This is a genomic window from Mesorhizobium sp. M1E.F.Ca.ET.041.01.1.1 (genome assembly GCF_003997355.1).
GTDB lineage: Bacteria > Pseudomonadota > Alphaproteobacteria > Rhizobiales > Rhizobiaceae > Mesorhizobium.
Genome location: NZ_RZSL01000007.1, coordinates 1 through 41,800 on the forward strand (window position 1 = coordinate 1; position 41,800 = coordinate 41,800).

Annotated in this window: 31 protein-coding genes and 1 pseudogene; 24 read left to right on the forward strand and 8 right to left on the reverse strand. The window is 60.7% G+C overall.

Annotated elements, in window-relative coordinates; genetic code table 11:
- From EOA38_RS01730 to EOA38_RS01750, 5 genes are all read left to right on the forward strand, one after another.
- Positions 1-390, forward strand: a 390-nt coding sequence (locus tag EOA38_RS01730; protein WP_245480724.1) for an isocitrate/isopropylmalate family dehydrogenase, incomplete at its 5' end; no start/stop codon positions are given.
- A 602-nt stretch (positions 391-992) separates the two neighbouring features.
- The gene (locus tag EOA38_RS01735) at positions 993-1,238 is read left to right on the forward strand and encodes a glycine zipper 2TM domain-containing protein (RefSeq protein WP_126090217.1); all 246 of its coding nucleotides are present in this window, start codon (positions 993-995) and stop codon (positions 1,236-1,238) included.
- A 41-nt stretch (positions 1,239-1,279) separates the two neighbouring features.
- On the forward strand, positions 1,280-1,609 hold the full coding sequence (locus EOA38_RS01740; protein WP_245480725.1) for an EF-hand domain-containing protein: 330 nt from the start codon (positions 1,280-1,282) through the stop codon (positions 1,607-1,609).
- A 173-nt stretch (positions 1,610-1,782) separates the two neighbouring features.
- A complete protein-coding gene (locus tag EOA38_RS01745; protein WP_127298284.1) occupies positions 1,783-3,906 on the forward strand; it encodes an adenylate/guanylate cyclase domain-containing protein in 2,124 nt (707 codons plus the stop codon).
- A gap of 10 nt (positions 3,907-3,916) precedes the next feature.
- On the forward strand, positions 3,917-5,395 hold the full coding sequence (locus EOA38_RS01750) for a mechanosensitive ion channel family protein (protein ID WP_127298285.1): 1,479 nt from the start codon (positions 3,917-3,919) through the stop codon (positions 5,393-5,395).
- A gap of 243 nt (positions 5,396-5,638) precedes the next feature.
- On the opposite strand, the gene EOA38_RS01755 is transcribed toward EOA38_RS01750, so the two are convergent.
- From EOA38_RS01755 to EOA38_RS01765, 3 genes are all read right to left on the reverse strand, one after another.
- Positions 5,639-7,870, reverse strand: a complete 2,232-nt coding sequence (locus tag EOA38_RS01755) for a mechanosensitive ion channel family protein (RefSeq protein ID WP_127298286.1) — start codon at positions 7,868-7,870, stop codon at positions 5,639-5,641.
- 87 nt (positions 7,871-7,957) lie between these two features.
- Complete coding sequence (locus tag EOA38_RS01760; RefSeq protein ID WP_245480726.1) at positions 7,958-8,227, reverse strand: hypothetical protein; 270 nt, start codon at positions 8,225-8,227, stop codon at positions 7,958-7,960.
- A gap of 291 nt (positions 8,228-8,518) precedes the next feature.
- Complete coding sequence (locus EOA38_RS01765) at positions 8,519-9,493, reverse strand: helix-turn-helix domain-containing protein (protein WP_189434376.1); 975 nt, start codon at positions 9,491-9,493, stop codon at positions 8,519-8,521.
- Between the two features lie 390 nt (positions 9,494-9,883).
- Here EOA38_RS01765 and EOA38_RS01770 point away from each other — a divergent pair, with 390 nt between their 5' ends.
- The 5 genes and pseudogenes from EOA38_RS01770 (at position 9,884) to EOA38_RS01790 (ending at position 17,070) form a co-directional block, all read left to right on the forward strand.
- Positions 9,884-10,669, forward strand: coding sequence for a hypothetical protein (locus EOA38_RS01770; protein WP_127298289.1), 786 nt, complete (start codon positions 9,884-9,886; stop codon positions 10,667-10,669).
- 206 nt (positions 10,670-10,875) lie between these two features.
- Positions 10,876-12,381 (forward strand): arylsulfatase, encoded by a 1,506-nt coding sequence (locus EOA38_RS01775; RefSeq protein ID WP_127298290.1) that lies wholly within the window; start codon positions 10,876-10,878, stop codon positions 12,379-12,381.
- Positions 12,382-12,419: 38 nt separating this feature from the next.
- The gene (locus EOA38_RS01780) at positions 12,420-13,379 is read left to right on the forward strand and encodes a formylglycine-generating enzyme family protein (protein WP_189434378.1); all 960 of its coding nucleotides are present in this window, start codon (positions 12,420-12,422) and stop codon (positions 13,377-13,379) included.
- A 60-nt stretch (positions 13,380-13,439) separates the two neighbouring features.
- A pseudogene (locus EOA38_RS01785) lies at positions 13,440-14,664 on the forward strand (alpha/beta hydrolase).
- Positions 14,665-14,865: 201 nt separating this feature from the next.
- Positions 14,866-17,070 carry an adenylate/guanylate cyclase domain-containing protein gene (locus EOA38_RS01790; RefSeq protein ID WP_127298291.1) on the forward strand — a complete coding sequence of 735 codons (2,205 nt, stop codon included), beginning with the start codon at positions 14,866-14,868 and terminating at the stop codon, positions 17,068-17,070.
- Positions 17,071-17,244: 174 nt separating this feature from the next.
- Here the strand turns inward: EOA38_RS01790 and EOA38_RS01795 are convergent, their stop codons facing one another.
- A complete protein-coding gene (locus EOA38_RS01795; protein WP_127298292.1) occupies positions 17,245-18,123 on the reverse strand; it encodes a FecR domain-containing protein in 879 nt (292 codons plus the stop codon).
- 328 nt (positions 18,124-18,451) lie between these two features.
- Here EOA38_RS01795 and EOA38_RS01800 point away from each other — a divergent pair, with 328 nt between their 5' ends.
- From EOA38_RS01800 to EOA38_RS01810, 3 genes are read left to right on the forward strand one after another with little or no spacing between them, the layout of a single operon-like run.
- Entirely contained in the window at positions 18,452-19,666 is a 1,215-nt protein-coding gene (locus EOA38_RS01800) for a glycosyltransferase family protein (RefSeq protein WP_126090206.1), read from the forward strand.
- A gap of 1 nt (position 19,667) precedes the next feature.
- The gene (locus tag EOA38_RS01805; RefSeq protein WP_127298293.1) at positions 19,668-20,912 is read left to right on the forward strand and encodes a glycosyltransferase; all 1,245 of its coding nucleotides are present in this window, start codon (positions 19,668-19,670) and stop codon (positions 20,910-20,912) included.
- Complete coding sequence (locus EOA38_RS01810) at positions 20,909-22,084, forward strand: glycosyltransferase family protein (RefSeq protein ID WP_127298294.1); 1,176 nt, start codon at positions 20,909-20,911, stop codon at positions 22,082-22,084. Before EOA38_RS01805 ends, EOA38_RS01810 begins: the two co-directional genes overlap by 4 nt.
- A gap of 119 nt (positions 22,085-22,203) precedes the next feature.
- Here the strand turns inward: EOA38_RS01810 and EOA38_RS01815 are convergent, their stop codons facing one another.
- The gene (locus EOA38_RS01815; RefSeq protein ID WP_127298295.1) at positions 22,204-22,875 is read right to left on the reverse strand and encodes a class I SAM-dependent methyltransferase; all 672 of its coding nucleotides are present in this window, start codon (positions 22,873-22,875) and stop codon (positions 22,204-22,206) included.
- 162 nt (positions 22,876-23,037) lie between these two features.
- On the opposite strand from EOA38_RS01815, the gene EOA38_RS01820 reads away from it, so the two are divergent.
- From EOA38_RS01820 to EOA38_RS01830, 3 genes are all read left to right on the forward strand, one after another.
- A complete protein-coding gene (locus EOA38_RS01820; protein WP_127298296.1) occupies positions 23,038-25,752 on the forward strand; it encodes an ABC transporter ATP-binding protein in 2,715 nt (904 codons plus the stop codon).
- A 191-nt stretch (positions 25,753-25,943) separates the two neighbouring features.
- Positions 25,944-26,393 (forward strand): cyclic nucleotide-binding domain-containing protein, encoded by a 450-nt coding sequence (locus EOA38_RS01825; RefSeq protein ID WP_126090201.1) that lies wholly within the window; start codon positions 25,944-25,946, stop codon positions 26,391-26,393.
- A 75-nt stretch (positions 26,394-26,468) separates the two neighbouring features.
- Positions 26,469-27,323 (forward strand): MBL fold metallo-hydrolase, encoded by an 855-nt coding sequence (locus EOA38_RS01830; RefSeq protein ID WP_127298297.1) that lies wholly within the window; start codon positions 26,469-26,471, stop codon positions 27,321-27,323.
- A gap of 51 nt (positions 27,324-27,374) precedes the next feature.
- Here the strand turns inward: EOA38_RS01830 and EOA38_RS01835 are convergent, their stop codons facing one another.
- Positions 27,375-28,151 carry a polysaccharide deacetylase family protein gene (locus EOA38_RS01835; RefSeq protein ID WP_127298298.1) on the reverse strand — a complete coding sequence of 259 codons (777 nt, stop codon included), beginning with the start codon at positions 28,149-28,151 and terminating at the stop codon, positions 27,375-27,377.
- Complete coding sequence (locus tag EOA38_RS01840) at positions 28,148-29,236, reverse strand: glycosyltransferase family 4 protein (RefSeq protein WP_127298299.1); 1,089 nt, start codon at positions 29,234-29,236, stop codon at positions 28,148-28,150. Before EOA38_RS01840 ends, EOA38_RS01835 begins: the two co-directional genes overlap by 4 nt.
- A gap of 93 nt (positions 29,237-29,329) precedes the next feature.
- Here EOA38_RS01840 and EOA38_RS01845 point away from each other — a divergent pair, with 93 nt between their 5' ends.
- From EOA38_RS01845 to EOA38_RS01880, 8 genes are all read left to right on the forward strand, one after another.
- Positions 29,330-30,490 (forward strand): DUF3095 domain-containing protein, encoded by a 1,161-nt coding sequence (locus EOA38_RS01845; protein WP_127298302.1) that lies wholly within the window; start codon positions 29,330-29,332, stop codon positions 30,488-30,490.
- A 107-nt stretch (positions 30,491-30,597) separates the two neighbouring features.
- A complete protein-coding gene (locus EOA38_RS01850; RefSeq protein ID WP_127298300.1) occupies positions 30,598-31,941 on the forward strand; it encodes a nucleotide sugar dehydrogenase in 1,344 nt (447 codons plus the stop codon).
- 265 nt (positions 31,942-32,206) lie between these two features.
- Positions 32,207-33,547, forward strand: a complete 1,341-nt coding sequence (locus EOA38_RS01855; protein WP_127298303.1) for an adenylate/guanylate cyclase domain-containing protein — start codon at positions 32,207-32,209, stop codon at positions 33,545-33,547.
- Between the two features lie 149 nt (positions 33,548-33,696).
- Entirely contained in the window at positions 33,697-35,592 is a 1,896-nt protein-coding gene (locus tag EOA38_RS01860) for an ABC transporter ATP-binding protein (protein WP_126090195.1), read from the forward strand.
- Positions 35,589-37,487, forward strand: a complete 1,899-nt coding sequence (locus EOA38_RS01865) for an ABC transporter substrate-binding protein (protein ID WP_126090194.1) — start codon at positions 35,589-35,591, stop codon at positions 37,485-37,487. Before EOA38_RS01860 ends, EOA38_RS01865 begins: the two co-directional genes overlap by 4 nt.
- 2 nt (positions 37,488-37,489) lie before the next feature.
- The gene (locus tag EOA38_RS01870; protein WP_126090193.1) at positions 37,490-38,488 is read left to right on the forward strand and encodes an ABC transporter permease; all 999 of its coding nucleotides are present in this window, start codon (positions 37,490-37,492) and stop codon (positions 38,486-38,488) included.
- Positions 38,485-39,666, forward strand: coding sequence for an ABC transporter permease (locus EOA38_RS01875; protein WP_127220061.1), 1,182 nt, complete (start codon positions 38,485-38,487; stop codon positions 39,664-39,666). The genes EOA38_RS01870 and EOA38_RS01875 overlap by 4 nt, the downstream gene beginning before the upstream one ends.
- A 216-nt stretch (positions 39,667-39,882) precedes the next feature.
- A complete protein-coding gene (locus tag EOA38_RS01880; protein ID WP_126090191.1) occupies positions 39,883-40,362 on the forward strand; it encodes a class I SAM-dependent methyltransferase in 480 nt (159 codons plus the stop codon).
- Positions 40,363-40,377: 15 nt separating this feature from the next.
- On the opposite strand, the gene EOA38_RS01885 is transcribed toward EOA38_RS01880, so the two are convergent.
- On the reverse strand, positions 40,378-41,793 hold the full coding sequence (locus tag EOA38_RS01885; protein WP_127298304.1) for an adenylate/guanylate cyclase domain-containing protein: 1,416 nt from the start codon (positions 41,791-41,793) through the stop codon (positions 40,378-40,380).
- Positions 41,794-41,800: the final 7 nt, after the last annotated feature.

Below are 41,800 nucleotides of genomic sequence, written 5' to 3' on the forward strand. Positions count from 1 at the left end.
GTTCTGGCAAGCAACCTTCATGCCGACATCCTGTCCGACCTGGCGGCCGCACTTGGTGGTTCGCTCGGTATCGGCTCGACGGCGAACATCGACCCGTCGCGCAGTCGTCCGTCGATGTTCGAACCTATCCATGGCTCAGCCTTCGATATCACCGGCAAGGGCGTCGCCAATCCGCTCGGTTCGTTCTGGACGGCAAGCCTGATGCTTGATCATCTCGGCGAGCAGCCTGCGGCGCGTCGCCTTATGGCGGCGATTGAAACCGTCACCGATCGAGGCGAATATCTCAGCCCGGACCTTGGCGGCTCAGCGCGCACCGCCGAGGTCACTGCCGCCGTGATTGCTGCGCTCTCGGGTGTAAACAGCACGAGCTCATCCCGCTTGACCGGATAGGGGCTACAGTCACCGTTGCCTGTTTGCAGATGCCCGCGCGATGGACTCCCCTCCCTAGGGGCGCGCCATAGGCGTGGACTTGCTGACGGGTCGGCCAGCGGCTGACGGCTTCGCAACCCGAAACTTCCGGCTGCGCGGTTATCTCGCTGCAGTTTCGCCGGCGCTTTGCTCGTGTATCAGATCTTGCAGTCTTCGCATTCGCTTTGTCGCCGTGGAGAGTCTTTCTGCTATAGCGCCCAATAAACCGCCCATCCGCAAAATTGAAGTATCCGGTAATTTAGCAAGAGAATATGTAATTCGCTGTGATGGAGCCTGGAAAACAAATGTTAGACAAAGTGAATTGAGATAATATCATTCTCCCTCTTGCCCTAAGCTGGATTCTTGTGCAACTTTTGCGATCTCTGGTGGGCGGGCATCGAGCGATGCACGGAGAGGGACAACGATACTCGCTTGGCCGGGCTGTCGGCTTATTCGCCCTGACCAAGTAATTCCCCACAAGCTGGCCTGAGCCGCTGAGTGCGTGATCCGTCTGTCGTCTGCTGCAGAGCAGGCGCCATCCCGGTCCGGCGCGCTCCTTTCGACCATCGTAGCCGGAGAAAGCAATGAAGAGATCTATCGTGGCAATCGTGCTCTCGGGCACTTTCGCGCTTACGGCGTGCCAGTCCTCATCGGATTCGACCGTTCGAGAGCACAACTCAGAATTCGGCTGCATCGCCGGAACGGTCGGCGGCGCCGTCGTCGGTGCCCTGATCGGCAGCACCATTGGCGGCGGCAGCGGTCGCGTCCTGGCCGAGGCTGTCGGTGTTGGCGGCGGCGGCTATCTCGGTAACCAGCTTGCCTGCCAATGAGACAACAAGAAAAGGACGAGACGATGAGAGCCACAATCGCGATGACGGCATCCCTGCTGCTGTTTTGCACCGGCGCGAGCACGGCGCAGGAGGCTATGTACGAGGGCCAGAAGGACCAACTCGATGCCAATGGCAACGGTGCGGTGAACCGGCAGGAGTATCAGTCCTTTATGACAAAGGCCTTCGAAAAGCTGGACGCCGACAATGACGGCTCTCTCAGCCAGGCCGAGACCGCCAACATCCTGAGCGCGGACCAGCTCGCAGCGGCTGATATCAATGGGGACGGCCGCGTCGGTCGGGAGGAATTCATGAACCGGGTCATGAAGGACTTCGCCGCGGCCGACAAGAGCGGAGACGGCCGCTTGCAATAGTCTTCGAATGGAGAGGCAGGGATATGGCTGATCTAACCATCATCATTGGTGTCGGAATCGCCGTGATTGTCATAGCGATCCTGTCCGCCATTCTTGTCTGGCTTTGGAAAGCCATGTCGCTGGAGGTTTTGGTCTGAAGGCAATGAAACTTCCAGCACCTGTGGGAGCTCGCCATGCTGCGCCGATTGTCCATCCGCTCCAAGCTGCTAGCCATCCTGCTTTTGGGCGGCATTGCGTGCACGGCCGCGACCGGCCTTGTCGCCGATCGCAGTGGATCCCAATCACTGGGTGCATCGATCTTTGGTCAGCTGACGACTTTAAGGGAGAGCAAGAAATCCGAGGTGGAGCGCTACTTCGCAGAGCTTGAGCGGCAGTTCGTTGTCTTATCGCGAGCTCCTGCCACGATCGACGCCATGGTCGCCTTCACCAGCGGATACAAGACATTGCAAGGCGAGCACGAGCCGCCGCCCGAGCTCTTGTCCTTCTATGAAAAGGATTACCTGCCGAAGATCGAGAGCTTGGTCGAAGGTGAGTTGAGCGCCGCCTCCTATATGCCGACCGATCCGTTGGCGCTGCGTCTCCAGACCGATTACATCGCTCGCAACAGCTTTCCCGTCGACGAGAAGCAGAAGTTGCTCTCCGCCGGGACTGGAACGTCCTACGACATTGCGCACGAACGCTATCATCCCTTCCTCACGCGGGCTGCCGAAGCCAGCAATCTCAGCGACATCATGCTCGTCGATGCGCAGACCGGCACGGTCGTCTACACGATCTATAAAGGCATCGATTTCGGCAGTAATGTCGTCGACGGTCCGCTCGCGCAGTCGGGCATCGGCCGCGCGTTTGCATCAGCCTTGCGCGACGGGACCTCAGACGGTTCCGTCGTACTGGAAGACTTCAGGGCGTATCCACCCAGCCTTCTCGCCCCAGCCGCTTTCATAGCCGTGCCGATAATTCGCGATGGGCAGACGCTCGGGATACTGATCGCCGAAGTCTCAAAAGACGATCTCGACGCCGTCATGACTTCGCACGGGCGATGGGCGGATGTGGGTCTCGGCAAAACCGGCGAAGCCTTTCTCGTCGGCCCGGACCACAGGATGCGCAGTGGCTCGCGCTTTCAAAGGGAAACTCCCGATTCTTACTTTGCCGCATTGAGCAGAGTCGGCATCAGTGATGCGGACATCGAACGCATCCGCCGCTTCAATTCCGCGGTTCTGAACCAACCCGACAATAGCCGGGCCGCCGAAGAGGCGCTCAGGGGTCAGTCAGGAACGGACATCCTCCAAGATTATCGCGGTGTCGATGTCCTGGCCTCCTGGGCACCGATCGATGTCCTGGGGACACGCTGGGCCATTCTTGCCAAGATGGATGTCGCGGAGGCGCTCGCGCCTGTCAGCGAGTTCCGGCGGCGCGTGGTCCAGGTCGCGGCGGCCGCCGCCGCCGTCCTCACCCTTGTCTCACTTTTTGCGGCAGGTGCATTCACCCGGCCAATCCGTGAAGTGCTGGCCGGCGTCAATCGACTCGCCGCCGGTGACGAGAAGACACGAATTCCCGTCAACGGCAGCGACGAATTCAGCGAACTCAGTCGCGCGTTCAATACCATGGCCGACGAGATTGCCACACGCAGCGACAAGATCGCCCAGAAGACCGGCGAGTATGAAGCGCTCTTGCGCAACGTCTTTCCCGAAATCGTCGCCGAGCGGATCAAAATGGGCGAGGAATCGGTGGCCGAGGTCGTCAAGAACGTCGCGGTCACGGTGATCGATATCGACGGTATCAACGTGCTTGTCACCGACGCGACACAGGACACATTGAAGGCTGTCAACGAACTGATCAGCGACATAGATGAGGCGGCGTTGGACGCCGGCGTGGAGAAAACCCACTCGTTCGGCGAAACGTATATTGCCGCCTGCGGACTCTCGACGCCTCGGCTGGATGGTGCGCGGCGAATCCTTTCCTTCATCGCGGCGGTGGCCGAGATAGCGGAGCGCCACAGCCGTAACTGGAGCATACCGCTCACGGTCAAGGCCGCGGTCGCGCTCGGCGACGTGGAAGTCGGCCTCGTCGGCCAGCAACGCACGGTCTATAGCATGTGGGGCCTGACGGTGCTCACGGCACGCCGCATCGTCTTCGACGCCGATGCCAATTCCGTGCGCATCACGAAGCCGGTCCTGGAGCAACTGCCGGATACGGATGGCTTCGTGAAGAAGCCATCCATCCCGATCAACCGGGCCGAGGCCGTGGATACTTGGCAAGGCCCCATCGCTGCGGCGTCGTCTGTCACCGCGGCTGCATGATGTGATTGTCATGACAAACATCCCGTGGTCCAGCTTTCTCGCGTGGGCGGCCGTTGTCGTCCTCGGCTATCCTCTCGTTACCCTTGTCCTTTCCGAGGTCACCCGGCGCATGGAGGGCTCCGAAACCACCCGCCCGCTGAAGGTGATCCAGAATGCCGTTCTGCCTGCTGTCGCCTTATGGGTCTTGATCCATAAGCTTTCGTCGCTTCCTTCCGACGGCGTAGCCTTCAAGGTCATCGATACCATTGTCGGCATACTCGTGCTCTATGCGGTCCTGCTGATCGGGCAGACCGTTCTCCTGGCGGCGAGACGTGCGGTCGATGGACGGGCTCAGGCGCCCAGGCTTTTCCACGAGCTCGGCGCAGTCTTCATCGTCATCGTGGGCGGCGCTTTCATCATCTCCACGGTGTGGGATATCAAGCTTACGACGCTGTTCGGCGCGCTCGGCGTCGGATCGGTCGTCCTCGGGCTGGCGCTACAAAGCGTGATCGGCGGTCTCGCCAATGGCCTCATCGTGCTCTCCGGCCGACATTTCGCCATCGGCGACTGGCTGCGTCTCGACCAGGGCTACGCCAAGGTCGTTCAGGTCGACTGGCGTGCCGTGACCCTGGAAGCCGGCGGGGAGCGGATCGCCGTGCCGAGTTCGAAGATTGCAGGAGACACCTTGCGGATCGTGCGAAACGGGCAACCGTTCGGGGCAGGCACGTCGATCGTCGTTCCTTCGGCCTATCCTCCGGACCAGGTTATCGCTGCCTTGACCGAGGCCGCGCGAAGCATTCCAGAGAGCATCGGTCCCGACAGCGCCAGCTGCCAGGTCGCGGAATGGACTGCCGGCGGTATTCGCTATGCAGTGGGTGTGTTGGTGGACGAGCCGGGCAAGATAGGCCGTGCATGCAACACGCTTCTCGACCGCATCTGGCACGTTCTGCCGCGACACGGCATCTCCCTCATGCGGACCGGGGACGGCAAGGTCGTCGAAGTGATTGGCGGTGCGTTCGACTGGGGAGTGACGGCCGAGGAGCGCGTTCGGTTGATCGTCAGCAGCGGTGCACTGCGCGGCCCGGTGACCGGTATCGAGGAGCTTGCCGAAGCGTCGCGGATCGAACGCTACGCGCCTGGTGAACTATTGCTCGCACACGGCGCGCCCGCCACCGCCTTCTACATTCTGCTTAACGGCAGCCTCTCGACTGCGATCGATACAGCCGGCGGCCCCCGCGTCGTTGATCGGCTGTCCCCCGGGCAGATGTTTGCCATCCGCCAGATTTTTCGCGGGACGCCAAGCCCGGTGAGCCTCGTGGCGGACGAAGCTAGCGAGGTGATCGCTATTCCTGATTCAGCCATGCAGCGTATGCTGGACAAGAACCACAAGCTGGCCACCGATATCGACGCCGCAATCGACAGCCGCGCCGATATGATGAGAGCATTGATCTCGAACGGAGCTGATGTGGAGACGGCCGACACGGCCGAGCGCGCTAGAAGTCGTGCCTGATCCATCTGTCGGCTGCCGGTCAGCACAGGTGTGTTGTCGGAGTGCTTTTCCAGCCGGAGCAGCTCGTACTGCGTTGGGTCATCGGGACAGAGGCCGGTCGAGAATTGAAGGAAGGGAGATGCGACCTGCCCGGCAGTTCTTGCCAAGGTTTTGGGCTGTGCGGCCGCGGCCGCCGGCTCGCTATGGCGCGCACGGCAGCGCCGGTTGGCGATCCGCGCTGTGACCGGTCGGTGGCACGGTTTCCTACTCCGCTGTGCCAGCTTTTTTTCTGCGCCGATTGGTGTGCGACTGCGCGACCGCGATTTTTAACTCGGGTGTGATCTCCAACGGCGCATTCTCTGCCCCATGTGGGTTCTGTAGCCCTTCGACGTGGACGGTCGGGAACGGGAGTTCGATGCCCTGCTCCTTGAAGACTTGGCGGAGGCGTACATAGAATTTGCGTTTCATACCGAAGGCGCCTCCCGGTCTGGTTGTGACCTTGACCCTCAATACGATGCCGTACTCGCCGAACTCTTGTACGCCCTGCATCTTGATCGGTGAAAGCACCCAGGGTTTGAATTCGGGATCTTCCGCCAGTTCGAGGCCGATTCGCTTGATCAGCTTGCGAGCGAAGTCGATATCGGTGTCATAGCCGACGGTGATGTTGAATTTGTCGGTAACCCAGTCACGGCTCTGGTTCTGGACTGCCCCGAGTTCACCGAAAGGTATTGTGAACAGCGAGCCACGATGGTGGCGCAGCTTCACCGAGCGCAGCGAAAAGCTCTCCACCGTTCCCACATAACGGCCGGCTGTAATGTATTCGCCAACACGAAACGCATCATCGAGCAGAAAAAACACGCCCGAAATGACGTCCTTGACCAGGGTTTGTGCTCCAAATCCCACAGCGACACCAACGACGCCGGCGCCAGCGATCAGCGGGCCGATCTCGATACCCATTGAAGCGAGTATCATCAGCACCGCCATCACGACGATCACTGCGAGCAGAATGTTTTGGATGATCGGCAAGAGCGTGCGCAACCGCGCCTGCTGCGGATCGACGATTGGCATCTCCTCGTCGCCGATCTCCGCGTGCGGCGTTTCGATGCCCAGCTTTCTCTCGATCAAAGCTTTGATGATCGACCAGCCGAAATCGGCTGCGAGTGCAATGACCACGATATTGATCAAGCCGCGCAATATGAGCGTGGTCGTCGTGTTGCTGTCCTGCATGGACTGCATGTTCAGACCCCAGACACGGGCGAGAACGTAAGCCGCCGCCAGGATCAAAATCATCCGGATTCCGCGATCGATGACAGCGATCGTCAGCGCCGGGATCGTAGGCCGGCCAGCATCTTCCGAACCCGGCCGCAGGACGAAATTGACCCCGCGTTGCGTCAGCACGATTGTCAAAGGCAGGAAGAATGCGGCGAAGGTAAACCAGAACAATATGGGAAGGCCGGCGATGCGCAGCAGGAACAGGACGACGAAGTAAGCCGTCAAAAACCATGTCGCTCCGGTGTGACCCGCTTGGTTCGCACCGTCTCGCTGCGTTCTTGGCCGACGCCAAACGGCAAGCAAAAGGAGCAACAGCAGTGCGGAATCGGCACCCACTGACAGGACCAGCATCCCGTCCTGATCGATGCCGAGACCCGGCAAGAGGATAAACGCGGCGCCGAAGAAGGCGAAGACGCCGACGATCCGGGGCAGCCAATAGAACCAATGGTCAGCCGTCTCGTTGGTGATCGGCAAAGCGCGAACCTCGACGGCGTTCTCGACCTGCATGAAGGAAGGGACGAGCATGGCTGCGAGGTACATGCGCACACCCGCTGTAACGACTGCAGCCATCAGAAATGTCAGCACGATCTCGCGGATAAGCATTGGCCAGTCGAACAACATGAACGCGCCAGCGCTGCCAAGCGCGAACGAGACGATCAGCAGGCTGGAATAAAGCGTGCGACCACCAATCTTCTTGGCCCGCCCAATGGGCGTATCCTTCGGCTGCGCGATGATCCAAAGACGAAACGGACGGGTGAGCCTGTACGTTGCCCAGGTAAGCGCCACGCCGGCAGCGATGAACATTGCGATCAGCAAAAGCACGCCGGCAGGCCGCCTGCCGGACATATCCTCCATGGTCTCTGCCCGAACACGCGCGAACTGGCCTGGCAGCAGGGGCAAAGTTCGCACGATTCTTTCGATATGATGCTTGATCCGGTCGAGCGTCGAGGACGCCATCGTATTCATCTGGCCTGGTGCGGCCACGGCGTCGGACGATGCGGCGGCCGGCGAAGCTCCTGCCTTGGCAGGCGCTCCCGTTGACCCGGCGTCCCGATTTCGTTGTTCGGCCATCCAGGCCTTCACCGACGGATCGTCGAGAAGCTCGAATAGCTGTTTGACCCTTTCAGGCGGGACGGTCGCCGGCGCCTGCGCCTGCGCCTGCGCCGGGCCAGCCAACGAGAGGGCGATCCCAAAGACGAGGGACCTGGCGATCAGGAAAAACATCGCGGTCAGATATCCGAGATGTCGTGTCGGGCGCGCCAGGTTCCTGGCTCCCAATCGTCGAATCATTGATTCGGGGCAGCTTGCCATTCAATGTATATAGACGATGACATAGCGCCCTTGGTAGGGCTGATAGTAGCTGCTGCCGCAGTGCCAGAGCACGGTGCCGTTGATCGAAGTCTTCACACACGCCGCCGGCAGCCTGCTTACGTAGACAGTCGAACGGCGGATCGTTCGGCGTGTGGTACGCCTCGCAACCCCTGCTACACTGCCTGGCGTGAGTGGGCGACCAACTCGCGCCTGTGCGTCGCCGACGAAAGGGGCGAAGGGCGTAACGGCGTCGACAAGCCCTCCAAACATCAAGGCGACGACGATTCCGGCGGCGCCGGTCAATCTCAAGCTAAATCTTGTCATTTTGCGTCCTCCCAGAAACTCACCACTCCGTGCGTTTAGATTCGCGTCCGATGCAACCATGCGTCCGACGCAAACCAGAGCCGAACCCGAAACCGGGCTTGCTCTCTGGCCCAGCGGGCCAGGGGCAATGCACTTACTATTTTAGAATATACTAATTTGATGATGCGACTTCTATCCGGATTGCGCAAATTCCATCGATGACGGGGATGCAATTTCGAGGACTGCACTGTGCCCTGGTCACGATCTTCCGGCGCGCTGGAGTGTTTCCTTGGGAGACTCACCGAAGAACAGGCGATAGTTGGCGGCGAAGCGGCCCAAATGGTTGACCCCCACATCCATTGCGATCGTTGTAACGCTCAAGCCGTTTGCACGGGCAGTGGTAAGGAGCCGTCTGGCTTCGTTGAGGCGGAGCGCTCTGATGAATTCGAGCGGGGTTACAGCGAATGTGGTGCGAAAGGCGTACTCGAGCTGTCGACGGCTGACACCGATTTCCTTGCACAGTCGAACAATGGGTATGTCTTCCCGGATATGCGTGCGAATGAAATCCTCGGCCGCCGACGCTTGTCTAAAATGATGACTCGCGGAACCTTCTGTCCCGGTCTCACGACTATCTGCGCCCGCGAAGGCGTCAGCCACCACTCCCAGGTATTCCACGAATGCACCTGGCGGTTGCTTTGGCAGAACCGAATCGCTTGCAACTGTCGCGAGGTGGTCTGCCATCGACTTCATCTGGCTTCGGATTGTTTGCGCTTCACCGGCGGTGAGCCGAACTGCCGTAGGGCGATCGCTGATCTGTTCGAGGACCGTCCCTGCAACAACCGACTGGATTTCCATCCAGGTCGAGGTCGGAACAATGGCGACTGCGTAGGTGAGGCCGGGCCGGACCGTTGCCGTCACGCTCGTGCCGGCAGGGATTGCCAGGACCAAGTCGTCTTCGAGCGGGATGCCGCATATCGTCGACCCACAGGCCCGCTCGATGGCCACTAACGCCACGGAGCCGCGATCGAAACCGCCATTGGCGCGGAAGGCGCAATTGAATTCGGGCAGGTCGAGCGCCCACTTGCCGGGGGACTGGATTTGCCGGATGCGCGAGGGAAGCCAGCCGGTCGAAAGCCTGTCGACCTTCACGGGCAGACCGGAGGCGGCGCTGGTCAGGTCGTCAGGGCCAAGCAGCACATCCCTGTACGAAGGCGATGAAGGCCAGGCGGTCAAAAATACGTCCTTTGCGCAAAGTGGATAGCGGGACGGTTGTATTAGGTGTACCTTAAATTCGAATTGCGCGAGATCAATCGGCGCAAAATATGGCCGACGCACGGCTGGTGGGGACTGTGGACGAAATAGATATGGTTCAGACGGGTTCGCCGAGAACATCGAGCGTCTTTGCCATGATTATCGTGCAGCGTCGGGACCGGAGGGGCGAATGGCGCAAGACGTTGATATGTTGATCCGTCAAGTTCCGCTGCATCGCCGCCGAATTGACCTAGCGCAAATCGAGATTTCATCTAGTCTCCGATGCCGTATCGAATATGACTCGGTGCATAGTTCACAGCGGTGTCTTCGCCACCAGCAAGTGGGCTACAGGGAGGAAAGATGGGGACTCTCATGAACAAATTTCGCTCCGCCGCCTTGGGGACGGCAGCGGTGTCTCTACTTTGTGCGGCCAATGCGTTTGCGGCAGACACGACCAAGCAGCAACAGGATGAAGGCTGGACGGTTACTGTCGCGCCGTATCTGTGGGCATCGGGAATCAACGGCGAAAGCGGCCTCTTCGGGTTCCCGCCTCAGGATGTCGATGTGAGCTTCAGCGACGTGCTGCAGCACCTCAAATTCGGCTTCATGGGGGTTACGGAAGCCCGCAATGGACGTTTCACCATCAGCACGGACATAGTCTACGCCAGGCTCAACGCCGACATAGACACCCCCCGGGGGATCCTCGCTTCAAACGTCGATGCAACCGTGAGCACTTTCATGGGGACGGCGCTCGGTGGTTACAGCGTGTACTATCAGGATGGGACGAATTTCGATCTGGTGGCCGGCGCCCGCCTCTGGTCGGTCGACAACCGTTTCGAGTTCCACGGCGGCGCGCTTGACGGCACTTCGGCGAGCGACGGCGATACATGGGTCGATCCGGTGATCGGCGCCAAATTCAAGGCCGATGTCGGTAACGGAATTTACCTTGCCGGCTGGGGCCTGGTCGGTGGTTTCGGCGCGGGGTCCAAGTCCATGTGGGACGTAATGGGTGGCGCCGGTTATCAATTCAACGAAAAGACGTCGATGTTTGTCGGTTATCGGGCTGTGCACGACAATTATAGTCACGACGGCTTCGTGAATAAACTCACCCAGCAGGGACCGATGCTGGGGTTCACGTATAAATTCTCGGTCCAATAAAGGATTGAGACGGAGTGGTTGGTTCGTGGCGCTTGCGTTTAGCTGGACTGCCAAGTGATGGCGGAGAGGGCATCGGCTGCTGCGCGGCAGCGGTGTGCTTACTGGTCGGAAAACAGAAACACAGGTCCTGAAAGCTTCGGCCTTCAGGGAGGCGTGACGTTTATACCTCAAAAAGCGTTACCCAAAAGGGGAGAAGGGCGGAGAGTATGAGTATCGATCGAGACTTCCCGGCTGAAGCCGGTATGACCAACAAAATCACACGGCGCGACGCATTGATGGCCGGCACGGCGGCGGCCGTTTCACGATTTGCCGTTCCTGCCGGCCTCTCAGGGGCGCTTGCCGGCCTCGCCGGTGTTCAGGCCGCGGCGGCCGAGCCATCGCGACCCAACATCGTCTTCATCGTTACCGACGATCAGGGCTGGAAAGACGTCGGCTACCATGGCTCAGACATCAAGACGCCCAACATCGATAAGCTTGCCGCAGAGGGGGCGAAGCTCGAGGAATATTACGTGCAGCCGATGTGCACACCAACGCGTTGCGCCCTCATGACCGGCCGCTATCCGCTACGCTACGGTATGCAGGTTGGCGTTGTCCCTGCTGCGGGGACCTATGGCCTTCCGCTTGACGAAACCCTTCTTCCGCAAGTCCTCAAAGATGCCGGTTATCGAACGGCGATGAGCGGTAAATGGCATCTTGGCCATGCCAAGACGGATTATTGGCCGAAACAACGTGGGTTTGATTCATTCTACGGGGCAACCGTAGGCGAGATCGATCATTTCAAACATGCTTCGCACGGTATCCCAGACTGGTACCGAAACAACAAGCCGATCAAGGAGCAGGGCTTCGACAACATCCTGTTCGGTCGGGAGGCCGTCCGGGTCATCAACACGCACGATCAGAAAAAGCCCCTCTTTCTCTACCTCGCCTTCACCGCGCCCCACACGCCCTTCCAGGCTCCGAAGGAGTATCTCGACCGGTACAAGAATATCCCGGACGAGAACCGGAGAGCCTATGCCGCCATGATCTCCGTGATCGATGACGAGGTGGGAAACGTCGTGGCCGCCCTCGAGAAGAAGGGGATTCGCGACAACACTCTTATCGTTTTCATGAGCGACAATGGCGGCGTCGTCAACTCGATGTTTACGGGGGACACGAAGGTAAACGGCAAGCTGCCTGCGGATAACGGCCCCTATCGTGACGGCAAAGGCACTATCTATGAAGGGGGCACCCGCTCGGTTGCCTTCATGAACTGGCCCGGCAAGATCAAGCCTGGTGTCTTCAATGGCCTTATGCACGTCGTTGACATGTTGCCAACGCTGTCCGGGCTAGCCGGTGCCAAGCCTGGCAAGGACAAACCGCTGGACGGCATGGATATGTGGCCGGCCATCAGCGAGGGCAAACCTTCGCCGCGCACTGAGATTGTCTACAACGTTGATCCGATGGCCGGCGCGGTGCGTGAGGGCGATTGGAAATTGGTATGGGCAGCAGCGTTGCCGCAAAAGATAGAGCTTTTCAATTTGGCGCAGGACAAATCGGAAGCGACCAATCTGGCCGACAAAAATCCGGATAAAGTCAAGGAGTTGCAGGCAAGGATTACGGAACTCGCAACCCAGATGAAGCCTCCGCTGTTGCTGATGGAAGCCGTGCGGTTGACGTACTTCACACCGTTGGTGACGCCAAGCCCGGAAGATATGTTTGCCGCGGGAGATTGAAAGGCAGATGAGTTCTGCCGTTCAGACGAGGCCGCCCAATGACTGAGGCACGACTTGCCGCAAAGCCGGCAGCCTCGTCGCATGGCGATATGCTCTGGATCCCCGGCGGCGAGTTCCTGATGGGCTCGAACAGCCACTATCCGGAGGAGGCGCCGGCGCATCGCGTCGTCGTCGGCGGCTTCTGGATGGATCGCACGACGGTCACGAATGCCGAATTCAGGCGCTTCGTCGAGGCGACCGGCTACGTTACGCTGGCCGAGCGCCCTGCAAATGCGGCTGACTATCCCGGAGCCAGCGTCGATTCGTTGGCTCCGGCTTCAGCCCTGTTCGTCAGGCCGCCGCGCGGCATTGATCGCAGCAATCACTACAACTGGTGGGCTTACGTCCGGGGAGCAAATTGGCGGCATCCACGCGGGCCAGCCAGTGGCCTCAAGGGGCTCGAGGGCCATCCTGTCGTGCACATCGCCTACGAGGACGCCGAAGCCTATGCCAACTGGGCGGGAAAGGCGCTGCCGACCGAGGCCGAGTGGGAGTTTGCCGCGCGCGGCGGGTTGGAAGGCGCCGAATTCGTATGGGGCGACGAACTGACCCCCGGCGGCCAGCATATGGCCAACACCTATCAGGGCGAGTTTCCATTCCGCAACGATTGCGAGGACGGCTACGAATGGACCGCGCCGGTCGCCTCGTTCCCGGCAAACGGCTATGGCCTCTACGACATGGCCGGCAATGTCTGGCAGTGGACTGTCGACTGGTACCAGGAGCACCGGCAGATCGAGAGCCCGTGCTGCACGATGACCAATCCGCGCGGCGGCGAGCGCGAGGCAAGCTATGACCCGCTGACGCCCGACATCAGGATCCCGCGCAAGGTGACCAAGGGCGGATCCTTCCTATGTGCTCCCAGCTACTGTCGACGTTACCGCCCGGCCGCTCGCATGGCTCAGCCCGTGGATACGTCCACCTGTCACCTTGGCTTTCGTTGCATCGCGCGTTCGTCGTGAGGGGAGCGTGCTTGTGCTCGGCCGATGTCAGCGCGTGAAGGCATCCACAAAGGGTAAGCAATGGCGCGGTCTAGACCGTTATGCAGGCACGCCGTAGGAAGTATATCGGCTCTCTTCCTTGCGCTGACGGCGTGCGCGACAGGGCCCGAGGGCGTTCTTACGCCGATCCCCGCGAGCCTGGTCTCGCCGGCGGCCTCGGATGTTACGATGCTGGTTGCGACCAGCCGCAAGCCTTCCGGCGATCCGGCGACCTTGTTCACGGGCGAGCGAAGCCCGGCACTTTCCTTGACCGACCTCACCATCTCAATCCCGCCGAACCGTGCGCCCGGCACGGTCGAATGGCCGAAAAAGCTGCCGCCCGATCCCCGAAAGGACTTCGCCGTCGTTGCCGCGAAAAACCTGTCGATCCCCGAAGCTCACAAATGGCTGCATTCTCATAATTCGAACGGCCATGTTCTCGTCTTCGTGCATGGCTTTAACAACAGGTATGAGGATTCGGTTTTCCGCTTCGCGCAGTTTGTGAGTGACTCAGATGCGAAGGTCACGCCTATCCTCTTCACGTGGCCGTCGCGCGCCAGTGTGCTCGGCTACAACTACGACAAGGAGAGCACCAATTTTTCACGCACCGCATTCGAGCGGACGTTGAAGGCCTTGACTGACGACCGCGGCGTGACGGACGTCACGGTCATGGCGCACTCGATGGGCACCTGGCTCGCGATGGAATCATTGAGGCAGATGGCGTTGGAGGACGGGCGCGTTTCGCCCAAGATCAGGAACGTCATCCTGGCATCTCCCGATCTGGACGTGGATGTCTTCGGCCGCCAGTGGACCGAGCTCGGACCGAAAAAGCCGAAGTTCACCATCACCGTCTCACGGGACGATCGGGCGCTTGCCGTTTCGCGTCTGATCAGGCAATGTCGATAGGGTGGGGCAGGCTGATCCGTCAAAGAAGCCGTACAAATCGAAGCTTGAGGCGGCCGGAATAACGGTTCTGGATCTGACCGACGTGAAGACCGCGGATCGCTTGAACCACAGCAAGTTTGCCGAAAGTCCTGAGATCGTTCAGTTGCTTGGGGCGCAACTCGCTTCCGGCCAAAGCTTGACGGACCAGAGAGTGGGCCTTGGCGACGAGCTTGGCCTGGTGGTCGCCGGCACGGTCGACACGATCGGCAACGCCGCGGCAACGACGGTCAGCGCGCCCATTGCGGCGGTTGAGGGGAACACGAACAAACCGCCGCCCGACGACCTGGAGACGATACTGAAGGGCGATGCGACGACGCAGTGATTCGTAGCCCCAGTGTTTACTCGGTTCTTCGTGGCTGCGGAAAATCGTCAGCGCTGGGACTGCGCTACTCCGTTGAGGCGATAAGGTTGGTGATTGCACATTCGCCGGGAACAATGCAGCCTAGCCTTGAGGCTCGAAACCTACCTCCCGGGGCGGGACCATGCAGGAAGGACACGCAGCACAGCAGCCGGTGCAGAAGTCATGACACGCGCCCAGTTGGCCGGCGTCATCCTGGGCTTGTCGCTGGTAGCGGCGCTTACAATTGTCCGGGCGCGCGACCCGCAGCCGTTGAGACTGGCCCGCGAAGCGACGTTCGACCAATATCAGAGGCTGGCACCTCGCCACTTCGAGTCGATGCCCGTGCGCGTGGTCGACATCGACGAGGCCTCATTGCAGCAGTTCGGGCAGTGGCCGTGGCCCAGGGATCGCATGGCGGCTCTGGTCGAGAAACTGACGGAGCTTGGTGCGGCAGCCATCGCATTCGACATCCTTTTCGCCGAGCCCGATCGTCTGTCGCCTCGCACTGTCGTCCGCGACGTGCCAGGCATCGATCCTGCCGTGCTCGACCGCCTGCCCGACAACGACGAGATCTTCGCCCGGTCGATCGCCGGCAAACCAGTTATCCTGGGTTACGGCATCTCCAACGAAGGGAACTATCGTCCGCGAATGAAGGCTGGCATCGCCTTTACGGGCGAAAGCCCGGTCGATGCTCCTCCCCATATCAAGGCAGCCACACCGTTGCGGCCGCAGCTTGAGGCCAATGCCGCCGGCATCGGACACATCAGCCTCAATCCGGGCAGGTCGACCGCTGTTGTGAGGGCAACTCCACTTTTTCTGACTGATGGCGAGCAGCTTTATCCGGATCTTGCCCTCGAAGCCATGAGGGTAGCGCAAGGCGCCTCCACCTATCTCATTGCCGGCGCGCCGGATCGGCAGGGCATAATGACCTCCGTCAAGATCGGCGACTTCATTATCCCGGTGACCTCGGCCGGCGAACTCTGGCTCTATGTCAGTCCCGACAGGGCGGAACGGTATGTTTCGGCGAAGGACGTGCTCGCACCCGACGGCGTCTCGCCCGAAACAAGGGCCGCGATCGACGGCAGCATTGTGTTTGTCGGTACTTCCGCCGCCGGGCTCCAGGATATTCGTGTCACGGCACTCGGTGAGAACGTGCCGGGCGTCTCGCTCCACGCGCAGATGGTTGAACAGATACTGTCCGGCCACTATCTGTCGCGGCCCGACTGGGCAAACGGGCTGGAAATCGCGTCGATCGCGATGCTGGGCATCCTTTTGGTGATTCTCACGATTTTCGTAAGCCCCGCGATTGCGCTCGCCTGCGGCCTGGCGATCACGGGCCTGGCGCTCGTCGCATCATGGCTCGCCTTTTCGCTTGCGGGACTGCTGTTCGACCCGTTTGCGCCGATCGTCATGGGCACGATCACGCATTTCGCGACAACCTCTTTCCGCTTCCTGGTGACTGATCGGGAGCGGCGCGCGATCCGGCGGGCCTTCGGCCAATATTTGTCGCCATCGCTTCTCTACCGCATCGAGCACACGCGCAACGCACTTCGTCTTGGCGGAGACGACCGCGAGCTGACCGTGATGTTTGTCGATGTGCGCAACTTCACCGAGATCAGCGAAAGACTGCCGCCCACAGCTGTCGTGCGGTTTCTGAACACGCTTCTCGACGCGCTCAGCCGTCATGTCACCGCCAATGAAGGCACACTCGACAAGTTCATCGGCGATTCGATCATGGCCTTTTGGAATGCCCCGGTCGATGTCACCGACCATCCTACCAAGGCCGTTCGCGCGGCATTGGCCATGCGCGAGACGATTGCCCGCCTCAACGAAAGCGATGCATTCGGATTCGGGGCCGGGCAGACGGTTCGCATCGGTATCGGAATCCATACCGGCGTCGCCTGCGTCGGAAACATGGGTGCGGAGTCGCGATTCAACTATTCGGCCGTTGGCGACGCGGTGAACATAGCAGCGCGTATCGAGACAGCCTGCAAGACGGTGAGTTTCGACATCCTCGCATCCGACGACACAGTAAGATCACTGCCAGGCTGGGCCTTGCTCGACGCGGGATCGCTGGAGCTCAAGGGAAAGAGCTCCAGGACCAGAATCAGTGCCGTCGTCGGCGATGAAAATGTTGCGTCGTCGCCCGATTTTGCGGAATTGCGGCTTCTCCACGGCAAGCTCGTCGAGGCGTTGCAATCGCGCTTGCCAGGCAGCCGAAAGATCATCGCGGCGGCCAAAGCCAAGGCTGCAAGCCTGCCGGCAGGCTTGCAGGACTTCTATGGCCGGATAGCGCGTAGAGCGGATGATTTTGTTGCCAAAGGGGCGGCAGCGGCGGTGGAAGTGAATGCCGGCTATGCCGAACAACAATTCGGCTCCGGTTCCTGACCTGCGTTCATACAGGGCGGTCGACCGCCTGACTCGCTGCTGTTCAAGGGCAATGATGTGGTCCACCCCGACGTAGAGGCGAGTTAGCCCCGGCCGGGCGGCGAAGTCGAATATCGGACTCGCCAAGAAAAAGAGCGGCTATCCGTGGCTCTTGCCGTTGCCACCGCCCTTGCCCTATCCCTTCTTGCCAGGACCGTAAGATTTTCCGGGATTGCTGGGATCGTGCTTACCCGGATCATTTCCATGTCCGTTGTTGCCGTCATCCACCTCGCCCTTCGGCGGCGGCTCCGGCGGGCTCGGCGGATTGGGCGTGCCCGGACTGGGTGGCGCCGGTGAGTTGCGCTGCTGCGGCCGCGGCGTATGTTCCTGCTGAATGGCAGCCGTAAGCCCGCAATTTCCGCCGATTGCGCCAAAGCTTCCCGAAAGCTGCTGATTGCCGGTCAGAAACGGCAATGCCCGCGAGGTGCCGAGTGTGGTGAGCACGGATCGATTGACCTTGATAACGTCGGTCATTGCGCCCGATGGCGTCGCGACCACACAATCGCAGCGCCGCTTCAGTTCCCTGCATCCGCCGCCGCCGCAGAATCGGGCCGTCCCCTTCAGGAGCACGACGGCGGTTTTGCCGTTGGGCGCGATGTGGACATCGAATGCTGTTCCCCGCACGCCTATCGTGCCCGCAGGCGTCACGATCTGGTAGGCGGATGAAGGCGAGCTTCCGCTTATCCAGCGAAACGTTCCCTTGGCAGCGCGGATGGTAAGCTTCTTCACCGAATTATCATCGTTGAAGACATACTTGTCGATGACGACTGAAGAACCCCATCCCACCGCCAGCTTGGTGCCATCCAGGAACACGAATTGGCCAAGCCCGGAATTGGATGTACTGATCCGTTCGTCCCGATGAACGGGTGACTTGACTTCCAGCGGTCCGCTTGCGCCGGTAACGGCAGTTTTGATCACGACTGCCTGGCCCACTGCTTCGGCGGCTTTGGTGGGTGTCGCATTGTTGAGCGTCGCGGCCAGAGCGACAATAGCAGCCCACCTCAAGGACGGCATAGCATCCTCCTGCAAATGCCTTTATTAGCATATGCTTGAAGAGGAGGCATACATCAATTGAAGTAGGACATAGCTCTTTCGCTCAGGCAGCGCTCGAAAGCACAATCGTCGACGCCAGGCTCTGTGCCGCGCACGGCGCAACAAGACCGGCGTGGCTGATGCGCTGGGGATTGCATCTGATGCGCATGGCAGCTGGGCAGACGTTGAGTAATACAATTGAAAAAATTGCGTCCTCATGTTCAAAGCAGGTCGGTAGACCCGCGAGGATGGTTTCGAATTCCGGGTCGCCCACGGTCCTCAAAACGAGAATTCTAAAAGACGTTCAACAATGACCCAGCACGCACAAGACGCTCGAATTCTCATGTACAGCCACGACACGTTCGGGCTCGGCCACCTGCAGCGCTGTCGGACGATCGCGCATTCGCTGGTCGAGGATTTCCGCGGACTTCAGGTGCTGATCATTTCAGGCGCGCCTATCGCCGGTGCCTTCGACTATCGCGCCCGTGTCGACTTCGTGAAGATCCCCAGCGTCATCAAGTTGCGCAACGGCGAGTACACCTCGCTGGAAAAGGATATCGATCTGCATGAGACGCTAAGGATGCGGCAGTCGATCATCCGCCACACGGCCGAGACCTTCCGGCCGGATATCTTCATCGTCGACAAGGAACCGCTCGGCCTGCGCGGTGAGATCGAGGACACGTTGTCCTACCTCAAGACGCGGGGTACCACGCTCGTGCTTGGTCTGCGCGAGGTAATGGATGCGCCGCATCTGCTCGAAGCAGAGTGGGCACGCAGGGATGTGATGCGCAAGATAGGCCTGTTCTACGACAAGGTCTGGGCCTATGGCCCGCCGGATTTCTACGATCCGTTGACCGGCCTGGATGTGCCGCCGGCTGTCAGGGCAAAGATGAGGTTCGTCGGTTTCCTGCAACGGAGCCTGCAGCGGATCGAGTTGCCCGGCCACCGGCCCGAGGGCGAGTATATCCTCGTTACCACCGGGGGCGGCGGTGACGGCGCGGAACTGATCCACGACGTCATCGATGCCTATCAGCAGGACCCGCAATTGCAGCATAGGGCACTGATCGTGCTTGGGCCTTACATGCCGGCACGCAAGCGCAACAAGCTGCTCAAGAAGGGGGCCAAGATCCCCTACATCAAGATCATCGAGTTCGACAACCGCATGGAAGATCTGATTGCAGGGGCCAAGGCGGTAGTGGCGATGGGCGGTTACAACACCTATTGCGAGATACTGTCTTTCGACAAGCCGGCGCTGATCGTGCCGCGCACCGAGCCTCGGGAGGAGCAATTGATCCGCGCTCGGCGCGCAGCCGAACTCGGCCTCATCGAGATGCTTTTGCCGGAAGAAGCCAAGGATTCCCAGCGGTTTGCCGATGCGCTGGTGATGCTGCCGGACCGGCCCCGCCCATCCCAGAGCAATCCGCATCTGAGGCTGGAAGGGCTGCCCCATATTTCCGAAATCGTCGCGGAACTGCTCGACCGGCGGGCCAGTCCTCACCTTTCGGTCATTGAAGGAATGAACTGAGTTGCGACGCCGCAAGATCGTCGTGGTTCTAAAGGGCTATCCACGGCTGTCGGAAACCTTCATCGCGCAGGAACTGCTCGGTCTGGAGCGCGCGGGGTTCGACCTGATACTCGTCGCGCTCAGGCGGCCGACCGACGCAAAACGCCACCCCGTGCATGACGAGATCAAAGCGCCCGTCCATTATCTGCCGGAATATCTGCATGAAGAGCCGCTGCGCGTGGTTCGCTCGCTGTTCGCCTATCTGCTGCGGCCGGGCTTCTGGCGCGCGCTCGGATCGCTGGCTGCCGATCTCCCCCGCGACTTTACGCGCAATCGCGTGCGCCGCTTCGGGCAAGCGCTCGTGCTGGCGGCCGAATGGCCGGAAGACGCGGGATGGTTGCATGCACATTTCGCGCACACGCCGGCATCGGTGACGCGCTATGCCAGCCAGCTTCGCAGCCTGCCCTGGAGCTGCTCGGCCCATGCCAAGGACATCTGGACTTCGGCGGACTGGGATCTGGCCGGCAAGCTCTCCTCCGCGCGCTGGACGGTCACCTGCACGAAAACCGGTTTCGACCGTCTGAAAGAACTCGCCAACGGCAAGTCGTCCGTGCATCTGAGCTACCATGGGCTCGACCTTGATCGCTTCGGCAGTTTCGGCGAGGCGCGAAAGCAGCATGACGGCTCGGCGCCGGACGAACCGGTCATCATTCTCAGCGTCGGGCGCGCCGTTGAAAAGAAAGGTTACGATACCTTGCTGCAGGCCCTTGCCCTCTTGCCTGGCGATTTGGCGTGGCGTTTCGAGCATATCGGCGGCGGCGAGCACCTGGAACGGCTCAAGGCCCTGGCGCAAAAGCTCGGACTGGATGGCCGCGTCTCCTGGAAGGGCGCGCTTGCTCAGGAGGAGGTGCTTGACCACTACCGCCGCGCCGACATCTTCGCCTTGGCCTGCAGGATCACCGCGAATGGCGACCGGGACGGTCTGCCGAATGTTCTAGTGGAGGCGGCCAGCCAGCGGCTTGCCTGCGTGTCGACCGATATTTCCGGCGTGCCGGAGCTTTTATCGCCGGATGAAACCGGGCTGCTGGTTCCGACGGAAAACCCAATTGCCCTGGCACAGGCGCTGGAGCGCCTGATCCGTGATCCCATGCTGCGCGCCCGTCTCGGCGACGCCGCGGAGCGGCGCGTGCGCGGCAATTTCGATCATATGGCAAGCATTGGACAGCTCAAGGAACTGTTCGAGCGCGAGTGGCGGGCCGCCGATTGAAGCAGCTGCGCGCCTTCCTCTATGTCCAGCACCTGCTCGGCATCGGCCATCTCGCGCGCTCCAGCCGCATCGCAGCGGCCCTGGTCGATGACGGGTTTGACGTAACCGTCGTGACCGGCGGCGCGCCGATCGCGGGGTTTCCGGGACCAGGGGTAAAAACTGTAACCCTGCCACCTGTCACCTCCGGCGATGAAGGATTTTCCGGACTTGTCGACCTGCAGGGCAAACCCATCGACGACGATTTCAAGAAGCGGCGTTCAGAGATGCTGCTGCAGGCATTCCGGGATTGCAGGCCCGATATCGTGATCGTCGAGGCGTTTCCATTTGGACGCCGGCAGATGCGTTTCGAACTCTTGCCGCTGATCGAGGCCATCGATGCGACGTCGCCCAGACCGCTGCTGGCGACCTCCGTCCGTGATATCCTTCAGGAACGCGTCAAGCCGGGCCGAAACGAGGAAACGGTCGATCTCATCAACAGGCATTTCGACCTTGTCATGGTCCACGGCGATCCGGCTTTCGCAACCATCGACAAGACATTTCCACTGGCTGGGGCGATCAGGGCCGAGGTTGCCTACACAGGCCTCGTTGCTGCGCCGCCACCGCCCGCGGCCTCCGAGCGCTTCGATGTGCTGGTGTCGGTTGGCGGCGGAGCTGCCGGAAGGAGCCTTGTCAGCTCCACCGTCGCAGCGGCGCAGAATGCCAACAACGGCTGGAAATGGTGTTTGATCACCGGGCCAAACCTGCCGAAAGACGAGTTTGACGCGATCGCACGCGATGCCACGCCGGGTCTGTCCATCTTCCGGTTCCGCGAGGATTTCGCCAGCCTGCTGACGGGCGCCCGCCTGTCGGTCTCGCAGGCGGGTTACAACACGGTCTGCGATGTCCTGCGCGCGGGTTGTCGCTCCCTGCTTGTTCCATTTGCAGCCGGCGGGGAAACCGAACAGACGGTTCGCGCCCTGATGCTCGAACAACTCGGTCTTGCAACGGTGCTGATGGAAAAGGACCTGACGCCCGAAGGTTTGGCGCAGGCGATCGAACAGGCGCTTGTGGCACCGACGCCATCCGCGCATCGTCTCGATCTGGAAGGGGCGTGTCACTCGGCGCAAATCCTGCGCGAGCGGCATCGAACATGGTCCCTAAAAATGGGGTCCGGTCTCGGAAAAAGGACATGATCAAGCAGACGGCGGGGCCTAAAGCGCGTCGCGCTGAAACGGATTCAGTCGACGCGCTTTAAGTCTTTGTTTTGATGCATGTCGTTGTCCAAACCGCTACGCGCTTTTGGGCGAAATGCTTAAACAGTTCCAATCAGCATGAAGCGCGTATATTTCTTTGTCGGCAGTTCGCCGGAGAACCGCACCTCCCTGAGCGCCGCCATTGCCTCGAAGGCTGCCAGTGAAGCCACGCAGTTGATGTGTGTCGGCTCGCTGAAATAATCGTTGGATTGCAGCAGTACATTCGTACCCCGCGGAAGCAGGGCAAGCCAGGCGCGCAGATCGGCTATGTGTTCGCAGCTCGTATTGACCACCAGGTCGGGCCGGCCGGCCGCATAGTCGAGTGCGTACATATCTGCCGTCAGCGCCCGAAACCGGTCGCCGGCTTCCCGGTTGAGGGTTTGGGCGACCGGCGCGACTTCGGGGTCGATGTCGATGCTGTCGACCGCCGCGACGTCGAAGCGGGCGTCGTTGAAAAGCATTGCCGGCAATATGCCGTACCATCCACCCACAACCCATATGCGCCCGAACCGGCCGCCGCAGCTTTCGAACAGCCTGTCGAGCGCCCACATCTTGCAGGCGACCTGCTTGTGATTGAAGGCGTTGGCGATGTCGGCCTTCGGATGCTTGGCGATGACACGCGCCAGCCCTGCCACGAGAGGGTGTTTGACATAGGCAGCAATTCCCCGCGTGAGGTCCAAAGCCTGCTCGTGCCCGTCCATGCCGGCATTGCGCGGTTGCGTAACATCCATCATATTCGCCTTGTACGTTGGGATTTCGGGCGACACAACGCAATCTTGCCCCGCCAAGCCGCCTCGCAGGCTTCGAACGTGTCGCCGGCGATGATTGCCGATGCGCCGTTCACCGGCTGGTACTTTTACTTTGTTCCTTAAACTGAAGGTCCGCAGTCCAATATGGAAGCCAGCCTAGCCCGCTATATCTGGACGCACACCAAGAAGCAGCAGCTCTGGATATTGATTATCGTCTTGCTTTCGATGATCCCGTATTTCATGTCCTTTGACCTGCCGAAGCTGATCGTCAACGGCCCGATCCAAGGTAGAGGCTTCGAGCAACCGGGCGCGACCCAGTCATTCATGAGGCTCCACTATAACTTGCCGTTCATTGGAGAGGTCCAGTTCTTCTCCGGTTTTCAGCTCGACCGCACGGCGACGCTGTTTGCCCTGAGCCTTGTGTTCCTCTTGCTGGTCGTCATCAACGGCCTGTTCAAACTCTACATCAACACCTACAAGGGCCGGCTCGGCGAACGCATGCTGCGGCGTATCCGCTTCGATCTGGTCGATCGTGTGCTGCGGTTTCCGCCCCGTTACTTCACGCGTGTGAAATCCGCCGAAGTGGCAACCATGGTGAAGGACGAGGTCGAGCCGCTGGGCGGCTTCATCGGCGATGCCTTCCTGCAGCCGGTGCTGCTCGGTGGCCAGGCGCTGACGGCCATGCTGTTCATCCTGGTCCAGAACTTCTGGCTCGGAATGATAGCGGCCGTGATCGTGGCGATCCAGATCGTGCTCATCCCGCGAATGCGGCGGCGGCTGATCGTGCTCGGGCGCAAACGGCAGTTGACGGCGCGCGCGCTTTCGGGCCGCGTTGGCGAAATCGTCGACGGCATCGGCGCGGTTCACGTCCACGATACATCAAACTACGAGCGCGCCGACATAGCTGCCCGGCTCGGGCTCATCTTCAAGATCCGCTTCGATCTTTACCAATGGAAATTCATGGTGAAGTTCCTGAACAATTTCCTCGCGCAGGTCACGCCGTTTCTGTTCTACATGGTCGGCGGGTATCTGGTTATCCAGGGGCGGCTGGATGTCGGCCAGCTCGTGGCCGTAATCGGCGCCTACAAGGACCTGCCCGGACCGATGAAGGAACTGATCGACTGGGATCAGGACCGGCAGGATGTCCAGGTCAAATATCAGCAGGTCGTTGAACAGTTCACGGTTGAGGGTCTCATTGCGCCGAGAATCGGGGCATTGACGATCGACGATCCCGGTCCGATGACCAACCCGCTGTCGGCGATCAGCCTGTCCATGGCAGACGATGGCGGTGCAATGCTCCTCGACCGTGTCTCCCTCCAGGTCAAGCCGGGCGAGACGGTGGCGCTGGTCAGCACCGCAACAGGTGGCGCGGAGGCGCTTGCGGAGGCCTTCGCGCGACTGAACTGGCCGAACAGCGGAAGGGTCGCTTCGGGCGCCGACGACCTGCTTGAACTCCCCGAGGCAGTGACCGGCCGGCGCATGTCCTATGCCTCGTCGGATGTTTTCCTGTTCCAGGCAAGCCTCCGCGACAACCTGCTCTACGGGTTGAAGCATGCGCCGCTGACATCGGTGACTTATGACGGTGTCGCGGCAGACCAGCGCCGCTGGAACATCAGCGAGGCGAGCCGGTCGGGCAATCCGGATCTCGATATCCACAGCGACTGGATCAACTATGCTTCCGCCGGCGCTACCGGCCCGCACGACCTCTTTGAAGCCGTGCGCCGCGTGCTCGACGCGGTTGTTCTGTCACGCGACATTCTGGATCTTGGCTTGCGCTCTTCGGCCGACCTCACGCGTCACACGGAGCTTGCCAGGCGTATCGTCGAACTGCGCGCGGCGCTGCGAGCCCGGCTGGAACACGAAGGGCTGAGCGGACTGGTGGTTCCTTTCGAACCGGGCGCCTACAACAAGGAAGCAACGATCGGCCAGAACCTGCTCTTCGGCGCTGCCGCCGGCCCGGATCTGGCCGACAGGGCTCTGGCGGCAAATCCCTATTTTGCTTCCGTGCTGAGGCAAGCCGGCCTCGATCGCACGCTCTACGAAATGGGCATGGAGATCGCCGAACAGGCGATCGAGCTGTTTGCCGACCTGCCGCCCGATCACCCGTTCTTCCAGCAACTCACCTTCATGAGCGCCGAGGAGATACCCGCCTACGAAACCTTGCTGCAACGGCTCAAGAACCGTCCCTACGAGACGGTTTCGGAGAGCGACCGCGCCATGATCGTCACCTTGAGCTTTGCCTATATCGAGCCCCGGCATCGCTTCGGCCTGCTGAGCGACGAATTGATGAACAACATCGTCGCCGCACGCAACCGGTTCTATGAAGACCTGCCGCCCGAGTTGCAAAACGCGGTCGAACGGTACGATCCTGCCAAATACATTGCCGCGGCTACCGTCATGGACAATGTCCTGTTCGGGCGTCTGGGCAGCAACCACCCCGACGCGCCGGACCGAATACGCTCCATCGTCTATGACATTCTTGATGAACTGGGGCTTTATGCCGAACTGCTGGATGTCGGTTTGGACTTCAACGTCGGCGCCGGCGGCAGGCGGCTGACCGGTGGACAGCGACAGAAGCTCGATGTTGCCCGGGCCCTGCTCAAGCGTCCCGATTTTCTCATCCTCAACCGGCCGCTGTCTGCGCTCGACCAGCGCGTACAGGACAAGGTGCTGCAAAACGTGCTCGAGGAAGCCAGACGCGACGGCCATTCGCCGGCAATTGTGTGGGTCGTGACGAATCCGGCAATGGCGATGATGTTCGATCGCGTTGTCGTCTTCGACTCGGGTCGTTTGGTGGAAGACGGAACACACGAGGGACTTTTGGCAGGGGACGGTATTTTCAAGGAACTGCTGTCATAGAGCATTGGACATTCAGAGATGATCATTCTGCCGGTGGGAACTTACCGCAAGGTCAAGGGATTAAGGTTTTCGGCTGATCGGGCTCGCCACGTTTCGCGTGGTTCGTCCCGCTATCCGCAAGCAGAATTGATTCCATCTGCGCGTCGGTTGTTCTAGTCTCGCAGACGTGAATGTTGGGAAGGTTTGCGACAATGCTGCTCAAGGATGAGGTTGGAATGCTGCAACGCGTTCCCTTGTTCTCCGGCATAGAGCCGGCAAAGCTCAAGCTGCTTGCGTTCACATCCGATCGCGTAAGCTACAGCGCCGGCCAGATTCTTTTCCGGCAGGGCGACGAGGGAGACGCCGCCTATGTCATCCTTTCAGGCAAGGCGGATATTCTGGTCGATTCCGACAGCGGACCGATAAAAGTTGCCGAACTGGTGCCAAATTCGATCGTTGGCGAGATCGCCATATTGTGCAACAGCAATCGCACTGCCACCGTCAAAGCCGCAAGTCCGCTGGAAGCCTTGAGAATCCGCAAGGATCATTTCCTGAGGCTTATGAGGGAGTTCCCTGACATGACCATCGAGATGGTGCGGGTCCTCGCCGATCGCCTGAGCCATACGACCGCGGATCTAATCGACGCACGGAGCGCCAAGTAACGAGTGACGCGCGCTTGATCCTTGCCGTCGTGACGACACCGGCTACCATGGGCGACTGGACTGTGAAGGGCTAGCATGGACGACGACGTTTTCCTGGTCAGGTTTTGGGGCGTCCGCGGCAGCATTTCGGTATCGGGGCCAGAATTCTCCCGCTATGGCGGCAACACGATCTGCATTGAGATGCGATGCGGCAAGCATACGCTTCTGTTCGACGCGGGCTCTGGCCTGCGGCCTGCCGGCAGGGCGCTTCAGGCCTCGGGCGTGACCGATTTCGACCTGTTTTTCACCCATTGCCATTACGATCACATCATTGGGCTGCCGGCTTTCAAGCCGATCTATGACCGGAGCGTCAAGGTCAGGCTCTGGTCCGGCCACCTAGCAGGACGCACGACGACCCGGCAGATGGTCGATGAATTCATGCGGCCGCCGTGGTTTCCGGTGAGGCTCGATATCTGCAAGGCAACCATCGACTGCCGCGATTTTGTATCCGGAGACGTGCTTCGGCCGCGCGAAGGGGTGGTGGTCCGAACGGGCAGTCTCAACCATCCGGGCGGCTGCATAGGCTACCGGGTCGAATGGGGCGGCCGCGTCGTGGCGATGATCACAGACACTGAGCACGAGCCGGACAAACTCGATCAGGCGGTGCTCGGCCTGATCGAAGATGCCGACCTCGTCATTTACGATTGCACCTACACCGAGGAGGAAATGGAACACCGCCGTGGAAACGGGCACTCGACGTGGCAACAGGGCGTCAAGCTCTGCGAGGCGGCCGGTGCGCGGGAGCTTGCGCTGTTTCACCACGATCCGGCACGCACCGACAATGAACTGGACGAGATCGAGAAATTGGCCAAGGTGAGGTTTGCCGGCGCTTTTGCCGCGCGGGATGGCCAGACGCTCGAATTTCCGGCCTCATCGCGCAAAGCGCGCTGAGCTATTTTCCTCTATCTTCTTGTTTTGACGCAATTCCGGACGGAAAACCGCTCACACTTTTCCTGGAATTGCTCTACCGGCGCTGCGCCCGATCAATGTTTTGATCGGAAGCCATGCGCAGGCTTCAGTCCGTGCGGTGACTGAGAACAGCTGTTCGAGGAAAAGCCAGGCCGATTCATCATGGACCAAATGGTGGGTGAGCAGGCCGACCGGTTCGCCGCCGCCGGGCGCATGCCGCAATTGCGCGATGATAGCCTGAACCAACAGGCCATGATCGCGGCAACCGCGCGTGCCATGCCAATCCATGATGTCGACATTGCTGTTGATGACCGCCAGTGAAGCCGGTTTCGGCGGCCCGAAGACCGACAATGCCGCAAATCCTATCGACCCAAGGTCGGATACCAAGCCGGCGTCTATCCTGTTCCAGGGTGGCACCAGCATCGGAACGGCACGTGCGCCGTGCAGGCCCGTTACGTGCGACAGCCCGCGGGCCAGATCATCGAGCACCGCCTCGCGTGGCCGATGTGCGCCGAGTTCCTGCTTTTTCTGGTCCTCTGGCGCATGATTTCGGTGCGCCCAGCCATGGATTGCGACCGTGGCATGCGACGCTTCGTCAAGCCGGACGACAAGCTTCTCGTCGGTTAGGGCCGGAATGACGGCGAGAGTGACCGGAACCGCGAATTGACCGGTGAGGTCGAGCAGCCGATCAAGCGCAGGCGTCGGATCCACGGCGTCATCGTCGCGCAGCCAGAACTCTGTCTTGCGGTCCGTCCGTTGCAGGCACGCCAGTTCTTCCACCAAGGGTTGCCAAATCTGATCGGACGTCATGACACCGGGATCTTCGCCAGGAGTGCGGCCAGACGCGCCGCCGCAGCATCGAGGGAACGTTCCTCGAGGACGAAGCGTCTGGCTTCCGCAGCCATGATGGTTCTTTCGGCGTCACGGACCAGAAGCCTTTCAATGGCGGAGGTGAACGCCCCCACATTGCCCGGCGGGGTGAGAATCCCGGTCTGGCCATCCCGCACGACCTCCGGAACGCCGGCGATGTCTTGAGCCACCACCGGAAGGCCGGCCGCCTGTGCTTCAAGATAGGCAACGCCATAGGCCTCGCCGCAACCCGGCCAGACGTAAATCCCGCCACCGTAGAGGACATCCGGCACGGCGGCAGGCTCAATCGCGCCGAGCCATTGGATACGATCGGCGGGCAAGCCGGCGAATTGCGCTTTGACCTCGTCACGGGCAGGCCCGTCCCCGACAACCGACATGGTCCAGGGCAGGTGGCCGATCGGACCGAGCGCTTGCGCCAGCATGCGATAGCTTTCGACTTTGTCGCCCGGGCGCATCATGGCGACGGTAACGAGGCGGGTCGGACAACCCCGTGCCGGCATTTCCCGGTATGCCGCCGTGTCAATGAATGGCGAAAGCATACCGAAAGCGGCGCCGGGAATCGCGTCTGCAAGTCCCTGACGATCTCTCTGTGTGAAGCAGATGTTTAGCGCTGCCTGTCCGACGGCTCGCGCCACCAACGCTTGCGTATCGGCCCATAGACCGGCGTTGCGCCGCCTCGAATAGGAGGCTTCCGCTGTTGCATAGGGGACAGCAAAGGCCGACGCCAGCTCTGGTCCGATCAGGTCGGGCGCCTTGTAGTAGGGATGGTAGGTAAACCAGAGATCGGGCTTGCCGTCACGATCCCAAAGCCTTGTCAGCCGCGCGGTTTCCTCCCGGGCCGCGATTTTGAGCGCATCGAAACTTCTCGGCTCCGGTTCGCGTAGATAAAAGCGCAATTCGGATGCAAGTTCGACGCTATGCCCTCCATGCTCCAACGCCTTGACCAGCGTCCGCGCCATCTGGCGGTCGCCGGAGGCAACGGGATCATTGGGTGACTTCAGCGGCGCGTAAAAGGCAATTCGCATCGCCGGACCCTATCATCGGAATGCCGGCGCAAGTCAATTTCGAAGCATGATCGACTTCACTCTTCAAGCAGTGGAATGTGCTATCTGATGTCCATGGAAACAGCTGTCGCGTCCGACCCGTTCGTTGCTTCTCTGCCGGTGTTGGCAAAGTTCGAAAGCGTTGCCGACATCGACAACTATCGGCCTCTCCCCGATGGCTGGGCGCTGGCGACCGCAGACATTGTCGGCTCGACCAAGGCGATCGAGGCCGGACGCTATAAAACCGTCAATATGGCCGGCGCCAGCGTTATTTCGGCTGTACTCAATGCGCTGGGTCGGCAAGATCTTCCTTTTGTCTTCGGCGGCGACGGTGCGCTCGTGGCGTTTCCCGGCTCCGCGCTGGAGATAACCCGCAACGCGCTAGCCGCTGTCCAGAGATGGGTGGCGGAAGAACTGGACCTGATCTTGCGCGCCGCAATCGTGCCGATAGAGGACATAAGAGCGCAAGGCCTCGATGTTCGCGTGGTGAGGTTCCAGGCCTCCGAAGCAGTTCTCTATGCCATGTTCGCCGGCGGCGGCGGCAGTTGGGCGGAAGCCGAGATGAAGGCGGGGCGCTATCGCATCGATCCGGCGCCGGCCGGCGCACGTCCGGATCTGACCGGCCTCTCCTGCCGCTGGAACCCGATCGAAGCCCGGCATGGCGAAATCGTCTCGATCATAGCCGTACCGGGGGCATCGCGCGATTCGCGCGGTTTTCAATTTCTGGCTTTCGACATCATCGCCCTTGCCGGCAGGCAGGAACGCGATGGCCACCCGGTGCCGGCGGACGGGCCGAACTATAGTCTACTGCCCGCCGGCCTCGATATCGAGGCGCGGGCCACGGCGCCTGCGGGACGGCGGTGGCTGGCGAAGCTGTGGGTTGTGTTCCTGATGACGCTCACGGCTGTCACCGATAGGTTTGGCTGGACCATCGGTAGGTTCGATCCGAAGATCTACAAACGCGACGTGGCCAGCAATTCGGATTTCCGGAAGTTCGACGATGGCTTGAAGATGACCATCGACGTTGACGAGGACGTCTTGCGACGGATCGAGAACCGGCTGAGACAGGCGGAAGAGGCGGGCATCTGCAACTATGGCCTGCACCGCCAGAAATCGGCCTTGATGACGTGCCTCGTCGCCTCGCCGCTGCAGCGCGATCACCTTCATTTCATCGATGGTGCGGCCGGCGGCTATGCGATGGCTGCCGCGAGCCTGAAGGCGAAGGTGCCGGTCTGACGACGGCTTGCGGAAATCGCTTTTCCACAATATGCCTCGGCGTACCTGGGACGGGTGGCCTCGTCAGGGAAGCGGACAGCCTGTCCGAATTGGCGGAAAGCAGATTTTTGGACGCCTCGCGATCGACATATGACAGTCTACTGAACCGGATTTCGACGCGCGCTGCGCAAGTCGGCGTAATCGGACTGGGCTATGTCGGGTTGCCGCTGGCGGTTGCGATCGCACGCGCCGGCTTCCCGGTTTCCGGCTTCGACATCGAAGCCCAGAAGGTCGAGAGCCTGAACAACGGCCACTCCTACATCGAGGCGGTGACGTCGACAGCCCTTGCCGGCCAGGTGGCGAGCGGACGGTTCCGCGCCACCGCGGACTTTGCCGAACTGGCCGACTGCGATGTCGTCATCATCTGCGTTCCGACACCGCTGACGAAAAACCGCGAGCCGGATCTCTCCTTTGTCAGGAACACGGCAGGCACCATCGCGAAGCATCTGCGTCTCGGCCAGCTGATCGTGCTGGAATCGACCACCTATCCCGGCACCACCGACGACGTGATCAAGCCCATACTGGAACAAACCGGCCTGCGGTCGAAGATAGACTTCTTCCTCGGCTTCTCGCCCGAACGCGAGGATCCCGGCAACCGCAGCTTTGAGGTCGCGACGATCCCCAAGGTCGTGGCGGGTGACGGCATTGAAGCGGCGGCGCTCGTGCAGGCTTTCTACCAGGGCGTGGTCAAGACCGTCGTCCCGGTTTCCACCACGGCGACAGCCGAGGCGGTCAAGCTGACGGAAAACATTTTCCGCTCGGTCAACATAGCCCTGGTCAACGAGTTGAAGGTCGTGCTCGGCGCAATGGGCATCGACATCTGGGAGGTGATCGAGGCGGCAAAGAGCAAGCCCTTCGGCTACATGCCTTTCTATCCCGGTCCCGGACTTGGCGGGCACTGCGTTCCGATCGATCCTTTCTACCTGACGTGGAAGGCGCGCGAATACGAACTGCCGACCCGCTTCATCGAGCTGGCGGCAGAGATCAACACGGCCATGCCGCGTCATGTGGTCGATGAGCTGGCGAAGGCGCTGGATCGGCGCTGCGGCAAGGCGCTCAGCCGCTCGCGCATTCTCATCATTGGGCTCGCCTATAAGAAGAATGTGCCCGACATCCGCGAAAGCCCTTCATTGCGACTCATTGAACTCATCGAGGAATGGGGCGGCAAGGCGGAATTCCACGATCCGCACGTTAGAGAAATTCCGACCACACGGGAGCATATGGCGATCAAGGGGCGTCGGTCAGTCGAATTGAGCGAGGCGGCCTTGAAGGATTTCGATGCTGTCGTCGTTGCAACCGACCACGACGCGATCGACTATCAGGCGATCGCCGATCACGCCCTTCTGATCGTCGACACACGCAATGTTTTTGGCCGCCTCGGGCTGGTCCGAGAGACGGTGGTGAAGGCCTGACGGCGTCTGAGCCGGCGAATTTTTTGCCCAGTGTCAGGATCGTGGTTGCACTCCGCCGGCTGCCTCGCCACATAACGCCATAAAACACAGATGCATTTACGCCTTCTCCTTGGCAGCAAGGATAGTCATCCGGGAAATTCTTCGCCGCTTTTGTCGCCGAAGCCGGCCTCGTTGACTTCGGGTGTCTTATCGCTGGGTCGTTGGCGGACTGTGTTATGACAGATCAGAGGATAATGGCTCCGTCTTCGACGGGTTTCGAGATAGCATGAGCACATCGCAAGCAGAAATTTCCACCATTCTCATGGATAAGGTTGCCGATTGGCTGACCCACTCGGCACTGGCGGGCAACGACCTGGAAACATTGGTAAATGGCTTTTGCGAACGGCTGGCTGCTGCCGGCCTGCCGCTGAAGCGGGTGCATTTGAGCTTCTCGATGCTTCATCCGCTTTATGACGCGCTTGGCTTCACCTGGGTTCGCGGCCAAGGCATCGAAGTGGAAAGCTTCCGCAAGCAGGCCGGCGCGCCGTCTGACAGATTCCTGACCAGCCCATACTACCATCTGCTCAGCAATAAGCTCGACCATCTGCGACGTCGGCTCGACCCGTCGGTGCTGTCGGAGTTTCCTGTTTTCGATGACCTCCGGCTTATGGGCGTCACCGATTACATGGCTTTCGTCCATCCCTTCAGCGGCAACACCAGTCAGGGCATGATGGGGTCTTGGTCCACCGACAGCGCCGCAGGCTTCAGCGAAAGTATGATTTCGGCGCTGCTGCGCATCCAGAGCCATCTCGCTATCGCCACCAAGATGGCGGTGCTCACCAAGCTCGCCGACAACATGATGACCACCTATCTCGGCGGCGACGCCGGCAGGCGCGTGCTGGACGGCCAGATCAAGCGCGGCGAGGGCGATACGATCCGGGCCGCATTGGTCATGGCCGATATGCGTGGGTCGTCAAAGCTTGCCGAAACCTCCGGTCGCGAAATCTATATCGATACGCTGAACCAGTTTTTCGACGCCGTTGCTGCACCTTTCAATCGCAACGGCGGGCAGATCATGAGTTTCATCGGGGATGGCTTCATTGCCGTCTACCCTTGCGAAAGGCACCGCTCACAGTCCGAGATCGCCTGCCAGGCTGCCCTCGCGGCAGCCCATAAGGCCACCGCGCGGATGATGGATCTCAATCTGCGCAGAAAGGAAAAGGCGTTGTCCGACATTAAATTTGGTATCGGCCTGCATGTCGGCAATGTGATGTTCGGCAATGTCGGGCTTACCGACCGGCTTACATTCTCTGTCTTCGGCGCGGCTGTAAACGAGGTTCAGCGCCTCCAGACCCTGACCAAGAAATATCCCCACAGCGTTCTCGCCAGCGAACACTTCGCCAGCTATTGCGGCGCCAACGGCTGGTTGACGCTCGGCAAGGAGGAACTGGTTGGCATCAAGCAGAAGCTGACGGTGCTTTCACCCGATTTGTCGGGTGCTCTCGCAGTCGATGAAGACGGTACGCTGGAGCCGATTTACGACCGAAGATCGGACGCCGAGCAGGTCATGCTGCTTCATCGCGATGCCGGGCGGCTGTCGGCGGGCGACCCGACGAAGCTTCAGTAACCGCCACGATCCGATCCGAACGCCTTTGGCATGCATCCGGTCACCCGTTCCGCCAGGGGACCGGCGACCGTTTCGAATCCAAGTTGCTCTAGGCTGGCAATGCGCTAGTCTCGCTTTCTGGGACCCGCCAGAGTGGGGCTGGTGTGAGAATGAATTTGGGTGTTGATCTACTGCGGATCGAAGATGTTGGCATCTCCTTTGCCATTATCGGGGGACCGTTGCATGCCGTCAGGCGCGCAAATCTTCGCGTTCTGCCCGGCAAGGTTACCGCGCTTGTGGGCGAGTCAGGTTCCGGAAAGTCGGTTCTGAGCCAGGCCGTGATGGGCATTTTGCCGAACACAGCCCATGTTCGCGGCCGTATCCTGTTTTCCGATCCCGAAAAACCCGGCACGACGCAGGATATCCTCAAGATGCCGCATGATGGACCCGAAATCCGGGCGTTGAGAGGCAGCCGCATCGGCAAGATCTTTCAGGAGCCGATGACATCGCTGTCGCCGCTGCACACGATCGGCAACCAAGTCAGCGAATCCCTGCAGATTCATACGCCCATGGCTCGCGCGGAGCGCAAGGCGCGGACCGAGGAAATGCTCAGCCTTGTCGGCTTTCCCAACCCCAAGCGCGCCTACGACATGTATCCCTTCGAACTTTCGGGAGGGTTGCGTCAGCGCGCCATGATCGCCATGGCGCTTATCTGCCGGCCCGCACTGTTGATCGCCGACGAGCCGACGACGGCGTTGGACGTCACCATCCAGGCGCAGATCCTACACTTGCTGCGCGGGCTTCAGACCAAGCTGAACATGGCGATGCTGCTGATCACGCACGACCTCGGCGTCGTCGCCAATGTCGCCGACGAGGTGGTGGTCATGTACCATGGCGAGATCATGGAAGCGGGACCTGTCGAGGCGATATTCCGCCGGCCAGGCCACCCTTACCTGAAGGGCCTGATGGCAGCCGTACCGCATTTCGACCTGAAGCCTGGCGAAAGGCTAAAGGCGCTCCGCGAGGTGCCGGTGAATGTCGGGAACCTGCTCGGCAAGCAGACGGCGCCGCCATCGAAGGGGCCAGACGATATCCTGCTGTCGGTCAGGGATCTGAAAAAGACCTTCACCATCCGCAAGTCCGGATGGTTCGGCGGGGATCATCAAACCACTGTTCGCGCCGTGGACGGCGTGAGCTTCGATATCAAGCGAGGTGAATGCCTGGGCCTGGTCGGCGAAAGCGGCTCCGGCAAAACCACCGTCAGCAAGATCCTCATGCGGGCTGTCACTCCCAGCGGCGGTTCTGTGATCTTCAACGGCCGCGACGGACCGATCGACGTCTTGCAAGGCGAGGCAGACGCCCTGCGCATGCTGCGCGCGAAAATCCAGATGGTTTTCCAGGATCCGGTTTCGTCGCTTTCACCGCGCATGACGGTGGAGAACATCTTGAGCGAGCCGCTGGAAATACATCAACGCGGCAATGCCGCGTCCCGACTCGCCATGGTCAAGAACCTGATGCAGGCAATCGGGCTCGATCCGCGCTTCATCAAGCGTTACCCGCACAGTTTCTCCGGCGGGCAGCGTCAGCGTATCGGCATCGCGCGCGCGTTGGCGCTGGGGCCTGAACTGCTGATCTGCGACGAGCCGGTTTCGGCGCTCGATGTCTCTGTCCAGGCGCAGATCCTGAACCTTCTGAAGGACCTGCAGAAGGAACTGGGCCTGACCTACCTGTTCATATCCCACAACCTGGCGGTGGTGGACTACATGGCAGACCGCATCGCGGTGATGTGCGGCGGGCGTATCGTCGAGCTCGCGCCGCGCGAAATCCTGCTCAGGAAACCGATCCACCCCTACACGCGCTCACTGGTCGCCGCAGTGCCTTTCCCCGATCTCGACAGGCCGATGGATTTCAGGACGCTGAAGCTCAGCGGCGCTTCCGACACCAGCGCATGGGGGGCGCAATTCCGCGACGATGGCGACGGGGGCATACTGTCGCCGCTCGATCTTGGCGGCGGCCACCTCGTGCTGGCCCGGCGTTCGGCCGATTTCAGCGAGTTGCGCCATTGATCAGCCGGCGCACCGTCCTTGGACTCATGGCTTCGGCATTTGTGCCGAGCACGTTGCGCGCGGGCGATCTGGAGCCGGAATTTCTTCAGCCGCTGCTGAAGGCCCTGGCGCTGCCGGCACTCGCCAAACGCTTGCCCAAGAGCCCGCGCGTGGTGAATCTCGCTGCGATAGGCCGACAGCCCGGCCAGTATGGCGGCACGCTGCGCACGATTATCGGCACCCAGAAAGATATCCGGCTGATGACGATCTATGGCTATGCTCGCCTGGTCGGCTATGACGAAAAGCTCAACCTGCAGCCCGACATTCTCGAGAGTTTCGACGTAGCGGATGATCGGGTCTTCACTTTCAAGATACGGGAAGGACATAAATGGTCTGACGGCAGCCTGCTGACGCCGGAGGATTTTCGCTATTGCTGGGAAGATGTCTGGCTGAACGATGAGCTTTCGCAAGGCGGGCTCGCCCCGGCCCTGCTGGCGGACGGCAAGCCGCCGCGCTTCGAGATCGTCGATCCGTTGACGGTGCGCTACAGTTGGGATGCGCCCAATCCCGACTTCCTGCCCAAGCTCGCCGCTGCTTCGCCGCTATCGCTTGTCCTGCCGGCCGCCTATCTCAAGCAGTTCCACAAGAAATACCAGGATCCGTTCCGGCTCGCCGGCCTGATGGAGGAGAACAGGGCCAAGAAATGGACGCTCCTGCATATCCGCATGTCGCGGCAGTATCGCCCGGAGAACCCGGAACTGCCGACGCTCGATCCCTGGCGGAACCGGACCAAGCCGCCGGCTGAGCAGTTCGTCTTCGAGCGGAACCCGTTCTTTCATCGAATAGACGAGAATGGCCGGCAACTGCCGTACATTGACCGGGTTGTCATGAATGTCAGCTCGTCGGCGATCATTTCCGCCAAGACCGGTGCGGGCGAGAGCGACCTGCAATGCATGGGAATTGACTTCAGCGACTACGCCTTCCTGAAGGACGCGGAGAAGCGCTACCCGGTGAAGATGCATCTGTGGAAACGCACACAGGGTTCGCGGCTGGCGCTGCTGCCCAATCTGAATTGTGCCGACCCGGTGTGGCGTGGCCTTCTTCGCGACGTACGCGTGCGCCGCGCGCTTTCGCTCGCAGTGGACAGGCGCGAGATCAATTTGGCCGTCTTCTACGGATTGGCTCAGGAAAGTGCCGATACTGTCCTGCCGGAGAGCCCGCTCTACCGGCCGGAATTCGCGAAAGCCTGGGTCGCCCACGATCCCGACCGGGCCAACGCCCTGCTCGACGAGGTCGGGCTTAAGACGCGCGACGATGACGGTCTGCGGATCCTTCCCGATGGACGCCCGGCGCAGGTCATCGTGGAAACGGCCGGCGAGAGCACGCTGGAAACCGACGCGCTCGAACTCATCACCGATCACTGGCGGCAGGTCGGCATCGCCCTGTTCGTCCGGACTTCGCAGCGAGACATCTTCCGCAGCCGCGCGCTTGGTGGCGAGATCATGATGTCGATTTGGTCGGGCATCGACAATGGCGTGCCGACCGCCGACATGAACCCGTACCAGTTGGCCCCCACCATCGACGACCAGTTGCAATGGCCGCTCTGGGGTGCTCACTACTTGTCTCACGGCACGGTCGGCGAGGCGCCCGACCTTCCGCCTGTGGTCGAGTTGATGGCTTTGCTCAAGCGCTGGAACGAATCGACCGAAGCCACGGAGCGCGCTGAAATCTGGAATTCAATGCTGTCGATCTACACCGATCAGGTGTTTTCGATCGGCACGGTGAACGGAACGCATCAGCCGGTTCTAGCGTCCTCGCGGCTGCGCAATCTGCCTGACAAGGCGCTCTACGGCTACGACCCGACCGCCTATTTCGGTGTCTATATGCCGGACACATTCTGGCTTGGAGAGTCCTGAGCGTGCTTCGATATATTGTCTGGCGCATCGCCGTGATGGTTCCAACGCTGCTGGTCATATCGGCGCTGGTGTTCACGATCATCGAACTTCCCCCGGGCGACTATTTCGACAGCTATGTTTCCGAGCTTCGGGCTCAGGGCGAAGCGGTGGATTCCGATCGCATCCAGATGATGCGGAAGGAGTATGGTTTCGACAAGCCGCCGGTCATTCGCTACTTCTACTGGGTCGGCGGAATGCTGCACGGCGATTTCGGCTATTCCTTCGAATATGAGCTGCCGGTTCGCGATGTCATCGGTGACCGAATGTGGCTGACCGTGCTGGTTTCCTTCGTCACGATCATCTTCACCTGGCTCATAGCCTTTCCGATCGGCATGTACTCCGCCACGCATCAATACAGCTGGGGTGACTACGGCCTGACGTTGTTCGGCCTTCTAGGCCTTGCCATTCCAAACTTCATGCTGGCGCTGATCCTGATGTATTTCGCAAACATCTGGTTCGGCACGTCCATCGGCCATCTCATGGACCAGCAATATCTCGGCGAGCCGATGAGCTGGGCCAAGGCGAAGTCAATCCTCGCCCATCTCTGGATCCCGGTCTTGATCATCGGCACCGGGGGCACGGCAAGCATGATCCGGCGGCTGCGCGCCAATCTGCTCGACGAGCTTCACAAGCAATATGTCGTGACCGCGCGCGCCAAAGGCCTTCACCCCTTCAAGGCGCTGGTCAAATATCCGCTGCGCATGGCGCTCAATTTCTTCATTTCAGACATCGGCTCCATCCTGCCGGCCATCATTTCCGGCGCCGAAATCACGGCGATCGTGCTGTCATTGGAAACGACCGGGCCGATGCTCATCAGGGCGCTGCAGAGCCAGGACATGTATCTGGCAGGGTCGTTCCTGATGTTCCTCGCCTTCCTGACGGTCATCGGCGTGCTGATTTCCGACCTGGCGCTGGCGCTGCTTGATCCACGAATTCGTTTGCAGGGCGGCAGCACCAAATGAACACGCAATCGCCGCTGCCCGCTCCGGGTGCCCCATTGCAACACTACGTTTCCATCGCGCCCTTCGACTTACAGTCGGTAGAGGCGATGACGGCGGAGCAGTCGAAGGTCTTTCAGGCGTCGCAATTGCGGCTGATGTGGTGGAAATTCCGACGGCACCGGCTTGCCCTTATATCCGGCATATTCCTGGCAGCGCTTTATCTCGGGATACTGATCTGCGAGTTCCTGGCGCCCTACAATCTGCACACGCGCAACATGGACTACATCTATTCGCCACCGCAGCGGGTGCATCTTTTCCACAACGCCCAGTTCGTCGGGCCGTTCGTCTATGGCCGCCGGATGACGCTGGATATGGACACGCTCAAGCGGAACTACATCGACAAAAAGGACGATGTTCAGCGCATCCGTTTCTTCTGCAAGGGCGACAGTTACCGGTTCTGGGGCCTGATCGAAGGTGACAGGCATCTTGTCTGCCCGGCCGAAAACGGCCAGCTCTTTCTGGCCGGCACCGACAGGCTGGGGCGCGATGTGCTCTCGCGCATCATCTATGGCGCACGCATTTCACTGACGATCGGCCTTGTCGGCATCGCTTTCAGCTTCCTCCTCGGCATCGTCATCGGCGGACTGGCCGGCTATCACGGCGGTATCTTCGACCTGATCGTTCAACGCATAATCGAAGTTCTGCAATCGATCCCCAGCATTCCGCTGTGGCTGGCTCTGGCGGCGATCATGCCGATAACCTGGAGTCCGATCCTGATCTATTTCGGCATCACCGTCATCCTCGGGCTGCTCCACTGGACCGGACTGGCGCGGGCCGTGCGTTCAAAGCTTCTGGCGTTGCGCGAGGAGGATTATGTTCTGGCCGCGCAATTGATGGGCGCCAGCAGCGGCCGCATTATCCGGCGTCACCTCATTCCCGGCTTCATGTCGCATCTGATCGCGACGGCGACGATCTCCATACCCGGCATGATCCTGGGCGAGACGGCGCTGAGCTTCCTCGGGCTCGGCCTGAGGGCGCCGATAACCAGCTGGGGCATCCTGCTCACCGAGGCGCGCAGCGTCAGCGTGATCGCGTTCTATCCATGGCTGCTTTTGCCGATCCTGCCCGTCATTCTCGTCATCCTGGCGTTCAACTTCCTCGGCGACGGCTTGCGGGACGCCGCAGACCCCTACAAGTGACGACATCGCTATGCCGCCGAGCGCCGGGCCGGCGACTCCACCCGGTACGATCCTTTTCGGGCAGCCCGTTCGGTTGTTGCAGTGTTCATCGTTGGCCTCTATATGCGGCGATGCTCGATCGGGGTGTAATAAGTCGCCCTCGGATTTCACCCGCGAACCGTTCTGGTCGCCGGGCGTTGCTGATTTCATCGACTGGTTCAGGACGTACAATCGCATATGAGTCGCCTCGATAGTTTCATCCGCAGGATGACGGCACAGCGCGATATCCTCGATCAGGTCTGCGCCGAGGTGGCGAAGATGGAGGGGCCGGTGATCGAGCTCGGCCTCGGCAATGGCCGGACGTTCCACCATCTGCGCGAGCGCTTGCCCGGACGCCGGATCGTGGCGTTCGACCGCGCACTTGCCGCACACGCCAGCTCAATTCCCGAAGCTGAAAACCTCGTGCTCGGCGAAATACGCGAGACGGCGAGCAGGTTCTTTGGCATCGACGCCGCCCTTGTTCACGCCGATATCGGCACCGGCTATGAAGATCTCGATGCAGTGACCGCTACCTGGCTTCCCGATCTGACCGTGCGCCTGCTTCGCGTCGGCGGCATCGCGGTCAGCGGCACGCCGCTCGATCACCCGCAGTTGCAACGCCTCCCGCCGCCGCCCTCGGTGCCCACCGATCGTTATTTTATCTGCAGGCGCGTGTGAAAGGGCGAGAAGTCTTCAGGGGATCGTATAGACCGCTATCTCCCGCTCGATGCCGCGCAGCGAGACCTCATGGGGCACTGGCGTCAGCGCGTTCCTGTGCAACAGATCGGCGGTGAGATTGTCGTCGACCACCGCACGAGTGGCGAAGATCGCCTGTGCGTTGGCTAGGTTCTGGACCCGCGAAGCAATGTTGACCGTCTGGCCGAAATAGTCCTGTCGCTCGTTCATAGATACGGCGATGCAAGGGCCGGCATGGACTCCGATCTTGAGCAGCAGATCCTCGCGCCCGCTCTTCTCATTGAGCGCACGCATTGCATCGCGCATCCTGAGGGCCGCGGCAATCCCACGATCAGGCGTCGCGAAGGTCGCCATCACAGCATCACCGATCGTCTTCACCACCGCGCCTGCCTCCGCCGCGACGATCTCGTGCAGAACCTGGAAATGCTCGCGCACGAGATCGAAGGCTGAAAGGTCGCCCACCCGCTCGTAAAGCTCGGTCGATCCGCGCAGGTCGGTGAACAGGAAGGTCAGGCTGGTGATCTTCAGGCGCTGGTTGATGTCGAGCGTATCCGTGCGATAGAGATCGCGGAACGTCTGGTTGGTGAGCAGGCGCTTGGCGGTCAGGAAGGGCCGGCGTTTGCCCAGGAGATCATGCAATTCCTTTCCGGCGATGAAGACCGTCGGCAGCACGCGGGTGTCGGTCCTGTTTTCCAGCGAAATGCGCAACGGGCCGGGTTGCATCTCCAGCGTCTGGCTCTGGATATGCTCGCGGTCGAAGACCAAGGACAGGCTTCGGCGCTCCTTTGTCGGTTCGCCCTTGACGTCGATGAACTGCACTGAATGGGTGACCGGCTCGAAGACGATGATGAATTCGGACGGAAGCTGCACGGGCAGAACAGCTCTTTCACCGGGCGCAAGCTCGATATCCTCCAGCGAGAACGCTTCCATCGTCTTGGCGAAATCCTCTTCCGGCAGATCGACGCCGGACGCCCAGTAGATCTGGCGGAAATATTCCACCAACGGCAGTTCGTGTGGATTGTGGGCGGCAATCTTGCGCACGCGGGGACTGACGGTGAATGTCACCTCGACCATCTCGTCGAGGGTCGGCGAATAGCCCTCGGCGCACAGCGAGCAGGTGTATTCGTCCTTCTGCAGGGTTTTCAGCGTGGCGTTGGTGTCGAGCACGCCGCCACAGCCGGGGCATAGAACATTCCAGGAAATGTCGAAGATGCCCACCCGCGCCGCATGGAGAAAGGCGCCTATGGCGCGTTCCTCCCCGAGGCCATGCTTGCTGGCGAAGGCTAGCGCATTGATGCGGCAAAGTTCGCGGTCCTTGCCTTCCGCGATGGTTCGCTCGATCGCGTCGATTGCCTGTGGATCGACATTGGTCGATTGCCGCAGAAGCGAGAACAGATCCTGACCTTCGTTCATCGTACAG

Coding starts and splice junctions, on each gene's coding strand:
- EOA38_RS01790 (WP_127298291.1), top strand. CDS start 14,866: ATGACACGCGCCCAGTTGGCCGGCGTCATCCTGGGCTTGTCGCTGGTA.
- EOA38_RS01780 (WP_189434378.1), top strand. CDS start 12,420: ATGACTGAGGCACGACTTGCCGCAAAGCCGGCAGCCTCGTCGCATGGC.
- EOA38_RS01845 (WP_127298302.1), top strand. CDS start 29,330: ATGGAAACAGCTGTCGCGTCCGACCCGTTCGTTGCTTCTCTGCCGGTG.
- EOA38_RS01885 (WP_127298304.1), bottom strand. CDS start 41,793: ATGAACGAAGGTCAGGATCTGTTCTCGCTTCTGCGGCAATCGACCAAT.
- EOA38_RS01880 (WP_126090191.1), top strand. CDS start 39,883: ATGAGTCGCCTCGATAGTTTCATCCGCAGGATGACGGCACAGCGCGAT.
- EOA38_RS01755 (WP_127298286.1), bottom strand. CDS start 7,870: ATGTTTTTCCTGATCGCCAGGTCCCTCGTCTTTGGGATCGCCCTCTCG.
- EOA38_RS01760 (WP_245480726.1), bottom strand. CDS start 8,227: ATGTTTGGAGGGCTTGTCGACGCCGTTACGCCCTTCGCCCCTTTCGTC.
- EOA38_RS01830 (WP_127298297.1), top strand. CDS start 26,469: ATGGACGACGACGTTTTCCTGGTCAGGTTTTGGGGCGTCCGCGGCAGC.
- EOA38_RS01800 (WP_126090206.1), top strand. CDS start 18,452: ATGACCCAGCACGCACAAGACGCTCGAATTCTCATGTACAGCCACGAC.
- EOA38_RS01875 (WP_127220061.1), top strand. CDS start 38,485: ATGAACACGCAATCGCCGCTGCCCGCTCCGGGTGCCCCATTGCAACAC.
- EOA38_RS01820 (WP_127298296.1), top strand. CDS start 23,038: ATGGAAGCCAGCCTAGCCCGCTATATCTGGACGCACACCAAGAAGCAG.
- EOA38_RS01815 (WP_127298295.1), bottom strand. CDS start 22,875: ATGGATGTTACGCAACCGCGCAATGCCGGCATGGACGGGCACGAGCAG.
- EOA38_RS01750 (WP_127298285.1), top strand. CDS start 3,917: ATGACAAACATCCCGTGGTCCAGCTTTCTCGCGTGGGCGGCCGTTGTC.
- EOA38_RS01770 (WP_127298289.1), top strand. CDS start 9,884: ATGAACAAATTTCGCTCCGCCGCCTTGGGGACGGCAGCGGTGTCTCTA.
- EOA38_RS01735 (WP_126090217.1), top strand. CDS start 993: ATGAAGAGATCTATCGTGGCAATCGTGCTCTCGGGCACTTTCGCGCTT.
- EOA38_RS01855 (WP_127298303.1), top strand. CDS start 32,207: ATGAGCACATCGCAAGCAGAAATTTCCACCATTCTCATGGATAAGGTT.
- EOA38_RS01795 (WP_127298292.1), bottom strand. CDS start 18,123: ATGCCGTCCTTGAGGTGGGCTGCTATTGTCGCTCTGGCCGCGACGCTC.
- EOA38_RS01835 (WP_127298298.1), bottom strand. CDS start 28,151: ATGACGTCCGATCAGATTTGGCAACCCTTGGTGGAAGAACTGGCGTGC.
- EOA38_RS01740 (WP_245480725.1), top strand. CDS start 1,280: ATGACGGCATCCCTGCTGCTGTTTTGCACCGGCGCGAGCACGGCGCAG.
- EOA38_RS01860 (WP_126090195.1), top strand. CDS start 33,697: ATGAATTTGGGTGTTGATCTACTGCGGATCGAAGATGTTGGCATCTCC.
- EOA38_RS01840 (WP_127298299.1), bottom strand. CDS start 29,236: ATGCGAATTGCCTTTTACGCGCCGCTGAAGTCACCCAATGATCCCGTT.
- EOA38_RS01825 (WP_126090201.1), top strand. CDS start 25,944: ATGCTGCTCAAGGATGAGGTTGGAATGCTGCAACGCGTTCCCTTGTTC.
- EOA38_RS01745 (WP_127298284.1), top strand. CDS start 1,783: ATGCTGCGCCGATTGTCCATCCGCTCCAAGCTGCTAGCCATCCTGCTT.
- EOA38_RS01775 (WP_127298290.1), top strand. CDS start 10,876: ATGAGTATCGATCGAGACTTCCCGGCTGAAGCCGGTATGACCAACAAA.